Source organism: Chryseobacterium koreense CCUG 49689, from assembly GCF_001045435.1.
GTDB lineage: Bacteria > Bacteroidota > Bacteroidia > Flavobacteriales > Weeksellaceae > Kaistella > Kaistella koreensis.
This window is the reverse complement of record NZ_LFNG01000003.1, coordinates 1-57,671: the sequence shown is the minus strand read 5'-3', so window position 1 is coordinate 57,671 and position 57,671 is coordinate 1. Positions and strand designations below refer to the sequence as shown.

Sequence of the window (57,671 nt, the reverse complement as noted above, 5' to 3'; positions counted from 1 at the left end):
TTCACGGCTGCAATTTTCAGTGAACCTCTCAGTTTGTTTACCACCAAAGTTGCCAAAGCTTCACCTTCCACTTCTTCAGAAATGATCAAAAGTGATTTTCCTGCTTGCGCCACCGGTTCCAGAACAGGAAGCAATTCCTTCATGGAAGAGATTTTCTTTTCTACCAAAAGGATATAAGGATTTTCCAATTCTGCGATCATTTTCTCAGGATTGGTCACGAAATATGGAGACTGATAACCTCTGTCGAACTGCATTCCTTCTACCACATCCACGGTGGTGTCGGTTCCTTTAGCTTCTTCCACGGTGATCACCCCTTCTTTACCCACTTTTCCGTAAGCTTCGGCGATCAGTGAACCAATCGTATCGTCGTTGTTCGCGGAGATTGCAGCAACCTGTTTGATTTTTTCAGAAGAATCTCCCACCACTTGAGATTGGGATTTCAGGTTTGCCACCACTGCAGAAACTGCCTTGTCGATTCCCCTTTTTAGATCCATCGGGTTTGCTCCTGCCGCCACGTTTTTCAGACCTTCGCGAACGATAGCCTGTGCCAAAACGGTGGCTGTTGTAGTTCCGTCTCCCGCGATGTCATTGGTTTTGGAAGCCACTTCTTTTACCATTTGTGCTCCCATGTTTTCCACTTTGTCTTCAAGCTCAATTTCTTTTGCTACGGAAACTCCGTCTTTGGTCACGTGCGGTGCACCGAAAGCTTTCTCGATCACCACGTTTCTACCTTTTGGACCCAAAGTTACTTTCACTGCGTTTGCAAGAGCATCCACACCTCTTTTCAAAGCGTCTCTTGATTCAATATCGAATTTAATTTCTTTTGCCATAATTTTTTAGATTTTAAGATACTAGACACAAGAGCCTAGATTTTCAATTTTATAAATTTCTTGATTCTTGATGGTTGATTCTTTTAGCCAATGATTCCTAAAAGATCTGCTTCTCTGACAATTAAATAATCTTTCCCATCCAGCTTCAACTCTGAACCGGAGTATTTCCCATAAAGTACTTTGTCACCCACTTTCACGGTGGTTGGTTCGTCTTTTTTTCCCGGACCAACTGCTACCACAGTTCCTTCCTGTGGTTTTTCCTTCGCCGTATCCGGAATGATAATTCCTGATGCAGTGGTTGTTTCGGCCGCATTGGGCTCCACCAAAACTCTGTCTGATAATGGTTTGAAGTTTACTGACATAATATTTATTTTTTAATTAATTTTTTGAAGTTGACTTTTTGTTCGCTAAAAGTTTGCCAAAGGAAGTGAAAGTTGAAAGATGCACGATGGAAGTTAAAAAATGGCAGATTTTGATTTTTTAGGCTGAAATTTTGGCAGAAAAAAAGTCATTTCGATATTGAAATGACTTTTCTTATTATCGTCGGGATTCATGAAATCGAACTCCTGAGGATTTTAAAATTCGATGGAAGGTTTACGGTGTTTGAAAGATTTCCGAATCTCTCCCGGCTCCATAACTTCCATTTAAGGAATGCGAACCGTCTTGTCCTTACTTCGCCTGCATCGGATTCACCATCCCTTTTGCTGCGCCTCTTGCGGAACCTTCCTGTTTTTGTTTAAAGACATTGAATTTCGAAACGGGTTCTGCGATTTCGCCCCAGAAATTGTTGGAAGTGTCAATATCGGCAGTTTCACGCATCGGGTCCAGTTGAATGGATTTCAATTTTTTGTCGAAGTAATAGGTTTTGGAAACTTTATTTTCGTCTTTTCTCCAAATTTGCGCCGGGATTTTGTCATTGAGTTTTGTTCCATCCTCGAAAGTGAATTCCAAAATAATCGGCATTACCAAACCGCCTTTATTGCTGAAATCGATTTGGTAGGCACGGATGTTTTTCAGTCTTTCAATATCTGCTGAACTAGGTTTTTCGGTATTGTCGGACTTTACCGTGTATTTTTTATTGGTGTCCACTTTTTCCAAACCTCGCGCGTATCTCCAATAGAAATCTCGGGTTTCTTTGTCAACGTCGGTATAGAATTGGATATTTTTGTCTTCACGATTTCTGATCTTCGAAATATCCTCAAAACTATTTACCTGCGGTTTATCTACGGTATAAGTTCTTTCCCTCGGTTTTGGATCCACATTGAATTCGGGAGCGGCGACGGTAACTTTATCAATCGCAATGTCAACCGGATCGATTCCATAAAACCAGCCGCGCCAGAACCAATCCAGGTTTTCAGCACTTGCATCGTTCATGGTTCGGAAAAAGTCTGCAGGTTCCGGATGTTTGAACGCCCATCTTCTGGCATAAGTTTTAAATGCTTTGTCAAAAAGTTCCCTTCCCATAATGGTTTCCCGAAGGATATTCAATCCGGTTGCCGGTTTGGAATAGGCATTTGGACCAAACTGATTGATGTTTTCGGAATTGGTCATTATCGGTTCCAGTTGGTCTTTCGGAAGTTTCATATAATCCACAATCGTGTGAGCAGGACCTCTTTTGGACGGGAACTTATTGTCCCATCTTTCTTCGGTGAGGTATTCCACAAAAGTATTCAAACCTTCATCCATCCAGCTCCATTGCCTTTCATCGGAATTGATGATCATGGGGAAAAAGTTATGCCCCACTTCGTGGATGATCACGCCGATCATCCCATTTTTTGTTCCTTCGGAATAGGTTCCATCTTTCTCCGTTCTTCCGAAATTAAAACAAATCATAGGATATTCCATTCCGTTTGCGGCTTCCACAGATTGCGCCACCGGATAAGGATATGGTATCGTGTATTCGGAATAGGTCAGAATGGTGTGTGCCACCGCTTTTGTGGAAAATTTTCGGTAAAGCCCGTACGCTTCTTTTGGGTAAAGACTCATCGCCATTACTTTGTTTCCGTTTTCAGGAATGGTCACCCGCATTCCGTCCCAAATAAATTTTCTGGAAGAAGTCCATGCGAAATCCCGAACATCCTTCGCTTCGAATATCCAGGTCTTTCTTTCTTTCGATTTCGATTTTTCGGCTTTTTTAGCTTCATCCAAAGTTACTATTTCAATCGGTTCGCTGGAGTTTTCTGCTTGTTTGTAGCGGGAAAGCTGCGCTGATGAAAGCACCTGCGAATAATTCTGACATTCACCGGTTCCTGCCACCACGTGATCTGCCGGAACATTCATGGTGACTTTGTAATTTCCAAAAGCTAAAGCAAACTCCCCTCTTCCGGTAAATTGGTTGTTTTGCCAACCTTTGAAATCGCTATAAACGCACATTCTTGGAAACCACTGCGTCATGGTGAAAAGATGATTGCCGTCTTCCGGGAAAAACTCGTAACCACCGCGGCCGCCGTTTTTCATTCGGTCAGGAATATTGTAATTCCACTCTATTTTGAAGGTGATTTTTTCTTTTGATTTCAAGATTTTTGGCAAATCTATTCTCATCATCGTTTTATTGATATAATAAGGAATCGCTTTTCCTGATGCATCGGTCACTTTTTCAATATTTACACCAAGACCGTTATCTTTTGCGGGTAAATCCGTTGTCCGCAATCGGTCTGTGGTGGAATATTCCGCAAGTGTGGACGGTGATTGATAATTTGCGTTCTTTATACTAGATTGCTGGTTTTCATCCAATTGAAGCCACAGATACTCCAGATCATCGGGTGAATTGTTGTAATAGGTAATGGTTTCCGAACCCTTTAGATTTAATTTTTCTTCATCCAGATAAGCATTGATTTCATAATCCGCTCTTTGTTGCCAATACTGATGACCGGGAGCTCCGGAAGCGGTTCTGTACACATTGGGAGTTGGCAAAATAGTTCCGAGCTGCTCGAATTTGTTTCCGTGATTGCCGGTCGGGTTGTTTTGAATGTTTTGGGCAAATCCAAATAGGGAACAAAAAAGAAAAAGTGCAATAGATTTTAGTTTCATGATGAAAAACCGATTATGAATCAATAAAATGTTAGTGTTCAAAAATAGTCAAAAAATAAGATGATTTGTTACATAAAATTAAATATATTTCCAATCTCAAATGGAATACGCTCAATGGTCATCTTTAAAGCAAGTGCAAAAACTGCTGAGGAGACAAACATAATCCAGTCTTTTCGGGCGACTTTAAAAAGATTGCTAAAAATAAAAAGCGCAACCAGAAATGCCAGAACCACAACAATTTGTCCCAGTTCCAGACCAAGATTGAATCCCAAAAGCGGAACAAAAAGCGACTGTTCTTTAGCCAGCATCATTCTGGCCGTATTGGCAAATCCCATTCCGTGGATCAAACCGAAAAACAAAGCCAGAAAATAATTGATCCTCATCAGTTTAGATTGATTGCCTTTAAAAATAATATTGTCGAGAGCTGTAATGACGATGGTTAAAGGAATCAGGAATTCTACCCAGTCGGAGGAAATTTTGAAAACCTCCAAGACACTTAAAGCCAAAGTAATGGAGTGTCCGATCGTGAAGGCAGTCACCAAAATCAGGACTTTTTTCCAGTCTTTAAAGGCATAAACGGCAACCAACGCCAAAATAAAAAGTTGGTGGTCCAACGCGTCTAGTGAAATGATGTGTTCCCAACCGAGGTTAAGGTAAAAAAGAAAGTCCTGCATTTGGCTGAATTTTTGAAACAGCGATAATACAAATAATATTTTAACTTTGTCTAAAATTGCGGTGATGACTTGTGAGCGCATATTTTCGAGACCGGAATACTGTTGAAACAGAATTCGTTGTGCATGAAAACACCTTGGAAAAAACACAACATTTATTAAACCCATGAAAAAGTTTCTCTTCCTGTTCTCTTTTTTCTTTTTCCTGTTTTCTTCCGCCAAAGAAATCCATCCCTACCACGTGGGATCGGTGGAATTTAACTATAATTCCAAATCGAAAACTTTCGAGATTTCCGGGAAATTCTTTCTAGATGATCTGGAAAATGCCTTAAAAGAAAAATACGGAAAGGCGGTTCATTTTAACGACGACAGGTTCAAACCACAAATCAATGAATTGCTCGCAAAATATTGCGCCGAATATTTAAAGTTGAAAACCGACAATAAATATTTGAAAATCCATTATCTGGGTTACGAGGAAGACAGCGAATCGGTCAATATTTATTTGGAAAGCGAACCATTAAGTCAGCCGAAAAAAGTGGAAACTGCTGTGAGCATGCTCTATAACCTGTTTGACGATCAAATGAATATCGTCCACATCATCGTGGGAGGAAAGAGGCAAAGTGACCGGCTCAATTATCCGAATCGATATCTTTATAAAAACTTCTGAAATTCCGAATTGATTTTAGCGACATGTTTTAAAAGATCCGGGAAGAAAACTTCGAAATATTTTTGTAATTCAGGCTTGTTGTTGAGGAAAACATCGAACACGGGCAAATCTTTTTCCAAATATTTCGCCTTGTTCAAGACATTCTGAATTGAAAACCGGATTCCCCAATCTTCGTGGTAATTGAAAAGCCAATCTTCTTTCTGCATCTTTTCCAGCATCAAAATCAGATTGCGCGGCAATATTTCCTGATTTTTTCTTAGCGCTGCATATACTTTTTGGGAATGTTCGCGGAGAGCTTTTTCGGGCAGAGCGTTCGCCAAAAAATAATCAAAACTCACATCCACAAATGCACCGGAATAGAGCCGGACAATCGGTGAAAAAATCTTCTTCGCTTCTGAAATTGCCGGATGCGAATCGGTGAAGGTATCAATTTCACGATGAAGGGTAATTCCCTGCTGAATTTTTTCGGGAAATAAAAACCGATCGCTATTTCTGATAAAATCTTCCAGAAACTGACCGACAATCTGCTCGTCTGAAAAAGTGAGGTAGGAATGGGCTAGGAAGTTCATTTTTGGTGGGGGAGCGTTGTTAGCGCTTCAAGCGCTAACAACGCTTCAAGCAGAGTGAATTTTTTCAAAATGTTCAAAATCTCCAAATAATTGAATCGTTTTCAAAGAATCGATACGACCGCAACTGCGATTGCAAATTTGCGACAAAGAAGAATAGGGGTATTCAAAAATATCGTCGTGCAAATTATGTTTTCTCGGATTGTTGTGGATATAATACACCGTTCTCATCAATTGCTGGTCCGATTCCTGAATTATTCTCCGAAACGGCTGCTCAAAAAGTTTGCCGGTTCTGTGATATTTCTTGTTGATTGCCTGGCTGTAACTGTTAAAGAAATTTGAAAATTGCTTGCTTATAATTTGTGTTATTCCAACGTCTTCCTTTTCCTCGATTTTTTTTCGGATCTCCTTTGCCGGTCTTACCTTCAAAAGTAAATGAAAATGATGGGGCAAAAGACAATAGCAATACAGTTCCGCAACAGAGTGAATCTTGTTCTCCAATAATTTCAGAAAATAGTCATAATTCTCATCATCGAAGAAAATTTTGCAGCCATCAATTCCTTGGTTGAAAACATGATAGAAATTATCCGGCTCTAATGGATAGACATGTTTTTTCATATCGGTGTTATTTAGTGTCTTTGTCACTGTGGGACCAGCGTTGTTAGCGCTTTAAGCGCTAACAACGCTTTCATGGAAATCCTCAATCTTACTCACTTCAACAATGGTAATTCCAAACTTTCTTTTCGGTATTTTATTCAAATTGGAAATAAAAATTTTTTCATAACCTAATTTTTCGGCTTCCGAAATCCGCTGTTCGATTTGCGGAACCGGACGAATTTCCCCACTCAAACCGATTTCCCCGGCAAAACAAAAATGTTCTGGAATCGCCACATCTTCATTCGAGGAAAGCACGGAAGCAACCACCGCCAAATCCAGCGCGGGATCGTCGGTTTTGATTCCGCCTGTAATATTCAGGAAAACGTCCTTTGCACCTAATTGGAATCCAGCGCGTTTTTCCAGCACCGCCAAAAGCATATTTAATCTTTTGGAATCGAAACCGGTACAGCTTCTCTGCGGCGTACCGTAAACTGCGGAACTCACCAGTGCCTGGATTTCGATCAACATGGGGCGGTTTCCTTCCAAAATGACCGCTACGGAATTACCGGAAAGTTCTTCCATCTTTTTGGTGATCAGGATTTCTGACGGATTCTTAATCTCTTTCAAACCTTGGGAAATCATTTCATAAATCCCAATTTCTGAAGTTGAACCGAAACGATTTTTGTTGGCTCGAAGCAAGCGGAAAAGGTGATTCCGATCACCATCGAAATTCAAAACAACATCCACCATGTGTTCCAAAACTTTTGGACCGGCAATTTGTCCGTCCTTCGTGATGTGCCCCACCAGAAAAACCGGAGTGTTTTTTTCCTTCGCGAACTTGATGATTTCATTGGAACATTCCCGGATCTGGGAAACCGTTCCCGGTGAACTTTCAATCAGCTGGCTTTGAAGCGTTTGAATGGAATCAATGATGATGAAATCCGGATTTAGTTTTTGGGCTTCGTGGAGGATTTTTTCAACAGAAGTTTCGGTAAAAAGGTAGCAGTTTGGATTTTGGAGTTCGGTAAGTCGGTCGGCTCTCATCTTGATTTGCGATGCGCTTTCTTCTCCAGAAACATAGAGGATTTTCTTCTTCATTTTCAATGCCAACTGAAGCAAAAGCGTGGATTTGCCGATTCCCGGTTCGCCACCAATCAATGTGACCGAACCCAAAACAATCCCACCACCCAGGACTCGGTTCAATTCTTCGGAAGGCGTTTGGATCCTCGCCTCTTCGTTGGTTTCCACTTCGATGATGTTGATGATATGCTGCTTGGATTTGTGGGAATAACTTTTCACCGCAGATTTATCCACGATTTCTTCCACTAAAGTATTCCATTGCCCGCAGTTTTTGCACTGACCAAGCCATTGCGGATACTGCGTTCCACAATTCTGACATAAATATGCTGTTTTAAGTTTTGCCAAAGTTTAAAAGGGATTCCCGAATCTTCGGGATTAAAAATTGATGAATGATGATTGATGGTGCAAATTACGAAAATTTGTGCCGCAAAAATGAATTTTTGGCGACATCATTTTTAAAATAAATAATCAAAAAAAAACCAGCCGTTTCAAAAATTTGGCTGGTTTCACTGATATATATTTATTCGTGTTAGTTCGCTACGATATTGACGGTCACTTTAATTTCATCACCGGTTTTAACTCCAAGAAATCCTGGTCTTTCCATTCCAAATTCTGAAAGTTTTATCTCTTCATTACCTGTGATTTGATAAGAATTACCATTTTTCACCACATTGACCGGAAAGGTAACCTCTTTAGTAACTCCTGCGATGCTCAGTTTTCCTGATAAATTACCTTTTCCTACAGGTAGAGAGGCTGCAGTGAAGGTGATGTTTGGGTGTTTATCCGCTTTAAGAGCGCCATACGCCTTATTATCCATCATTTTTCCTTTAGTACTTACCAAATTTTTCGCAGGCATCGTGAACTTCACATTGGTAATTGCGTTTCCACTTACCGTTCCTACAAAAGTCGCTGCTGATGAAGTCATGGTCCAGTCGTGCATTGGAGAGGTACCGTCCACTACAACTTTTGTGGATTTACCGCTGATGTTTTGGGCATTTATGAATCCGAACATGATCATGGCAAAAAAGGCCAGAATCCATTTGAATGAGTTTTTCATTTTTTTATATTTTAAAATTATTTTCACTTATTTTTTCTATTCTTTCGACTTAAATTCTATGTCAAAGTTAAAGGTATTACCGCTAAGAATGAATGACAAAACTCATAGCGGAATCATGAAATAAATCAGCAGATCACTCATCAAAATTTCTTATTTTTTTGATGTGATTGCGGTGTTAAAGTTTTTACGCTAACTTTGCACAAACCTAATCTAATGAGTAAAAAGAACACCAAATACATCTTCGTGACGGGAGGTGTTACTTCATCTTTGGGCAAGGGAATCGTTTCGGCATCCCTCGGTTTGCTACTGAAATCCCGAGGTTACAAAGTCACCATCCAAAAACTCGATCCCTATATCAATATTGATCCCGGAACTTTAAACCCTTATGAGCACGGCGAATGTTACGTGACGGAAGACGGTGCGGAAACCGATTTGGATTTAGGGCATTACGAGCGATTTCTGGATTCCCAAACTTCACAAAACAACAATGTCACCACCGGAAGAATCTACCAAAGCGTTATTGAAAAGGAGCGAAAAGGTGATTTCTTGGGAAAAACCGTTCAAGTGATCCCCCATATCACCAATGAGATCAAGCGAAGAATTAAAATTTTAGCGAAAAAAGATTTCGACATTATCATCACCGAAATTGGCGGGACCGTGGGCGACATCGAGTCACTTCCATACATAGAATCGGTTCGTCAACTGAAATGGGAACTGGGCGAAAACAACTCCATGGTGATCCACCTCACACTACTTCCCTATTTGGCATCAAGCGGTGAACTGAAAACAAAACCATCGCAACATTCTGTGCGTCAATTGATGGAAAGCGGTATCCAGGCAGATGTTTTGGTGTGCCGCACAGAATACAACATTCCTAAAGAACAGCGGGCAAAACTGGCACAATTCTGCAATGTTCCTTTGGAAAACGTCATTGAATGTAAAGATTTGGACACCATTTATGAAGTTCCGATTTATCTTCAAAAACAACATTTTGACGATGTGGTTTTGAAAGAATTGGACCTGAAATCAGACAAACAGGCCGATCTGAAAGAATGGAAAAACTTCCTTAAAAAATATCAGCATCCAAAAAGAAAAGTGGAAATCGCGCTTGTCGGAAAATATGTTTCGCTGCAGGATTCTTATAAATCAATTGCAGAGGCTTTCATCCACGCCGGTGCAAATCTGGAAACCGAAGTGAAAATCAGATGGGTTTACAGTGGCGATGTGAACAATGACAACCTGGAAGAAACTTTCAAAGGAATAGATGGAATGCTGATTGCACCGGGATTTGGCGACCGCGGAATCGAAGGAAAAATCCAAGCCGCAAAATATGCGCGGGAGAACAATATTCCACTTCTCGGGATTTGCCTCGGAATGCAGATTATGACCATTGAATTTGCCCGAAACGTTTTAGGAATGACGAAAGCCAATTCTATGGAATTCGACACTTCCACGCCGGAACCGGTCATTTCATTAATGGAAGAACAAAAAAATGTGGTGGATAAAGGCGGAACGATGCGACTTGGAGCCTGGAAGTGCACCCTAAAACCAGGTTCAAAACTTGCAGAGATTTACGGCACAAAAAATATTTCCGAAAGACATCGTCACCGGTACGAATTCAATTCAGATTTCCAGGAAGATTTTGAAAAGAATGGACTTATTCCGACCGGGTTCAATCCCGAAACCGGATTGGTGGAAACTTTGGAATTGAAAAACCATCCATTCTACATCGGTGTTCAATACCATCCGGAATACAAAAGTACCGTGGCAACACCGCATCCTCTTTTTAAGGCATTTATAAAAGCTTCCACAAGAAAATAATTGCTCAGTCCGTTTCGCGACGGACTTTTTTATTTAATCACAAAAAGTAAGGGCTTTCTAAAAAAATCAGTATTTTTGTCAGCCAAAATAATTGGGCATAAAGTTTGAAAAATTCAGACCATCCAAATTGGAAAATGGTCATCCAAGTGAAGTTTCAAATCTGCCATTTGACAGAAATGCCAAAACTTTTAAAAATAAGAAATGCAGCAAAATAACGGTTTAGATAAGAATCAACTCATCAGTTTCGCTTTGTTCTCCATGCTTTTAATCGGTTTTATGTTTTATTTTCAGAATAAGCAGCAAAACGAAGAGCAATTAAAAGAGGGTGAAAACAGCGCAAAAGTTACGCAAACAGTTCAGCAGAATCCCGCAAAACCGGCAATTGCCACAAATCTGAATGACAGCGTGAAAACAACATCGATACAAAGCATCGAGCTGAAAAACAAAGAGTTGACTTTGGGTATTTCTACTTTGGGAGGTCAAATTTCCACGGTGCAGCTGAACGAGTATAAAGCATACGACAAACCGGCAGACAAAAACGACAAACCGCTATTGCTATTAGACAAAAATAATTCCGCATACGGTTTTCAGTTTAAAGATAAAACGGGAAAAGTCTTCAGCACCAAAGATTTGGTTTTCTCCCCAAGCCAAAAAGGCAATTCTGTGACCATGCAGGCCAATGTGAATGGTGCGATCATTCAGTTCACCTATACCCTTCTAGACAAGTACACGGTTGATTTTGATGTGAAAACACAAGGTTTATCACAGTTGATCCAAGACCAAAAAGCAAATTTTATTTGGGATTACAATGTTCGTGGGCAGGAAAAAGGCCGTTCACAGGAGCAGACCCATACCGAGTTTAATTATACTTTCAACAATTATAAGAGTTTCGATTACGATGGAAGAACCACTATGGACGAAGCCAGCGAAACTTTGAATTGGCTTGCAATCAAGCAACAGTTTTTCAGCGCAGTCATCGAACCGCAAAATGGTTTTAAGAACTCTAAAGGAAGCCAGGAAATGGTTGAAGAGGGCGAATACCTTAAGAAATTCAACTTTGACGGACAGGTTGCTTTGGCAGGGAACGAACTGAACCAGAATTTCAAATGGTATTTCATGCCTTTGGATTTGCAATTATTGAAATCCTATGAAGGAAAGAATTTTGATGAGCTTCTTCCTTTGGGTTGGTCATTTATTGGAACGATGAACCGGTGGTTTTTCATCCCAATGTACAATTTCATCTCCAGTTGGGGAATCGCAGCAGGTTGGGTGATTTTCCTGATGACGATTTTTGTGAAAATCATCTTGTCGCCGGTGATGTTTAAACAGCATAAGCTCAGCGCGATGATGCGGGTAATCCGTCCGGAAATCGATGAGGTCAACACCAAATACAAAGACGCGGATCCTATGAAGCGCCAACAGGAAACCATGGCAGTTTACCGGAAAGCAGGTGTGAATCAAATGGCGGGATGTTTACCGGGACTACTCCAAGTGCCGATTTTCTACGCATTGTTCAGGTTCTTCCCGAATATGATTGATTTGAGGGGGAAAAGTTTCTGGTTCGCGAAAGACCTCACTGCTTATGATGATGTCATCAAGCTGCCTTTTCACATTCCGTTTTTGCAGGACCACCTGAGTATTTTTGCAATTGCCTGTACCGCGGTAATTTTGATTTATACCATCATGACTGCAGGAAACATCCAGCAACCGACTCAGCCCGGAATGCCGAACATGAAAGTGCTGATGTATATTTTCCCTGTGACGTTCCTGTTTTTCTTAAACACTTCGGCTTCAGGACTTTCTTGGTATTATTTTGTTTCCAACGCCATCAACATCCTTATCATCTTGGTTATTAATTACTGGATTTTGGACGAGAAAAAAATCCACGCACAGATTCAGGCAAATAAACAAAAAGAGCCAAAACCTGAAGGAAAATTCCAAAAAAGAATGCGCGAAATGATGGAGAAAGCCCAGGAACAGCAGAAAATGCAACAACAGCAAGCTGCAAAGGGCAAGAAAAAATAATATACCTTATTTATATGCAAAAAAACGGAAGATTTGACTTCCGTTTTTTTATCAATATATTCTGCAACATTTTAATAGGAAAGACGGAAGGACCTTCGATGGTGGATGGTGGGTCCGTGTTCATTTAGTGCTTCCCGATGCTGCTTGGTTGCATAACCCATATTTTTATTCCAACCATACTGGGGAAATTCCTCGTGCAAGGCAATCATTATTTTGTCCCGGTAATTTTTTGCCAAAATGGATGCACAAGCGATTGAGAGCAATTTGGAGTCTCCTTTCACAATACATCGATGCGGAATAAACGGATAAGCGGCAAATCGGTTTCCATCTACCAGAATCAGTTCCGGGCGCACGACCAATTGATCCAGCGCCAAATGCATGGCGTGAATACTCGCATTGAGAATGTTGTGTTCATCGATAAATTTGGGTGGCAGCTCAGCAATTGCGTAGTCTCTGACGTGCTCTCTTATGTAGGGATCCAGCTCCATTCTGGTTTTGAAGGTTAATTTTTTAGAATCATTAACCAAATTTTGCTTAAAATCTTCGTCTAAAATCACCGCTGCAGCTACGACTGGGCCGGACAGACAACCTCTGCCGACTTCATCACAACCTGCTTCAACATAAAGATTGGTCAAGTTTTTTAATAATTCCACAAAAATTGGATTAAATCAGGAATTGAAATTATGATTAATTTAACGTTGCAAATTTATTAAGAAATATTTAACAAAAAATTTGGTCATATTAATAAAGTTTTGCACATTTGTGACAATGAAAAAATTTAATTTGATATGAAGAAATTAACAACAAGCGTTTTAGCTGTAGTTTTGACTTCGTCATTTGCTTTGGTAAATGCACAGAAAGACACTGCTAGAACAGATATCGAAGGCGTTGTAGTGACAGCACTCGGTATTAAAAGAGCAAGTAAATCTTTGGGTTATGCAACTCAAAGTATTAAAGCTGATGACGTAACAAAAACGCCAACTGCGAACTTCAGTAGCAACCTTTCTGGTAAAGTAGCTGGCCTTAACGTTAAGAGCAGTGGTAACATCGGTGGGTCAGTTGACATCACGCTTAGAGGTTACCGTTCAATGACAGGTAACAACTCCGTGTTGTTCGTTGTGGATGGTGCACCGATGATTAACTCTTATACGAGCATTAATACATCGGGATTGGCGGTAGATACTGGAAACACTATTTCCGATATCAACCCTGAAGACATTGCAGAAATCAACGTCTTGAAAGGTGCTGCTGCAACCGCACTTTACGGTTCGCGTGCATCAAACGGTGCGATTATTATCACTACGAAAAAAGGGAAAAGATCTAATAAATTAGACCTTGACTTCTCATCATCTATTTCGTTTACTGAAATTAATAAGGACACTTTTGCAAAATATCAAGACAAATACGGACAAGGTTACGGTAGAGGATATGGATATGCTCCAAATGACTTTTTCGATGCTTATCAAGGGCAACCTTTAGCACCGTTGTACGAAGATGCTTCCTATGGTGCAGCTTATGACCCTAATTTGATGGTTTGGCAATATACCGCCTTCATTCCGGGATCAAAAGATTTTGGGAAAGCAACGCCTTGGGTAAAAGCTGCTCACGATCCATCTTATTTGTTTGAAAAGGCATTTAGTTTTAATAATTCCGTGTCAGTTTCTAAGGCTAATGATGTTTCTTCTTTCCGTTTGTCTTATCAAAACGTTCAAGGAAATGACATTTTGCCAAACTCTAGATTGGACAAAAATAGTGTTACCGGTAACGCTTCCTACAAGATTGCGGATAATTTAACTGCAAACCTATATGCAACATACGTTGTTCAGGAAACAGTAGGTAAAAACCCAACCGGTTATCACGGTGTGATGGGTAACTTCAGACAATGGTGGGCAACCAACGTTGATATGTATGATCAAAGAGATCTTTATTTCATGAATAAAGCAAACAACTCTTGGAACATGCAATCTCCTTCAAATACAGCTCCATTGTATTGGGATAACCCATATTTCCGTCTTTATGAAAACTACATTTCGGACCAAAGACAAAGGTTTGCAGGAAACTTCAGTTTAAGCTATGATGTGACCAACAAAATCAATCTATTGGGTAGAGTATCTCATGACGGTTTTAACTACATGATTGATGAGAGAAGAGCTGTTGGCTCATTACCAGACGCCATGTCCATTGGACCAGCAACAGGTAACCAACCATCAGGATACGCAGTGACAAACCAAAGAAGAAATGAAGAAAACTTCGACTTCATTGGAACTTACAAAGATACTTTCTCAGAAAATATCACTTTCACCGGATTGCTTGGTACGAACATCAATATCCAAAAATTATACTCCAATTCACAAGGAACTCAAGGTGGATTATTTATTCCTGGAGTTTATTCAGTCTCAAACAGTGCTGCTGCTCCGAATGCACCTTTGATCACAGATACTGAGAAGAGAATCTATGGTCTTTTTGCTCAGGCTTCGTTAGGCTTCTATGATACTTATTTCTTAGAAGGATCAATCAGAAGAGACGTTTCTACAGCATTGCCTATCGAAAACAACACTTATTGGTATCCTTCGATTTCTGGAAGTGTTGTGATTTCAAATTGGGATTTCTTAAAAGATTCTGTACTTAATTTCGGTAAGATCCGTGGTTCTTACGCAATCGTTGGTAGTGATACCGGTGCAAACCAATTGCAGAATACTTATGGTGTAACTACAGCGTTTGGGTCACCAACCTATGTTTACAACACCACAGCTAAAAATCCTGAATTAAAACCTGAAAAGACCAAGTCTTTAGAGGCGGGTATCAATTTGCAATTCTTCAAAAACAGAATTGGAATTGATGCTGGATGGTTTAAAAATGACACCTATAATCAAATCCTAGCTCTTCCTGTAACTTATGCATCTGGAGTAGGATTCAAATTCCAAAATGTTGGTAATATGAGATCTCAAGGTTTCGAAGTTGCTTTAAACCTAGTTCCAATCAAAACTACAGACTTTACTTGGGGCCTCGATATGAACTGGTCAAATCCAAGATCAAAAGTTACCGAGCTAGCTTCAGGTGTTGAAAACATTACCTTAGGATCTTTCCAAGGTGGGGTTACCATCAATGCATCTTTGGATGATGATTATGGAACGATCAAAGGGTCAGATTTTATTTATGATGCCAATGGAAATAAGATTATTGCTTCAAACGGAAAATACGCTTTGTCAAACACTAACTCAAAAATCGGAAATATGCAGGCAGACTGGATCGGAAGTGTTACCAACAGGGTGTCTTATAAAGACTTTGCACTTTCATTCCAAATCGATGTAAAACAGGGAGGACAACTATTCTCACTTGACCAATATTACGGACAAGCAACAGGTCTTTACCCGGAAACTGTATTTTTAAATGACCTTGGAAATCCAGTAAGAAACTCACTTGCAGATGGAGGTGGTCTAATTTTGCCAGGTGTTTTAGCTAATGGTACGCCAAACAATATCAGACTTGATGCAGAATCTTTCGGTGCAATGGGTTATAGCGTTTATCCAGCTTCACAGTTTGTCTATGACGCTTCTTATGTGAAATTGAGAGAGGTTGCTTTGACATACACTATGCCTAAAAAGTTCCTTGCTTCTACTTTTATTCAAGGTGCATCATTTAGCTTGATTGGAAACAACCTTTGGATCATCAAAAAACATGTTCCTTATGCAGATCCTGAATCTGGTTTAAGTGCAGGTAACGTTCAGGGATACCAAACCAGTGTACTTCCTACGACAAGAACAATTTCATTCAACGTTAGACTTAACTTTTAATTAAAAAAAAATGAAAAAAATATTAGCATCAATCTTATTGGTATCTTTACTGCAGTCTTGCGGCAGGGAATCCATGTCTGAGATTAATACAGACCCGAACAGTTACTACACCACTGTTCCATCAACACTAGTGACATATGCGGAAAAACAGTTAACGGATTATGTAACTACTCCTAACGTAAACATCAATAACTTCCGTTTAACAATGCAATATTGGCAAGAAACCACTTATTTGGATGAAAGCCAGTACGATTTCTCCACAAGAAACGTTGCAAATAACGTGTGGCTTTATTTATACGTTCGTACATTGAAGAATTTGGACCAAGCGAAAAAGTTGATTAAAGCGTACAAACCCACTGCAGCAGAAGCGGCAACTTGGCCAAATACAATGCGAAATCAGCTTGCAATTGTTGATCTTCTACAAGTGTACACTTATCAGATTTTGGTAGACACTCACGGTGATGTACCTTACAAAGAATCTTTAGATATCGATATGTTCCCACTTCCAAAATATGACTCTGGGAAAGATATCTATGCAGATCTAATTGCAAGAACTAAAACAAATATTGCCAATTTAGATGCTTCCGGAAAGAGTTTTTCATCTGGTGAAAAAATCTATAATGGAAACGTTGCAAAATGGAAAAAATTTGGTAACTCTTTGTTAATTAAGCTTGGTATTGCATTGGCGGATTCAGATCCAGCATTAGCTCAATCAACAATTCAAGCCGGAATTACTGGTGGGGCAATTATGTCAAGTGCAGATGATTGCGTACTTCCATATTTAACGTCACCAAACTACAGCCAGTTATATACAAACCTGGTTGCTAGTAACCGTACCGATTATGTTGCAGGAAGACCATTCGTTAACTACTTAAAAAATAGCAGCGATCCAAGAATCGACCAATATTTCCAAAAAATTAATGGGGATTATGTAGGTGGTGCAATTGGAGAAAAATCACCAGCAACGGTGAACTCTTTGCCAGGAACCTTTGCTTATGTACAAACGACTCCAGGAATACTTTTGAATTCTACAGAAATTGCATTTTACATTGCTGAAGCTTCTGCAAGATGGGGAATCGGGGGTGATCCTGCTACCAATTACGCAGCTGCGGTTACGGCATCATTTAAACAATGGGGTAAAACCACTGCCGAAGCAGCTACTTATCTAGCTGCGCATCCATACGATGCCGCAAACTGGAAGAAATCAATCGGTGAGCAAGCTTGGGTAGCAATGTATGATCAACCATTAGCAAGTTTCAATTTCTGGAGAAGATTAGACTTCCCAGTATTGCTGCCAGCTACAAATGCAGTTGCTGAAGCAGAAGGGAAAGTACCAGTTCGTTTGAAATATCCAGTTTCTGAACAATCTACTAACCCTGGTAATTATGCTGCGGGATCAGCAGCAATTGGTGGTGACAAACTTACTACCAAAGTTTTCTGGGACAAAAACTAATCAAATTAGTATAATTTCATAGAAGCCACTCCTCGGAGTGGTTTTTTTATTTACGTATATTTGTAATTCAAAATTAACCGATGAATATCAAAGAAACCATACATCATAAACTCACCGAAATCGTTCAGTCCCTATATCAACTAGATGACCAGAATGATCCAAAAAAAGTGCAGCTAGAGGTCCAGGAAACAAACCCAGATCATGATGGCGACTTCACTATTGTCACCTTTCCATTAGTGAAAGTTTTGAAAAAAAGTCCGGACCTCATTGCAGTAGAACTGGGCGATGCCTTAGAAACCCAGACCGATTTCGTAGAAAGTTACACCGTCCTAAAAGGATTCCTTAACCTCAAAATTAAAAACGAATTCTTTCTGGCAAATTTCAACGGTACCAAAGAAAATTTCGACAAGATCGTCAAAAAAGACGAAACCGTCATGGTAGAATACTCTTCCCCAAACACCAACAAACCATTGCACTTGGGACATATTCGAAATAATCTATTGGGTTATTCTGTCTCCCAGATTTTAAAGGAAGATGGATACAATGTGATCAAAACCCAAATTATCAATGATCGAGGAATCCATATCTGCAAATCAATGCTCGCCTGGGAAAAATTTGGAAATGGCGAAACACCGCAAACCACCAATACAAAAGGTGACAAGTTTGTTGGAAATTACTATGTGGAATTCGACAAGAACTATAAAGCACAAATAAAGGAACTCATCCTTACCGGGCAAACCGAAGAGGAGGCAAAAAAAAACGCCCCCATTATTCTGGAAGCCCAAAAAATGCTCCTCGATTGGGAAAAAGGAGATGAAAAAGTAAGAAATCTGTGGAATGAGATGAATTCCTGGGTCTATGAAGGATTTGGCGAAACCTACAAGCGATTAGGCGTAGATTTCGATCAGGTGCAATATGAAAGCAATACCTATATTTTAGGTAAAGACCTGATTCAGGAAGGTTTGATCAAGGGCATCCTTTTCCAAAAAGATGATGGCTCTGTTTGGTGCGATCTTACCGAGGAAGGTTTGGATCAAAAACTTTTGCTGCGATCCGATGGAACTTCAGTGTATATGACTCAGGACTTGGGAACAGCAGTGGAACGCTTTAAAGACAATGATATTCAAAAGCTTATTTACACCGTCGGAAACGAACAGGATTATCATTTCGACGTCCTGTTTAAAATCCTGAAAAAACTTGGCTATCATTGGGCCGAAAACCTTTATCACCTTTCCTACGGAATGGTGGAACTTCCTGAAGGGAAAATGAAATCCCGCGAAGGAACAGTAGTAGATGCAGACGATTTGATGCAGGAAATGTACGAAACCGCCAAAGAAAAGGCAAAGGAACTCGGCAAACTGGAAACTCTTTCGGAGGTGGAAAAAGAGAAATCTTATGAAACCGTCGGATTGGGAGCATTAAAGTATTTTATGCTAAAAGTGGACCCAAAGAAAAAAATGCTTTTCAATCCCAAAGAAAGTATCGATTTCAATGGAAATACCGGACCTTTCATACAATACACTTATGCCAGAATTCAATCTTTGCTAGCAAAAGCAAATTTTGTGGAAAAGCCATTATCAACGCATGAACTAAACGATTCCGAAAAGGAATTGGTGATGAACCTTTCCAATTTCAAACAAGTTGTTTCAAAATCCGCCGAAACCCTATCTCCAGCATTGGTTGCAAATTATGTTTATGATCTGGTGAAATCATACAACTCGTTTTACCAAAACAATCCTATTTTGAACCAGCCGGATGAAAACGCCAAACAATTTCGCTTGGAACTATCCTCTTTGACCGGAAAAACCATTAAAAAAGGGCTCTCCTTACTGGGAATTGGAACCGTGGACAGAATGTAGGAAAAAGAGCCAGGAAGGAAAATAACCAAAATGATCAGGGAATTTTAATAAAGACAAATGATTTTTGATTTTTCGAAAAACATCGCTTTGGAATCACTTTCTTCCGAAACAGCATTTGAGGAAAAAGTAATGCGCTTTTTGGAAGAGTGGTTTTCTGCTGCCAAAACTGTCTCGGTACAAACGTCAGGTTCTACAGGAAAACCAAAAAAATTTCACATAGAAAAAGAACGAATGCTGCATTCCGCAAAAATGACTTGTGATTTTCTAAATCTCAATCATGGGGATTCTGCGCTGCTTTGCCTTCCCGTGGAATATATTTCCGGCAAAATGATGATCGTGCGTTCGATTGAAAGAAAGCTGAAACTACATGTAGTAAACCCCACTTCAAAACCAATAGAAAATCTTAATGCGCAGATTGATTTTTGTGCAATGTCGCCGCTACAGGTTGAAAACTCATTAGACAAAATCCAGCTTATCAAAAACCTCATCATTGGTGGAGCGCAGGTTTCAGAAAATTTGAAAAAAGAAATTGAAAAAAGCTGTTTATCTGTAAAAAATAGAGTCTTCGAAACTTATGGAATGAGCGAAACCCTTTCGCACATTGCCTTAAAAGAAATTTTCCCAACCGCTGAAGATTATTTCACCATTTTGGATGATGTGGAAATCTCAAAAGACGAGCGGGGATGTTTGACGATATCTGCTCCAAAACTAAATCCGCAAATCCTTAAAACTAATGATTTAGTTGAATTTAAAAATCAAAAACAATTCAGATTTTTGGGGCGAATTGATCATGTGATTAATTCCGGGGGGTTAAAAATTTATCCGGAAGAACTGGAGCGTTTAGTAAAGCAGCAAATTTCAAACGAAACCATTTTTATTGGAATTAAAAATGAATCACTTGGCGAAAAATTGATCTTGATCATTGAAGGAACTGAAAATCCGGAAGTTATTGATCAGTTATCGCTCGTCAAGTATCCTTCCAAAAACCATCGTCCCAAAGAAACTATTTTCATCGAGAACTTCCCAAGAACTCCGAATGGAAAAATAGATCGACTGGCTTTGAAAAAAAAATTTGACCTACCGCAAACTTCCTCCTCCAAAGACATCACTCCAAATGAGGGGAATTCCCCCTATTCCAAATCATGAAAAATTTCTCCACAGAACTCACTTATAAAACCTCGCGGAGCAGCGGTGCAGGCGGACAAAATGTGAACAAGGTGGAAACTTCGGTCACTGTAATATGGAACGTTTCAGAAAGCAGATTTTTCAGCGACGAGGAGAAAGAATTGATTTCTAAAAAACTAAAAAACAGAATAAACACCGATGGAATTCTGCAACTTTCAGTTTCGGAAAGCAGGACCCAGTACCAAAACAAAAAAATCGCTAACCAGAGAATTTTGGAAATCGTCAACACATCTTTAATCAGGCCGAAATCCAGAAAAGCAACAAAACCTTCCAAAGCTCAAATCGCCAAACGCATCGAGAACAAAAAGAAGCTTTCAGAAAAAAAAGAAAGCCGGCGTTTTCGTCCAGACCGTTAAATATTTGCTTTAAAGAAAGTTAATCACTATCTTTGGGAAAATTGATTTAATGAAGTGGACTAATTTCTTTTTTCAAACCTCATGTGCCGCACAAATTTCATGGTCGCTGCACTATCTGCATACTGACTCTTTCCTGAAAAATTCAAAAGAGTTCGTCAACTAAAACCTGTCTGATCCGCGACAGGTAAAATTCAAATTCAATCGTACTTATTGATCGCTTCAAAATTGGAGGGAGGACTTTGGTCAACAATCCAAAGGCGGATTATTTCTGGAGGCGAATCAAACCTTAACCTAAAAAATTTACAAAAATGTCAGAAAAGATCATATTAACTACCGGAGTTTACGATGCCATTAAAGAACATCTTAGACGAAAGAAAGTAAGTATTCACGAAGAAAACAGGCTTCATACCGAACTGAGAACAGCACAGCAGGTTCTTCGCCGGAACTTGCCGGAAGATGTGGTCACTGTGGACCGAAAAGTCACCATAAAAGACCATACCAAAGAGGACGAACAAGAGTATATTTTCGTTTCGTCCATGAAGGCAAAACCCAAAAAGAACAAATACAGCATTCTATCAGATATCGCGCTCGCTGCAGTAGGTTACAAAGTAGGCGATATCATCAAGTGGCCGTTCAAAGATGGCGAACGAACCATAGAAATCATGAAAGTGGAACCTTGGATCCAGATTGCGTAAAAATAATTTAGCCTTAAAGCAAAGCCGCTTCAAACCATGAAACGGCTTTCTTTTTGGCAAAGACCTTTATCTTCCGGCTCCCTTCTTCCGGCTTCCATCGCAATTCCCTATCTTTGCCAAAACCTTAGAAAAATGAACAAACCGATTACAGAATTTATTGAAAAATACTATCTCCATTTTAACGCTGCAGCCTTAGTGGATGCTTCCAAAGGATATGTTGCCCATCTGAAAGACGGTGGAAAAATGTTGATTTCATTGGCAGGAGCAATGTCAACTGCCGAACTTGGAAAAATTTTAGCGGAAATGATCAGACAGGACAAAGTCGCAATTATTTCCTGCACCGGTGCAAACCTAGAAGAGGACCTAATGAATTTGGTTGCCCATTCCCATTACCAAAGAGTTCCCAACTACCGTGACTTGACCCCACAGGAAGAATGGGCATTGCTGGAAAAAGGACTGAACCGGGTTACCGATACCTGCATCCCAGAAGAAGAAGCGTTCCGAAGGTTGCAGAAACACATTTACGAAATCTGGAAAGATGCCGACAATAAAGGAGAAAGATACTTCCCTCACGAATATATGTACAAAATGATCTTATCCGGCGTATTGGAGCAATATCATGAAATTCCACGAGAAAACTCTTGGATGATCGCAGCGGCGGAAAAAAATCTGCCGATCGTAGTTCCAGGATGGGAAGATTCCACGATGGGAAATATCTTCGCAAGTTACTGTATCAAAGGGGACTTGAAGCCATCCACTATGAAATCCGGAATTGAATACATGACTTTCCTTGCCGATTGGTATCCGAAAAATTCCGGCGGAAAAGGCGTCGGTTTCTTCCAAATTGGTGGTGGAATTGCCGGTGATTTCCCAATCTGCGTGGTTCCGATGCTTTATCAGGATTTGGAAATGCACGATATCCCTTTCTGGTCGTATTTCTGCCAGATTTCAGATTCCACAACTTCTTACGGATCCTATTCCGGGGCGGTTCCAAACGAAAAAATCACTTGGGGAAAACTCGACATCAACACCCCGAAATATATCGTGGAAAGTGATGCCACGATTTGTGCGCCACTGATGTTCCAGTATATTTTAGAGAATTCTTAGAAAGTACGAATTGCGAAGTACGAAGTACGAAAACGAAATCGTCTCCAGAATTGGGGGCGATTTTTTTTGGAGCAACAAGGTGGGAATTTTCTTACACATGCGGTCCCGCTCTCCCCTGTCCACCGAAAGGCAGGGTTGCAATCTTTTTTGTTTTGCCCCACCATGAAACGCACCTCATGGCACGTTCCTACACACACACCAAAAACAAAAAAGGATTTCCTCTTCGATCGGGGCTAAGAACAAATTTCCGTCTTTCTTTCACCGCCAACTGCTGCAAAATCACTTTTGCGAACCCCCGATATTTTTTTGACAAGCTCCGCTTCCTTCAACCAAAAATCCTACCTTTGAAATATGGACGAACTCTTCAAAAAACAGGTTTATGAAATCATCCGCCTGATTCCCCCAGGAAGAGTGACGAGTTATGGGACGATTGCAAAAGCAGTCGGCTTTCCAAATCATGCAAGACATGTGGGAAATGTATTAGGAGATTGCGCGGACGATGTTCCGGCGCATCGGGTATGTAATGCTTCCGGCCACATCACGGCAAGCTGTCTTCGGGATTTTGTGGAAAAACTCGGCAAGGAAGGAGTGATGGTAAAAGATAAAAAGATTCGGGATTTCAGGAAAATTTTTTGGGACCCGCTACTGGAGTTGCGGTAAAAATGGTGAGCGTTGTTAGCGCTTCAAGCGCTAACAACGCTAATTAACTAAAAACGACCGCTTTTCGCGGCCGTTTACATTTATTTCGATTCGTGAATTTGTTGTTTGATTTTCTCTTCCAACTCATCTGCCAGATCCGGATTGTCTTTCAACATATCTTTCACAGCGTCACGACCTTGTCCAAGTTTCGTGTCTTCATAGCTGAACCATGAACCGCTCTTTTTCACAATTCCCATGTCCACTGCGGTATCCAGGATTTCACCCACTTTGGAAACTCCTTCACCATACATAATGTCGAATTCGGCCATTTTAAAAGGTGGAGCGACTTTGTTCTTCACGATTTTTACCTTCACGCGGCTTCCAACAGCTTCATCCCCAGATTTAATCGGTGCGCTGGCTTTTCTGATGTCAATTCTCACCGACGCATAGAATTTAAGCGCATTTCCACCAGTGGTGGTTTCAGGATTTCCAAACATCACGCCGATTTTTTCCCTCAATTGGTTGATGAAAATTACGGTACATTTTGTTCGTGAAATGGTGGCGGTTAATTTTCTCAAAGCCTGCGACATCAACCTTGCATGAAGTCCCATTTTGGAATCCCCCATTTCGCCTTCGATTTCCGCTTTCGGAGTCAGTGCGGCAACCGAGTCGATTACCACAATATCAATTGCTCCGGAACGGATCAGGTTGTCTGCGATTTCCAATGCCTGTTCGCCATTATCGGGTTGCGAAATAATCAGGTCGTCCAGATTAATTCCCAATTTGGCGGCATAATGTCTGTCGAAAGCATGTTCTGCATCGATAAATGCTGCGATTCCTCCCATTTTTTGCGCTTCTGCAATCGCGTGCAAAGTCAGGGTAGTTTTCCCGGAAGATTCCGGACCGTAAATTTCAATCACCCTTCCTTTTGGATAACCCCCTACTCCCAAAGCCAAGTCCAAACCGAGCGAGCCCGATGGAATCACCTCTATTGAAGTATCCACCGAATCATCTCCCAAAGTCATTACAGTTCCTTTTCCGTAGGTTTTATCAAGTTTGTCAAGCACCAGAGCAAGTGCTTTTTTCTTATCTTCTATACTGCTCATTTCTTTATATTATTTCTTCAAAAATACGCATTTAATCATTCCCTGCATAACCGAATTCCCCAAAAAACAAAAAATGGGTGAAATCACTTTTAACTCAAATATTTAAAATAAGGCTTTTTTGACCATAATTTTTTGCCTAACTAAAAAATATTATTAAATTTGCACCACTCAAAACAGAAACAGACCCATGGTGTAGCGGTAACACTACTGATTTTGGTTCAGTCATCTGGGGTTCGAATCCCTGTGGGTCTACAAACAACTACTGTTAATCAGTACTTTACGATTATTAGGGACTAAATCAGGGACTAAACGTTCCTGATTTTTTCTTTTATAACTGTCAAAAAGTTTCCTCAGAAGACACTCCTCATTCTCCAATTAAACAAAAGAAAATAATTACACCTTGAAATTTATAGGAATTGATTTATTTATCGTAATATTGCGATTAAACAATAAATAAGTAATACATATGTACACTGAAGATCAAAATGAAATCGCACTATTCGCAAAAGTCTTCGGACATCCTGCGAGAGTGGCTATTCTACAACAGTTATTTAAAATAGATGCCTGCTACTGCGGGGATTTATCAGAAGAGATTGGTTTAGCACAACCAACCATTTCCCAACACTTAAAGGAGTTGAAAAACACAGGATTAATCAAAGGAACAGTAGAAGGCGTAAAAGTCTGCTATTGTATTGACAAAGAAAATTGGAGTAAAATGAAAAAATTACTGCACGGATTTTTAGATCAAAATATTCCTAATGCGGATTGTTGTTAAATTATATAGTAAATCAATCATAAAATCAATATAAAATGAAACTTTCAGAAATTAAGAGCAAATTGAATAAATTGGAAACCATCGCTTTTCAATTGCCCAACGGAGAATTAGTGCCTAGTCACTTCCACGTGACTGAAATCGGAAAAATCACCAAAAACTTCATTGATTGTGGGGGAATAGTTAGATATGAAGAAGTGGTGAATTTGCAATTATGGAATGAAAATGATTATGACCACAGATTGCAACCAGAAAAATTATTGAACATCATCGAGCTTTCCGAGAAGACTTTGAACATTGGCGATTTGGAAATAGAAGTTGAGTATCAAGCTGACACGATAGGGAAATTCGGATTAGACTTTGACGGAAAAAACTTCTTATTGACCAATAAACAAACAGATTGTTTAGCAAAAGACAAATGCGGAATCCCAGCAGAAAAATCCAAGTTGGTACTATCGGAATTAAACAATGCGTCAACTTGTACGCCAGGTGGTGGTTGCTGCTAAAATTAAATTATAGAGATGAATACTACAAAACCAGCATTATTTTCAAGGATAGAAGAAGTAATTCAGACGATAGAACCAAGAACAATTTCAGCCGATCGCCAAGTCGTTTTGCAACCCTTAATTGATTTTATTCAAGGGAAGGTTTTAACTAATCAGGAACTCAGAATTAACTTTATCTGCACGCACAATTCACGGCGAAGTCATCTATCTCAAGTTTGGGCACAAACCATGGCGCGCTATTTCCAGATCGATAACGTTTTTTGCTATTCCGGCGGAACAGAAGCTACGGCAATCTTCCCGACGGTTATAGACACTCTTGAAAAAGCAGGATTCCAGATCCAGATGATTTCAAAAAATCAAAATCCAGTTTATAGCATTAAATTTTCTGCGAACGAACATCCAATTATTGGGTTTTCAAAGAAACTAGACCACGATTTCAATCCAAAATCTGGTTTTGCAGCAATCATGACTTGTGATTCAGCCAATGAAGCATGTCCGATTGTTTTTGGTGCCGATATACGGATTCCGATCATGTATGAAGATCCAAAAGTAGCAGATAACACGCCTCAACAAGAAGAAAAATATCAGGAAAGAAGTATGCAAATTGCAACCGAACTATTTTATGTATTCTCTAAAATAAACGCTTAAAAAATGGCAACAAAAAAACTAAGTTTTCTCAATAGTTATTTGACTCTTTGGATATTTACCGCGATGGTTATTGGTGTTGGAATTGGATATTTTTTTCCATCTTTTCCAAGTATGATCAACTCTTTCAGCAGAGGGACCACTAATATTCCAATCGCGATTGGATTGATTGTTATGATGTATCCGCCTTTGGCAAAAGTGAATTATGCGTTGCTTCCGAAAGTTTTTAAAAACACAAAAATCCTTTCTACTTCACTGCTTTTGAACTGGATCATCGGTCCGATTTTAATGTTTGTATTGGCCATTACGTTTTTACGTGATTATCCCGAATATATGGTAGGAGTTATTTTAATCGGACTGGCACGATGCGTGGCAATGGTCTTAGTTTGGAATGATCTGGCAGAAGGCGATAGCGAATATGGCGCCGGTTTGGTGGCACTTAACAGTATTTTTCAAGTCTTTGCGTATAGTTTTTATGCATGGATTTTTATTACGGTGCTTCCTCCTTATTTCGGTTTTGAAGGGGCGATAGTTGATATTTCTATTGGCACCGTTGCAGAAAGTGTTGCAATTTATCTCGGATTACCTTTTTTACTTGGAATTGTAAGTCGGCTCATCTTAGTTAAACAAAAAGGAGAAAAATGGTATTCCGAAAAATTTATTCCTGCCATCTCACCCTTAACTTTAATTGCACTGCTATTCACAATCGTCATTATGTTCTCGCTAAAAGGGGAACTTATCGTAGAAATCCCAATGGATGTTTTAATTATCGCGGTGCCGTTGGTTATTTACTTTAGTTTAATGTTTATCATCAGCTTTTTTGCTACCAAAGCCATAGGAGCCAATTATAAACAAAACGCGGCAGTTTCATTTACAGCCGCTGGCAATAATTTTGAACTTGCCATAGCTGTTGCGATCGCCGTTTTCGGACTCAATTCAGGTCAAGCGTTCGCGGGAGTAATTGGACCGTTGGTTGAAGTTCCAGTGCTGATCTTGTTAGTTCGGGTTTCTTTCTGGTTGAAGAAAAAATATTACAACAATGAGCATTTATAATCTAATAATTGATGTTGGACAGGCAGGGTTATACAAGTAAGTCAATCAAATTATATAATCTTTTATACAATCTATAAAAGTCTGGAGATGCATGTTTACAAACTTCATGCTATATGAAGTGAGCATCAAGCACACGATGTGGTTCAAAAAATGCAGTTCGTCCACTCAAATATTTTACGAAAAAGGGTGTAATGTGGGACAGCCTAAAGAACAATTTGATGTTTAATTTGATGTACTAGTTTTTTAAGTAAAATGGAATAATCGGAAATCGTTTAATATTTATTGCAAATAAAAAAAACAGCAACAGAAATACCGAACCTTAGTGGTAAGGTTATGATGACACAACCCGACAGATAAATCGGGTTTTTTTGAACTTTTTTATTTAAGTAGTTGCTTAAATAAACAAATTGAATACCTTTGCATTATGGATAACATTTCTTGCATACGACAACAAGCGGATATTAAACAAATAAACCGTTGTAAAGACAGAGTTTCGGAACTCAGCGGCTCGTTTGACTATTTGTCGAACGGACTTGAATTAGCGGGTAACAACGTAAGACTGAAAATTCTGTTTCTGCTTTATGAAGAAAAACGTCTTTGTGTTTGCGACATCAGCGACATTCTTGGTATGACAATTTCCGCAATTTCTCAACATTTGCGAAAACTCAAAGACAGAAAACTAATCGAAACGGAACGAGAAGCACAAACCATTTTTTACTCGTTGACGAAAGAGTATGAAAAAATGTTGAAACCATTTTTCAAAATACTTGACGAAAACAAAATTTTAGAAACAATATGAAAACCGACAACAAACTAATCGGAGCAGGACTTTTGACAGCTATTGCAGCTTCATTATGTTGCATTACACCAGTATTGGCTTTAATAGCAGGAACAAGCGGACTTGCATCATCTTTTTCTTGGCTTGAACCATTCAGACCATATTTTATTAGCTTGACAATTTTGGTGCTTGGATTTGCTTGGTATCAAAAATTGAAACCTAAAAAACAAATTGACTGCAATTGCGACATAGAAGAAAAACCACAATTCATCCAGTCAAAAAAGTTTTTAGGAATTATTACTGCATTTGCAATCGTTATGCTTGCCGTTCCATATTATTCGAGCATCTTCTACCCAAAGACGGAAAAGCAAATCATCGTTTTTGACAAATCCAATATTCAAAAAGTGGAATTTTCAATTAGAGGAATGACTTGTACCAGTTGCGGTGAACACGTAAATCACGAAGTGAATAAATTGAAAGGAATTATAAATTCAAATGCATCATATGAAAACGGAAACGCAATCGTAGAGTTTGACAATTCCAAAATAAACATTACCGAAATTGAAAAAGCAATTAACTCAACAGGATATTCTGTAACCAACAAAAAAGAAAATTAAAATGGAAACCATATTAAAATCAATAATCACTTGCCCAAATTGTGGACACCAAAAAGAAGAAACAATGCCGACAGACGCTTGCCAATATTTTTACAAGTGTGAAAAATGCAAAACTGTTTTAAAACCACACGAAGGTGATTGTTGCGTATATTGCAGTTATGGAAGTGTTGCTTGCCCCCCAATTCAGCAAGAAAAAAAATGTTGCTAAAAGAAAACTGAAAGATATACAATATGTATTTTGAATGCCTTTTTGAAATCTTTGGATTCATATTATAATAATTATTATACTATTTTTAACGTGTTTTTTTTGCTATCTAAACACGTTACCTATCTTCTCCCAATAAATCTATAACTCTCAACAGCCAGAGCAGGATTCTTTACCATTACTTTTACCTTATCGTTTAACCCGGGGGGAAGAGCGTCTCCAAATAAGGTTCTGTTCTCTGATTCTCTTTCCTTCACATGATCTTTATTGGCACTCCTCTCCATCTGTAATTCTTTTTCTTCCTGATATTGCTTAATAAGCGCATCTTTTGTGAGTGGCAATTCTTCTATTTTCGCTGCAATAATCGCAATATTATCCGCAGTACTTTTTGTTTGTTTTTCTATTTCAGTCACATTAACACCTTTAGATGCAAGATTGGTAATTGTATTTTGTACTTCTGCTTTGGCTAAATCAATGGTTTTCTGGTAAAATGGCAGTTGGTTTTCCCAATATTCCGAGTTGCCGTCGGAAGTATTATCTGCGTACTCTTTGATTCTATTGTAAGAAATTTCTGCTTTGGTAACTTCTCCCTGTACCTTTGTAAAATCTTCATATTTTCTTAAAACAAAAGCACTATCTGCAAGAAATTTATTCTTTTCACTTTCTAATTTTTTTTTCAGCATTTCTATTTCAATTTTCGCTCTTGTTTCGGGATTGGTGATGATTGAAGTTTTAAGTTCCTGTGTACTGATATCCGAAATGTCTAAAACATCTGCTCCTTTTTTCATTGCTTCTAAATATCTCGCCTGTTTTGCCTGCAATTTTTGCAACATAAAAACATCAATGCTGTCGTTGGTTAACATAAAGTTGATACGGACGTTTTCATTTCTGTTTCCTTGTCTCCAGGCGCGACCTTCAATCTGTCGAAGTGAAGTGAAGTTGTATGGTAAAGTAAGTAAATAGACGTCGGTTGTATTTTCTTGGAGATTCATTCCTTCTTGAATGGCTTCGCTACCGATAACAATTTTAATTTTTCCAGCGTTAAAATCATCTTGAATGGAAATTCGTTGCTTCTTACTTGTTGCTCCAGTTATAATTCCTATTTCTTCTGGTTTATAATTCACCTCTTTAATGAGGTATTCTTTCAATTTTGGAAATTGCGCTACTGCCAATTCGGAATAAATAATCTGTCCAGAATCTGGAAGATCCTTTTTATTTTGTCGAATCAGATTCATTGTTTCTTTTAATTTTGGAGAATTTTCTATAAATTCATTCAAGGTTGGTTCTTCTCTTTCATAATAAATTGATAGATAAGGTGAAAACGCGATTAATCTCGCGTTAAGAATATGAGTCAGAATTGCTCCTTTCGCATCATCATCAAAATTTTGATTTAATAATTCATATTGCTCTTTCGTCAAATCATTTTGCTCAATTTTGTATTCTTTATTTATTTTATTCGGACGAATTAATTCCAAATTATCTTCCTCTCCTTTTATATCAATAAATTCAGAAAGCAATTGCTGGAATAACTGATTGTTCTTAAATCTTCGCACATTTGGTTTAAATTTCACATCACCTTTTGCATCAATTTCCATATCATTATCCGCTTCCATAAAAGTTTCGAAGAACGTATTCACATTAAAATATCCAGATTCTTCCAAACGTTTGTTGGCAATTAATGATAATATGGAATAATATTCTAAAGGTTTATTGGTAAAAGGTGTTGCGGAAAGTAGCGTTACATTTCTTCCGTTTTGTTTATCCTGAATATATTGCGCGGCCATCCAAGTATTGATTCCCAATTTAGAAGTCTGTTGATTTTGATTCCTGAAATCTGATGAAAACCTCCGATCTTCAATTTTCACTTTTCCCACGATATGATTAGCATTGTGAACTTCGTCGTAAGTCAAATGGTCAAATCCAAAGTCTTCCCAATCGTAGATTTTTCCGCGTTTCATTTTGCCTTCAATTTCTTTTTCTTTCTGCAGCTCAATCTGTAACTCTCTTTCTGTGTTGGTTACACTTTTAAGTTCATTGGCAGAAATGTAATTGAATTTTGACGACAACTCTTCAGTAATTTCATTTGAAAACCCAATATTGTTAAATCCTTCATATGTAACAATAGTGATTTCTCCCTCCTTATTATCAAAATTTGACAAGTCATAGTCTTTTCCAAGATTGCCTAAAACATTGACTTTAGCATTGGGAATTGTTTCAAAAATAGTTTCTACCCACTGTTTTAAGATACTATCGTTAGGAACTACTATCAATGGTTTTTTTGAATTTCCTCTGTGCATTGCTTCATGCAAGGAAAGAATCCCGGATAATGTTTTCCCGAAACCCACTTCATGCGCCAAAAGCCCTACTCCTTTTGTAGTCTGCCTTCCTATCCCAGATTTTTGAACTTCTGTTAATCGTAGTTCAGTTCCCTTAAAGTTTTGATGAATTTTGGAAAACAGCGGAAATTTTGAATAATCCGGAACGTGAATATGATTGTAATTTTTGTTGAACTCTTTAACGAATCGAACTCTTAAATCATCAGACAATTCCTCTCTGATAAATTTTGAAAACAAATCATTTGCGGCCGTTTTTCTTCTTTCACGAATTAGAGCGTTTCGCTCTTTATCGCTTCCAGTAACCGTTTCATTATCCACAAAACTTCGAACTTCCCAAGAAGATGACCCCGCGAAAGCATCGCTGGGAAGTTGGCTAACGAAATCTTTAAATTTTTCCGCAAGATTATATTCAACAATTACCGTTTCAGTCTCTCTTTTTTCATGATTATACTGCTCTTTTTCTATAGTTCCTAATTTAAAATTATGTACAAATTCATGATTTGGATTGATCGAGATCTCATCTAAACTTTTCAGTTTTGGAAGTACATTTAATAAAAGTGCCTTTTGCTTTTCATAATACTTCTTTTCGAGACCCATAATTCCCCAATCTTCTTTAAAATCCTTTTCGAGTTGGTCTAATTTCTCATAAATATTTCCTTCTGCATAATAAAAATCATGAACATATTTTCCGTCTTGGTAGTTAGCGTATTCAAAATGCCTAGAGTGATTATTAATCGTGCCATCATATGAAGTGGCTTTAAATGCTGCTATTTGGTCCTCAGTAATGTCTGAACTGTTTTGCAATGATGCATCTACAACACGATCTTCTTTCGCAAATTGGTATTTCAAAATACCTTTTTTAATTAATGGCTGTGACTGAAATTCATATTCAAAATTTTTAATGGTTTCTGATTGAAGTATTTTATCTGCTTTCTCTCCAAGATCTCTTAATTTTTCATTTGAAAAAATCTCCGGTTCATGAGATATTTGGACTTTCCACTTTGCGAATTTTTCAATTTGTGCAACAATAGAAGGGGATTTAAACTTGACGGTATTTAGTATTAACAGGGCTTTCTCTAATTTTTCTAAAACAGTTTTTTTAAGTAGTTCATCTTCAATTTTAGAATTGTCCCGAATATCTTTTTGCGAAATTTCAGGAATTATATTTATTAGCGGAACGATCTTGTCAACATCATGTACATTAATTTCTAAATCCTCGAAAAGATTGCCAATTCTTACCGCTTCTTTTTTATTTCGAAGATTACTCAGTAAAGCAATAGCATCGTCCAAATTGCCATGAACGTAAAACTCCGAACGGCCGAAGCGATTGGTTTTCTCTCTAATTTCCCCTAAGATATTTTGTGGGTTTTTATCGAAGTAATCAGAAAGATTTTGAGCGGGAGATTGACTGTTCTTTTTAAGAATTATAATATCCGTTCCAATCTGTGTACCCGCAAAAGCACCACTTGGCAAACGAAAAGCACTTAATAATTCAGCATTATTCAACTTTTTCTGACGGTTTAACCAGCCGGAAGGAACAACCATTGCCAAAATTCCATCTTGTTTCAAAGAATCTAGACCACGTTTAATAAAATAATCCTCATATTTTGAGATTTTACTTTCCTCCCCCAATCCTTTATAAAAACCTCTGTGTTCTCCATAAGGAGGATTTCCAATGACCAAATCATACTTCTCGATATAATCATTTGGACCTCTTTTGTTTCCATTATCGTCAATAAATTCTGTTTCAAAAGATCGGAGATTGATTTCTGCTTCCGGATGAAAGATCTTTGCAATTTTCGCAGTGGTTGGGTTTATTTCAAATCCTTTTACGTGAGATTTCATGGCTAATTCATCAGAGGCATTGATGAAATTTCCTGTTCCAACACTTGGCTCTAACACAAATATTTCTTTTTTATTTTTAAACTGATCTGATATTAAATTGCGAACTACCCCGACAATTTTGTGGTCTGTGTAATATTCATCAAGAATTCCGCGTCCTTCTTTGGCAGTTCCTCCGCTCTTAAACTGTTTGCAAATATCTTTAAGTTCATCTGTAATGATTACGGCTTCATTAATCAATATTTTGCCAGTTTCAGAAACGAAACAAGCCGCAGAAACTACTTCTGCGACTTGTTCATTGGTCAATTTTTGACCTTTATATTTTTCTATTAACTTGTCTAACTCTGTCGACTCTGTGGAAATTTGTATTAATTTTCCATCCAAGGGAGTTTCTCTACCTTCATTTTTCGAAGCATCTTCTCGTTGTGCATTTGTAACGGATTTTCTAACTCTTCTTCCTGATAGATCGATCCACTTTGATTCTGCAGATCCATTTCCAGCATTTTCGCTGCCCACTCTTTGTCCGCTGGAGTTATCTCGTGTTTGTTTGGATTCGAGAGCTTGGCTAAATTCTCCGCTACCTTTTCTTTGCGATTGGATTTTAAAGTTTTCATTTGAGACTGTGTTTTGTTCTACTAAATTAGCATTTATATTGTGAAGTCCAAGCTTATTTTGCAAATACTCATTCAAGTCATTGTGACCATTTTCTGAAATTCTATATAAGGCTCGAATGTCTTTAATGTTGTCGCCATTAAACGAATTTAATAATTTTGTTGTCGCTTCATTTCCGGCTTTGTCGCCGTCCAGACAAAGAAACATTTTACCTTTGTAATTAGTATATTTATTAAAAAATTTCTCAAGATTTGTTATGGAATTAAGGGTGACCAGTGTTCTGTTATTTTTTTGATTATTTATTTTCAAAAGTTGCGCAAAGGATAACATATCGGTCATTCCTTCAAATACGATCACCTCATTTTTTTCACCTATTATTTCTGAAATATTATTTTTCCCCACCTTCGACTTCATTAATGAATTTCGAATTTCAAATCCGCCAGATATATTTTCGATTCCGATTCCAAAATAATTCTTACCTGCAATTTCGTAATGAATTTGCTTTGTGTAATCCACTAAAATCTGCTTTGAAATACCACGACCTTCAAAATAGGAAATCAGTATTTCATTGTTGGGCACGAATGAATTTGTAATGTGAATATTCGCAGACTTGCTTTCATCCTTCAATAAACTGGTTTGTTCCTTTTCAAAATTATTTTCGTACAGCATAAAATTTTGATTAAAGTTTTTCGCAAATTCCAGCGCACTTTTCCAATCTACTTTCTCGAATTCCATTACTGCTTTTATGATCTGTCCACCTTCGCCCGTTTTAAAATCATAATAGCCCTTGTCTGATACAGAAAATTTATTACGGTCTGTTTTAAAGTAATATTCACTACCAATTTTATGGTCGAAGTATACTTCACCTCTCTTTTCAAGATGAAGAAAATAGTCAAGTAAGGACAGACTGTTTGACATATTGTCGATTTCTGAATCGGAATAGTAAATTGAATGTGCGGGCACTATTTTTTCTTTTTTACAAACTCATTAAAATCAAATATTTCTTTGGCTTCATCGTCCCAATTCTTTCTGGTTAGCAGCTGAAGTGTTACGAAAATATCTTTGTCTTTATTGTAAGAATCAATTCGTTCAAGCCTTCCGCCGTAATCAATTTCTGCGTGCCTATAAATAGAATAAGGCAAAATAGTGTCGGTTGGAAAGATGTAATAGCGTGAAAAACTTTTTGCAGAATTTACTTCAAAGCGTTTATAATTTTTATTGAAGAGCACGGTGTCGCGAATGTTTTTTCGATGAAGATAATTTGGAATCCACTCCTCTGTGAAAAGTGCGCCTTCTTTCTTTTTAGTAACTGAAAGTGCCTTTTGATGACTTGGAAGATCTGAAAGAATTGCACTGCCACTATTCTCAAGTCCAACATTAAAATAGATTGAATCTTTGATGTAGTAAATGTTTTCGGTCACTTCTGGAAAATTCATATCCGGTATTAACTCTATCAGGTTAGAACCTGAATAATTCATTCTTGAAATGTGAAAATTCTGCACCTTATCCAGTCCTTTTGAGGCATCCAAATAAACATTAGAAATAAGATCCAGACCACCCTTTTCAGGTCTTATTTCTTTTCTACAAGAGTAAGTCACCAGTAATACTAGGGGCACTAATATTAATGTTACTTTCCTCCGTGACCTGCATATACTTCTACTAAACATCCTAACTTTGTGTAACATATCTTTGCTTTTAAAAAAGAAAAAAAACGGTTAATTAGAGTAAACCAACCGTTTTTATAATCCAACGATTGACGGTCTTACCTTTTGATACTCTGTTCCTTCACCTTATTTTTATCGTGCTTATTCTCGTTCTCCAAACCTTCCAGAGGCTTATTGGTATTAATCCGGTTCAAGTCCTGATCGTAGATACTCAAGTTCTTGTATTGCGGATTGAGCACTGCTTTCCCTTCCACAACATTGTCGTCCATTTCAAATTTCACTTTGACCACATTCCCTTTTTCTAAAGATTTGATCGTACTTTCTTTGTACTCTGGCTTGTCGAAAATTAGGTTAGATTTTTCTACGATCTGATCGGTATCTACCCCATAATTTTTGTAGAAATTTTGGAAATTGTAATTTCCTTTTTCCGTTTTAGGTTCTGCAAAATTGAGTTTTACAAATGCCGGTTCCAATTGTTCTGTTTTCGGATTAGTGAATTCAATTTTTACAGATCGACCTTCTAATAAATTAACCGCTTCCTTTGCAGTAAAGGTATTCTCTCTGTTCACTGCGAAATTCTGGGATATTTCTTCTCCTTTCTCATTATTCAAAACAGCTTGATAGGAATTAAGAAAAACTCCTCCACTGTCTGTTTTGTTAAATTTCAACGTAAAATCCACTTTGTTACCAGGTGATGCTTTGTCTGAAATGGTTTTAATTTCAAATTGGTTTTCCGCGGAATTCATTCCTGTTTCTAAATCTTTGTGAAGTTTTTCACTCTCACCAAACCCAAAGTATTTCAGTTGATTTTGCAAATACTCTACTTGGTTAAATTCTTTCTTTTCCATAATTTTTGATTTTTGATTTTGTTTATAATTAGTAATATTTGAATGTTCCCGTACTTCGCCATTCATTTCTCTTGGACTTTTCAACGCTCCGCTGTCAGCGAAGGATTCATATAATTTTCTACCATTACCACTGTTAAATCGAATTGCATCTAAAATTTCGATTCCTGAAAAATGTAGCTTCTGGTTGTAGGTGTTAACTTGCTCCGGAGTGATATTATTTCCATACAAAATGCACTTTGATCCACCGAACTTTGCGACCTTCCCGATGATAAAATCAAGCTGATTATCAGGAGGCATAATGAATTTCCCCACGATATTCAACTGGTTGTTGAGCACCAATAATTCTGTCTTATCAGAGATCCCGAATTTTTGAGAGGTAATAAATTTTGCAATATCTGTTGAACTCGTAATTTTCACGGGTTGATAATTTTCTACCAGAACCTGTTTACTAAAAGAATAGGGCTGTATTTCCTTGAAAGATTCCGGATTAGATTTCATATAGATATGAGCAGTTTCATTTTCATCAAAAACGACATACTTTCCGCTTCTTAAATTGATGATGACCCCACTATTTACATTAATATCTGAATCTTCTAATGCCTTTTTCAACTTGTTAATACAATCCACATCTGCTTTAGAAACTTTCAGATTTCCGCTCGGATGGTTATGTACCAAAGTGATTGCTGAAGGGTTTGCTTCAAGTACATTTCCGATCAATAGTCTGTTATCAACAAATGCTGCATCAAAAGTTCCAGTGGAAATATGTTGAACAAAATATCCTTTGTCTTTAAAGTCATAAACTAAAAAAGCATGCTCTACAGCTTCATCTTCTAAGGCTTTAAAAAGCCAGGCAACATCATCGATACTTCCGATTTTTTCATTCCCGAAGAGTTGCAGTGATTTGTTCTCGGCAAAACGTCTTTCCACTAATGCAAAATCGTCGGATAGTAAAGGATCTTGCGGTTCCCGTAGCAAATTGGATCCGGCACCAGTTTCATTGGGATTGAACAATTTAAAAGGTAATTCTTCGCCAGATGATGTTTTTGCATACCTTGTCGTTGCATCCGCTTCAAAACTAAAGTTTGAGTTTGCCGATATTTTCGTTTTGCCATTTGTTGTAATCGATCGGATTTCATTTTCATTTTTCTGAATGTGAGGATGGTATTTATCTTCGAGTTCTTTTCTAATTTCCTGGATAGGAATAACCGCTTCGTAATCTATTAGATGCGGTTTTGTTCCTTCTGCTAATCTTACAACTAACGATTCTCCAGTTTTAAAATAATTGAAACCCATTTTCATAAATTCGAGATTAGCAATCGCTTCATCGATGTCGGAAAATTCCATTTTTTGAAAACCTGCGCTTTCAACTTTTTCGTTGTACCTGCCTATTTCTAATGTTATAGTCATATTTAGTTTTTAGAATTGGGATTTTTAATAGTCTATCTTTTGAAACCTCGCGACTTCTCCTTCTTTTCTTCTTGGTCGAATTCTTCGTCTCTTTTCCGATGAGCATCATGGTATAAATCGGGATCATTCACATTGAGCTGAACTTCTGATCGTCCTTGTTTTGGAGAATTGCTCTCATTTTGTGAAATACTATTTATGGTGTTGATTTCTTCTGATACAATGTTCAAATCGCTAGTGATTTCTTTCGCGATCTCTGGAAACTGATCCATTTTATCCTGCAGAAAACTTTTCAGTTTTTGCAATTCTATTTTGTAACGGTTGATTTCAATCGCATCTTTTTTATCGGCTATAATTGCAGTCAGTTCCATTGCGTTTTTCACCAAATCAAACTCAACCACATTTTTGGTTTCTTTATCATATACAAAGGCTTTCTTTTCGAAATTTAATTGGTTCTCACCTTTTGATAAATCCTTGATTTCCGAATATTCTATCCTTTCCTTACTTTCAGCCAAAATGCTAGAAATATTCTTATCTCTTTCCAGAAAAACCACATTTAAACGGCTGTTATTTTCAACGAGCTGAAAAGTTGCTCTGTTTTTATCATTGTCTGCAACAATGGTATATCCACTCAGAAACTTCTGGATATCCTCTGCAGATAGTTTTTTTGAAAATGAATTATCGGGTTCTACAATTCCATATTTCTTTAGGTCTTCTGTGGGTAAATTGTTAGTTTGCATAATGTGTTGCTATTAAATTATTTGCTTTGATGAGATCATTTAAAAAATGAATTGGGTTAATGTAATTTCCATTTTCGCTTACTGAAAAATGAAGATGTGCACCTGTCGAATTTCCGGAGTTTCCACTTTTTGCAATGATAAATCCTGCTTTTACATATTCTCCAACTCGATAATAGATTTCAGATAAATGCAGATAAGAAGTGACAAAGGAATTAGAATGTTTGATTTTAATATAATTTCCACCCCCTTTAGAATCCCAACCTGCCACCGTTACAATACCATCCATTACTGCATATACCTTTTCGTATGATGCTTTTAGATCTGCCCCGTTGTGCATTTTCTTTATTCCAAAAATAGGATGAGTCCGGGATCCAAAAGAAGAGGTGACAGAAATTCTATTTTTGAGCGGCATGTGAATTCTGGATGTTAAGTTTAGTTCGTTGTCCTCTATAAAATCAAAGGTTTTCAATGGTTTAGATTTTTTTATCAGAACTGCATTTGCTTTCAAAATGATAATTAATGAATCTTCAATTCTTTTAAAATCAAAATTTTTATCCTTGATTTTCGGAGCGCTATTTTTAATCAACGATGATTTTAAGGAATCAATTTTTCTTTTCAATTCTGCTTTGGAAGGGGAACTAAATAATTTTATACCTCTGTTTATCTTTTCACTTTTATCGCTTTTCTGATTTTGAATTTTTAAGTCCAAATTTGTAATTGATTCTTTTTCAACTTTACTTCGCTTCAAAGTATTGAATTGAGCATTCAATAACTGGCCGCACATAACCCCGAATAACAGAAATGCTATTTTAAATTTCACCTTCATCATTTTATGCTTTAGCCGTTTCATTTACTATTAATTCTACTTCCATATTTATTTTCCGGAAGTTGGTCATTAGGACTTCCTCTTTTCTATTGTTTCCTTTTTTGTCCAAGAATGAGTAATAATCAGGCATTGCCACATAATTTTCTTCTTCATTTTTAATGGCATTCATATCTAGATTAATTTTTCCACTAATCGCAGAAGTTCTGTACTCTTCTGTATTATTTTCTTCACCTTGCGCAATCATTCCAACCATCTCACCGGTTTTGAGTGCTGCTATTTTTCCAGCGGGAATCATGAAATCCATTTTCTCATTGATGCTTGTAGAAGTTCCTGTTTGAGAAATGGATTGCGAATAACTTTTCTGCTTGATTTTTCCAAACATTTTCTCCATCCAGTCCAAAGTATTTTTGTCTCTTGCTGATCCTGAAATGATATTTCCTACAATCGCTGAGATGGTTTCTGCTACTTCTTTTTTGTAGAATTGTCGCAATTGTGGAATTTCCTGCAAGCCTAAAAGCACAGCAATTTTATTACTTCTGGCCGTTGCCACAACATTGTCAATTTTGTGAATGTAAATTGTTGGGAACTCATCTGCTATAATTCCACCCGGCAAATTATTTTTAGAATTAATCAGTCGTAATGTTCTATTTAAAATAGATGAATACAAGGCTGAATTAATGTCTTGCGTTCCCGGATCGGAAGCCAAAATGATAATCGACGGTTTTTCTTTATCAGTTATTTTCAACTCTACTTCATCACCTGAAAAAACCCAAAAACTTTCTTTGGTCGCCAATCTGGAAAGGAAAATTTTTAATGTTCCAACTTGTCCTTCTAATTGGTCAAACGCTCTATTATCATACGCGGTTTTAAATGGCGAAAGCAGGGAAAATATTTCTTCATTCGAGAAAAGAGTATCAAAAATATCTTGGTAACTCCTGTTCATAAAAGACAGAATATGCGGTAAATCTGAATATTTTCCATTTTCAAATCGTGCAAAGAAATAAATGCAGGAGGAAAGAAAATTTATTGCCGACTGCGTAAAAAATGCTTCTGATCCGCCGCCAGAACTTGGACCACCTTTTTGCAAAGAGGAAACCATAGATTCTGCCATTTCCTGTGCTTCTGCTAAAGTTTGGATGTATTCTTTTTTAAATGGATTTACCCTTTTTGATTTTTCAACCTCATTTAAATTAATTACATGAAATTCATGTTGATACGCAGGATCTCTGTGTTTCTTTAATAAATAGTGATAGTAGGCAATCTTCGCTAAATCTGGAAATTTAAAATCATAGATACAAAGACAAAAACCTTTATTAATCATCTGGCGAATCGCAGGATTAATAACCCCAAAGGATTTTCCTGATCCTGGCGTTCCAATGACCATCGTACCTCGAAAGGGGTTAATGTTAATCCAACCCTTATTAGTTTTTTTATTAAATCTAAAGAGATATGGAATGTTCACAGACGTATCCGTTTTTACCAACTCTTGATTTTGAGCAAAACTTTCTTCCTCAATATTCCATCGATCTTTTCCCATTTTCTGCTGCATCAATTTTGAGATATTATCTGCACCGACCTGCGCTATCAATGCACCTAAAAATGAAAGAAGGGTGTAAATGATTTGATAGAAATTTAAAGGCGGAATAACCTTTGGCAATGCATTGTTGCCTGCTTCTGAAACAATTAACAAAGAACTGAACATCAAGGCTAATCCAACCATTATTGGTAAGATTATTTGCTTCCCAATATTAAGATCAATTTTTTTCTTGGCTCTCGTTCCAATCGCAACCAATGCTATTAATACTATGGTGCAAAACTTCGCATTCAGAGGTGGGTAAAATAAACCCATCTTCGAAAATTTCGTGAGCAAATCAGTTACAAATGGGATTTTTGCTGAAAGGAAAAACAGAGATGTACAGTCCAACAAAACGATGAAATAAACCATCTTTTGGAAAAAACTGTAAATCTTTATTTGATTCTGTTGTTCTTGCATTTTTTGCTTTCTTTAAAAAGTATCTGCATTCAAAATATCAGAATACTTGACGGTCATTTCTATCGCTCTACCTGATAGTTGTTCTTCCAGCAAGCGTATTTTCATCACTTTACTGTTTGGGTAAGTGAACTTTTTAAAAACATATATATTCCGATAGTTTTTCTTGAATTGTTTCTGATTATACAGCTGGTAAACTGGGTTCAATGCAATACTTTGATTGTTTGTTGCTTTGTAAATTTTCTTGTCTTCTACGGAGAATTTTATCGCATCGATATCATATCCTAAATTTGTCGAATTAAGAAAAGTCATATCCAAAAATATGTAGTCATTAACGACGTACACATTATTTATCTGCATTGTCTGTTTTAAACTTTTTACTTCACGGATTGGTTTGTTCACCATCTTTTTTCGTAGAATATCAAGCGAAAATTTTTGCAATTCTGTATTTGAAAAAGCCAATTTGGGATATTCCAAAGGTTGCATATCTTCTGGCTGAATTTGAATATTCGTTACAGCATCTCTTTTAAAATTTAAATAGTTCACTTTATACTGCACCATAAAAGATTGGCAAACAATCGTAATTACACCCAAATCATTAAGGTCAATATTTTGTTTGGCAGCAATGGAATCTGATTCTGACACCTCAGTAATTTTAATTCTTGCGATGTTTTCAGCAGGTAAATCTCCTGTCAAATTATTGGTAGACAAATCCACAAATTGAATCGGTTCAGGCGAAATAATATGAAGACTAATACCTTTTGAAATTTCTAAATTGGTGAGTTCTGAAACTCTTTTTTCAGATATTTCTGTTTGGGCGAAAGATGATGCTGACGAAAAAAGGAATATTCCGCAAATCAGGTTTTTTATTGAATTTTTAATCATTAGTGTTTTTTTTAAGTTCTTTATCATTGATGAGATAGATGTAGGAATTGTATTTTAATTTCGCTTTGTTCTGGCGAATCATATTAGAAATCGTTTTTGAAGTAGAACTGAATAGACTAGAAAATAAACTTGTGAAGAAACTTTCACCTCCCTTATCCATTTGAGTTCCCTGTACAGAATTACTTCCCATTTCCCGTAGCATTTCTCGGAAATCACTTGCAGGAACATACAACCCTTGCATTCCATCCATATCAAAAACTGAAAGATTTACTGGTAGAATATTTCCATCCTTTAAAATTGATATCACATTCAGATTTACCCGTTGCATCGCGAATCCAGAAATTTGACCGTAGAGAATTGTTCCCTTATTTATTTTGTGTTTTCCAACATTTATGTCTTCAAGTAATCTGAATCTAATCCTACTTCCTAAATAACCTTTAGTGTTCTCATCAATCACCGCTTTAATAAAACTATCACCGTTTTTCTTGGCAATTGAATTAAAACTGGGATTAAGTGAAGATTTATCGACGCGAAGTGTAGAATTTAGAAAGGCAGCCATCTTTTCTTTATTCATTTTTATCTTATTTTCTGCTGCAAGCGCCGATTGATATTCTGGATCTTTGGCTTTTTCCAATGAGTCCATCATCAACATTTGCTTTTTTAACATCTTTACCGGATCATTTTCGACTTCATTTCTTGCCGATCTGAAACTATTTTGGTTAGCAGAATTCGGATTTTGCCCACTTCCATTACTTTCATTATTAAGCATCCTAATCATTTCTGCAGAACGTTGAAAATCTTTTTCATCAAAATTTCTTTGGGAGTTTTGTTTATAATAAGACTCATTTCCAACATTACCATTTGCTCTACTATTTAGACTTCTTACCATTTTTATAGAATCGATATACCGCTTTTGCTTGTCATCTAAATTGTCAGAATAATTTTGCAAACTGTCCTCATCTTTATCAATACCGTCGAGCATTGAGCGTCCATCTCCTCTTTCGAATAAATCATCATATGCAGCATTTTTTGAAAGAATGGAATCCTGCGTTTCCCCCAAATTCAGAGAAAGGTCTTGCGATAGTTCTTCTGGTTTCTTCTCTTTATCCATATATTTCGTGGTCTGGAAGCCGAGAAATAAAATGACCGGCAAGAGGATCAATGGAAAAATATATTTGGGTTGTTTAAAATTAATTTTCTTAAAGTCCATTTTTTAAAGTTTGATATTGGTGGAACAAATATTCTATACGCAGACTGTCATTTTTTGATAATGGACCGCTTTCTCTTTTCTTCTTCAATGATTGGAGTTCATTTACGATGACATTCATTTTCTGGTCACTTTTCTCCATATCCGCCTTTACTTGGTCACTTTCAGAATACATCGTCGGAATTTTAATTCCCGTAGAAACTTGAGGTGTAAAAAAGTAATATTGAATGAAAATCAGCCCAAAAGAAATTACCAAAACCACCATCACATACCGATAGACTTTCTTCGGATGATTGTAAATCCACTCTTTTAATCGAAGTAGATTTTCTTTAATCGAATTATATTTTATCATCGTCATTAGTAATTTGATTTTGCTTTGTTCGACAATTCACTGTTATCTAAAATCCTCCAGTTTCGTAATAAAACGCCATGTGGATTGTTGGGACTTCTAATCATATCTTCAAAATTCCCTTCTGTAATTAATTTTCTAATGATTAAAGTGTTTTTCCGATTAATCATTTGAGTTCCGTAGTAGATAAACTTCTTGTTTGGCAAATCCATTTTTATCGAATCGTTGCGAACCGTAACAAGAGAATTACCCGATATGATCTGATTATAAAAACCTTTCTCTCTCAAATTGGTATATTCTTTTTTACCGCTATCATCAATGAGATAAAGTGATTTTTCAACATTTTCTTTAATGTATCTGTCATCTGGAGCAAGCGTGAAAAACAAGCGATGAAATAATTCAATTTGAGATTTATACTCGACCGGTCTATTTAAAAGTTCATCGGTTTGCTTTACCAAAACTGGTATGCCATTATCAATTACATAAAGTGATTTTCTGGAATCTTGGACTAGTTTATAGGCGAAAACAAATCCTACAATTACAATCAAAACAGCAAACAGAATAGATGCTATGGAAACAACCTTATTGATTTTTATTTTTTGTTCTATATTTTTTACAAGCATTTTAAAGTGATTTCAGATTAGAATAGGGTTGCAAATTAATTTTTAACCTATTTTTTATTCATTTTATTTACTGATTTAGCAATTTCTCTTGCCGCCGTTATTGCACCTGCTGTTCCTCCGACTGCCGCCGCTGTTGCTGCTCTACCGACACTTGCAACTGTTCCACCTGCTGCTTTACCTTTGCTCATAATTCCAGCACCACCTGCGGAAACAATGGAATCAGCGATTGAGGGAACCATAAGAATTCCAATACCAGTTATGATGTAAGCAACACAAGGAAAAAGCGCGGTGTACATCATTCCGCTGTTTTGAACATACACCCGAAGCGTATTCATATCTGCAACACCCGCTGAATCAATAATAAGTGCGTATCGATCCAGTTCCATTTGATAACCAGACATAATGAGTTGTTGACCAATATTAATTATGGTGTAAGTGATAAAACTGTAAAGATTGATGTTGATGAATTTGGTGACCCAATTATTAAATGAATTTTCAAAACCTGGAATAAGTGACATTCCAACGGCAATGGGACCCAAAACGATTAAAACATAACTCCAAATTTTTTGAATAAAGAAAATGAGGTAAGTACAAACCCGAAGTATTGTTAAGGACACCGCTTCTATAATTTCAGACAGGGTTTTTTGGATTTTAAATTCCATTTTCATGTACCACTCTTTCGCAGGTGCCAATAATTTATCGACATCGATATCAAACCAACTGTCGTCTGCTTTTTTCTCCAGTTTGTCTAAAGTTTCTTGTTTTGCCTCTTCTTCAGCCTGTGTTTTAATTAAAACTTCTAAAATTTGATTTTGCTTTATAAATCTTTGTACACGCAGATCATTTGCATCTTTCTCTATATCTTGAAAAAGCGCAATTCCTGGTTCTGCAAGTGATTGCAGTGGATATTGAATCATACTTGTAAAAGCACCCCAATACATTAATATAAAAGCAATAATTGTAGGGCGGATCATTGGTGTTACTTCCCATGGTCTGGCTCCCTCCTGCATTTGCCACCCGAGATAACCCATATAACATAGTGCGCCAAAACCACCAATCGCCTGACCAAGCATTACCGCTCCGGCAGATTGTGCCGCCATTGTTGTATCTAATTTGGTAAAAGCCTCCATAAACCACTTTTCAAATGCACCGTCTCCTTTCAGAAATTGCAGCAGTTTATTGTAACTTTCGGTATCATCAGTTTGTCCGAATACCACGGTTGGCAAAAGAAATAAGACAATACAAATGATTAGTGTGAAGTGATTTTTCATAATTTAAAATTTATTATGGTATTCAATCATTATTTTTTGCGCGATTTGTACATCTACAGAATTCCAGTCAGTTCCTAATTTTGTTTTGGAGATTGTGAGCAATTTTTTATAGTCGAGAAATAAATTGTTTTTTTGATCGAAAGCTCTTAACTGGTTTTTAAAATTTCTCCAACCAATTAAAGTTTCATGATACATAAGAAATCTTTTTCCGCGTGGCACATCCAAGGTTCTAGAATTTTTGTATTTATCTTTTAGTAGGGCTAATTCTTTTTCTAGGTGCGAAATCCCTCCATTTGCTAGCATGTTTTGATACGTTTTATCATCCTTTAATTGCCACTGAATGTAATTTTGAGGATTTGCAGGAAACGCATTTAATGGATTCAGCATTCGATTGTAATACAATAACCAAAGTGGATCAGCAGAAACGGTAGCGGAACTCCAATGCGCTAAATCCTGAACATTTCGAGTATAAAGTGTATCAACCTGAATTTTAATTTTTTCCGCTTCTTTTCTTTGTAGTTCCAGTTCAACAAGTCTTTGTACTTCCAGACCAGTTGGTTTTAATGGACGGATATCTGCTCCGTCTTTATAATCTCTGTTTCTCGCCGGAGCAAGCCAACCCCAAACCGTCGCGTAAGCAAAGTTGGTCTGTATTCCTAATAAATACTTCGGATAGGGTCGGAAATCTCCCCAAGATTCAAACACCATTCTCTTATTGTGCGCAACGATTGAAGGATCATTTAGCCTTTTTACTTGTCCGAAAACACCTATCGTACTGAAAGAGAAAAGCAGTAGTGAAAATGTTTTTATAAATTTTTTTTTCATCATTGTGTTTATTTTTGTGTGAAATACTCTGGAGTTAATTACTTTACAGATAATATAAATTTGTACTTTTCGATTATTCCTTTTACGATCATTCTATCTAAATTGACATACGTATTGATGGTTGGGATTTGGTAGATATAAGGTATTTTCTTAGCGTTTTTCAGTCTGATTTTTATGCATACTAAATACCCATTAATCATCTGTGCTTTAGTCGATAAATTTTGAATAAGCACCTGTCGGTCATAAGGATCCATTAAAAAATCATTTTCTTCAAGCAGAATATCATTCGTTAGTTCTGATTGCATTTTCAAAAGTTCCTGTGCCGCACCGATGTAAAATCTATTCAGCAGAATGGCATATTCCGGATATTGTACGGTGAGAGACAAAACATCATTTGCATTGACGCCGATTTGAGCAAAGGTTATGGACAAATAATACAATTGTTTTCCCTGCTTAATGGCGGAATTCACATTAGTAAGTTTATCATAGATGAAATTTTGAATAGCAACGATTTGTGCTACTTTTTGATTGATTTCATCATACGTTTTTTTCTGTTTTTCATAAGAGTTTAGATAAGAATCATTGCTGGCCAAACGAACCGCTTGATTTTTGGTAATTTGCATCAACAATTGATCGTTATACACAATAGTTTGAGCGCATAATTTTAGATTAGAACAAAAAATTGCAAGAGTAAACAGCAAAATATTTCTCATAAAACTGATTTAAAAATGACTAATAATTTGTTCTACAATCTGTTTGTCTTTATTGATATAATTAAGAATCACAAATTTTGTCCATTCTACTTTCCGTTTTATATCTCGAACTTTCATTAACATAAAAAGAGAATCTCTTCTCAAATTGGTCACCTCTCCTAATGCGTATTCCAGTAAGATTTTTCTTTCTGCTTTTTCCATTTGGTTGATAGCGCCATAAGAAAGCACGATACCTGAAAGTAATCTCACCACCATTTGCATATCATCTACAAACTTGATTTCAGCAGGTAATACCACAATCAAAGAATAGGGAGCCGTTTCGATTTCAGTAATAATTTTCGATTGAATATCTTGGATTTTCTGACTTTCCAAAAAAATGGCATAACCTGTTGGAATTGCTTGCATGGCAAAATCTACCAATCGTAATCTCTCTTGAATTTTGGTGGTGGTTTCTTTAAATTTTTCCCATTGTTTTTTGTTTACAACTTCCGTGGTTAGATTAATATCCTGCCTATTTTTCATCGTTTTCTGCCGATCATTCTCTTCCATCGTGTGCCGGATTTCTTGATTCATCATTGGAAAAGACACGTTTTCCTTTTGCCAAGGCGGAGTTGTATTTCCACCCGAAGATGTTAAAACCACGTAAATGGCAGGTAAAATAATGGAAAGGATCAATCTCTTTTTCATGCCTCGCTTTTTTACTTTTAAAATCTATTTTTGTAAGTCCACATGATATTTTCCACAATACTTCGGTCCGTATTGATGTAGCCTTGAAATGGATTTATCGATTGAAACCAACCCAGTCTGATTGCTCGTTCAATATTTAATTTCGTGGCAAGCAACCAGATTTTGAGCATGATTACGTTTTGCGAAACTGAAAAAAGCAATTTGTACCGATCACCCGCAGTCGCAAGATTTAATTCTCCAGGTTTTAATAGGTCTGTTACATCGGTGGTCAATTTTATGACCTGTTCATAAGCTTTTTGCGTTGCTTTCACACCAAAAACTGAGTATTGTGGTTTGTCTCTTGTCAATTCTAAAATGTCGCTTGAATATTGTAAGCATCGATCTAACTCATTATAAATACTCACAACCTGAACTCCATTTTTAAGCGTTCCGGAAACTTCATTTAGACCCTTTAATACTTTGTTTTGAATATTATTGGCAACAGTCATTTGAGTACTCACCCAAGTTTGAGCCTGCTGTAATTTCGTCTGCTGCTCCAAAGTTTTTTCCTGTTGATTTTCTAAATTATCAGAATATAGTTTCAGAGCGAGCGTCGTAGTTACATCGATGTACGTGTTTTGAGCAAAGGCAAAACTTCCAACCATTAACAATACTGAAATGCTAAACTTTTTCATATTTAAATTTTTTAGATTGAAGGAGTTCTTTGAAATTCATTTGGCTATCCAGTAGTTCTTGACCAATTATTTTCAAAATGCTTTGTTGATTGTTTTGTTCTTTTACATGATTGTAATAATCAAATACATCCTGATCCAATGGTTGTTGATAAAGATTCACCAAGCCAACCATGTTTTCCATCTTATCATCAAGATTCTTAAAATCCTTGACAAATAATTGAAGGGCTTCATCGTAATTTTGACAATGGTCTGCGTAATATTCAATGGCTATTTTTTCCGGCTTTTCTGTGGTATAGGTCAAATATTGTTCAAGTGAAACTTCATTTCCATAGACCTCTCCTTTAGATCCGCGCTTTATATAAAACTCTTTGAATCGACTGCGTCCGAATTTGTTGTTCAGATTATTAATGGTGAAAATCTTATTCTGTTCCACTTTATTAAGGGAAAGAAGAGAAGCGATTTTGTCAAAATTATCTTTGAATTTCGTCTGATCTAATAATATAAAAGTGTCAGAATTATTGATGATAGAATCTTTAACGACCGTATTTCCTATAATATCATCTAACTCTTGAGTAACCACCACGGCTTCACCCCAGAATTTTCGCACCGTTTTGTACAGGTAAAGGATATATCCACCCATTAATTTAGATGCGATTGCTTTCCAGGCCTCTTCGATTATTAAAGCTTTCCTTCTGTCTTTCCTCAAGCGCATTTTCTGGATGAAAGTATCCATGATGATGAGCGTTACGATGGGAAATAATTTGGGATTGTCTTTTACATTATCGATTTCGAATACGATAAAAGGTTCATCAAACAAAGTATTATCAGCATTTTCATTCAATGTTGTTCCATATCTTCCTCCTTTATAAAAATCTTTTAAAACAAATAAAAACGTGCGAAGTTTAAATTCACTTTCATCAATTTTATGTTTTTTATTATTCAAATAAATCGGTAAAAATTGATCGCAGTAATCATAGAAACTATTGAAAGACAATTCCGAAACAGAAAGTTTTTCTTCTAATTCGATGATTCTTTTTATTAATGCATTTCTAATTGCAAAATCCCATTCATCACTATTTTCAGGGCGTTTGATAATGGATTTTGTCTTGGTGATAATGAGTTGTGTTTCGTCATAAATTTTTCTTCTCTTCTCATCATTTAAAGTTTCATAGGCTTCAAATACTTTATAAAATTTAGAAACATCATAATCCGGATTATTCACGTTTTTATCGGGATGGAATAATTGAATTAACCTCCTTCCCTTATCTCTAATATCCGTTGAAGAAGCATCAAATGCAAGTTCTAAAACATCATAATAATTTTCCTTTTCTTTGATTTCGTTCTCGTATTCCGCATAGATATCTTCCTCATGAATGTTATATTTTCGCAGATACTGAAATAATTCTTCCGAGGTTTTGGTCTCAAACCAATCACTTCCACCATTGAAAAACTGATGGTAATAAGCCATCAACACATTATCTAATATTGATTTTTGAGTAGAACTCATCGATGCATCTGCTCCCTGCCAAATGAGAAAAATTAGATTGCTCAAAAATTCTATTTTTTCGATATTGAATTCATTCTTATCCATCAGAAATGGATTCATCGTGATAGGCTTTTCTTCAGTATATTGAATATATCGCCCGCCTTTATAGGCACAAAGTCCAGAATATGAATCGCCTGTATCTACAATGATCACGTCATAATTGTAGGTGAGATATTGCTCCACAATATTATTCATCAAAAAAGATTTACCCGAACCGGACGGACCAAGTACAAACTTATTTCTGTTATTTATCCTGCCGGTTTTCATGGGTAAATCTGAAGGATCAATCTTTAATGGAACTCCTTGTCGATCGGTAAATCGCAGGTAGAAATTGGAATCTTCATTCACGGGGTAACTTTCTTTAAAAAAAAAACAAAGCGCCGCTTCGCTTGTCGTTGTAAAAAGATCGTATGATTTTAATTCCACCGCATTGCCTGGAATACAACATCTAAATAGTTCCAACTGATTGTATGAATTTTGCGAAACAATAATCCCTTTCATAAACAGTTTGTTCTCAATCAGAGACTGGGTTTCTTCCATTTTTTCCAGCGAATCTGTGGAATAGGATATTGAAAAATGAGCATCGACTATCAGTTGACCGTCCATTGCAATATTGTGTAAGAGTTCCTCTATTTCCTCCGCTACAATGGCATTAGATGGTGAATTATTTGCTACCCCTTCGTGTTTTTTCTTCTTTTTTTCTAGTTCCCGTTGCTTGGGTGCTTGCTGAGGAATGGAAATAATTTGATTATAAATAATGGTATTATAGTCTTCCAACTCATTGATAAAAGAAAAATTATCCACCGCAGTTTCTGATGCGGAGCCATTTCCACCTAAATAGGAATAGGTCTCAATTTCAGAAGGCAACTCAATTTTTTCTACATCTACAAAACTGATTGTTTTTACGAATTGTTTACCAATAATCAGATGCTCACTCGTGGCTTTGATATTATTAAATGAAGGTGTTTTCGCAAAGTTCACCGTAAGAACACCGTTGATGTAGTACTCTAAATCCTTTTCTTTCAGAAACTGCGGGGCGCATTCATTCTGAGAAAGCAACATGAATATCTTAAGACATTTGTCTCTAAGCACTTTATAAGATTTTGCAGAATATTTATAGGTATTCTTCTTTGAGTTTTGATCTACAATGTCTGTGAACAATAAAAGCGTGTCAATTGTTTTAAAAAGTCTTCCATCAAAATGTTCTGAATATTTTTCTTGCAGAAATTCGTTTGATCTTTCTGCCACATATTCTTTTTTGCTGAAAATATCAATCTTTTGTACGATATGATTTTCACCGATGATTGCAACAACTTGGTTCAAAATGGTATGAAATTGAAGATAGGCATCCGGATCCGCAGAATATTGTTCCACATTATTTTTAATCTGGATTCCAATAATTGGATTACCAAACTGCCCAATAAGTGCATCAAAATTCCAATTATTGTCTTTTCCATAATCGTAACCGATAAACGGAATTTCAAATGTCTTTTTCTTTAAATTCATATGTAGATTTTTGAAATTAGAGCTTAGTTTTTAGTGTTCTATACTTGATATTTTTGAGGTTGGATGGAATGATATGAAGCTCTTTTTCGTTCTTTGTTTTATTGTACAGCCCTTTAGAATCCTGTGTTTTGTAACTGAGAAAAACTCCGGTTCCACCAATTGCGGCTCCGATGAGCATTCCGAAAATCCCAAATAGTGAGGAAAGAATTGCGACGGTGAGGAGTCCGCCAATCGCTGAACCCATTGCATAGTAGATGTATTTATCTTTCAGTCCGAAAAATATAAGGGGTTTTTTAAGCCCCTTATAAAGAAAATACCCCACTAGAATATTGCTGCAATAAAAGTCGGAACTAACAGTAGGAAAATACAGGCACCGCCCCAACCAACAATCTCTTTGTTGATGTCCTGGTCTCCATTCGTCCATTTGTTATAAATCCGGATTCCACCAACCGTTCCTACAATAGCACCGATTGCGTAAATCAGTAATCCAAGATCATTCATATAACCTGAAATTGTAGTTGCAGCGGCGCCCAATGCAGCACTTCCACCAGATTGCGCAAGCGCCGTACTCAAGGAAAAGAGTACTGCAAAAGCAGTTAAACTTCTTTTCATCATTTTGTGTTTTTTTAAATTTTGAATCATCTTCTTTAAAATATTTAAGGTTTAAATTGTAATTTTTAAAATCCTGCTGCCTGATAGACTTTATGGCCGTTCGTATTCGAAATCATTTGCACGGTCGTTTCTGCATCATTCAACATTTGGAACCATCTATCGTTGTTGATTTTGCGAAGATTCTGATTCGCTTCGCTCTCAGCTTCATCTCGGAGATTCGCCTCATTTCTTTCGGCCCCAATTACTTCATCCAAATTATTATCATCTCCAACAAATTCTAGAGTCCCAGAATCAAATGAATCTATATTTTGTTCCGATTCAAATCTTTGTCGCCAAACTTCTATATCTTCTCTTTCTTCCGAAATTTCAGTGTCAACTGGAAACTCTTTTTTGTTAAATGATTTCGGCGTATTCAGATTTTCTACATCTTCTATTCCGACGGTTGTTACTGCATCTCTATTTTGCTCTTCAAATTCTACCAGCGAAAAGACATTAATTTCCTCGGTAACTAAAGTAGATTCCTTTTTCACGAATAGATCGTACACGATATTTCCGATATAGTAAAGGAAGTAAAGCACGAGAAGAATGATTAGAAATTTTGTCATATTCAATAGTTTTTCAAAAGATTGGTAGTGAATTATGGGATTAAATATTGGTATCCAGGGTTTCATTGATACAGGTGATTATTTCATTAAATGAATTTCTAACCGCGTACTTCTGTTCATAGTTCAGTTGCCTGGTATTAATTGTTTGCAGACAATTTCTTTTAAACACTGGACTTTTTAGTAGTGTTCCGTATTTTTGTATTTCAGCGTCCATTCCTTCCTGATTTAGATATTTATAGCCTTTGTCATATTTCGAGCGAATGAAAACCCGCTCTGCCTGACTTTCCAGCATTCCTAAAAAATTCACAAATACCAATGTGGACTTTGCAGACACATCTGAATACTCAAATGGAATGATGATAAAATCGCTGTAAATCAATAAATCACTGTACTTTGCATCAAGCGTACCGGCCAGATCAAAAAGATTGATGTCATCATTATCTTTCAAATCCAAGATCGTTTCGTAGTCTGAAAAAGGTTGCTCTACTTCGTCTCCTATAATTTCAACATCATATAATTTGGGCAGATCCAATAATTCATCCTCTTTCCATTTCTGGTAAAATGACTTTTGATAATCAAAATCGAAAACATTTATTTTCCTTTTTGAGATGGTGGAAATGTAATTCGCAAAAGTGATTGCAAGTGTAGTTTTCCCCGTACCTCCTTTTTGAGTTGCAAAAGTGATTATCATGCGTATTTTTATTATTTCCGTTTTCTTCTTTTCCTTTTGAGTTCGTTTTCTCCGGGATCTTTTGGTGTTCCTGAAGTTTTCATGACTTCAAAAAGCATTTCATCTACAGCTTTCATTACTTCACTTCTGGAATGTTTTTCATGTTGTGATTTTTCACTATTGCCTATTTCTGAATTTAATATTCTCTGATATTCCTTCTCTCCAATCAAACTCTGCACTTCAACAACAAAACGGTATTTTATGCTAATAGCATAGGTTTTTCCACTCCCACCTCTTATAATTGAAACATTGTCATCATCACTATTTTTGTCTGCTTTATTTTTTAAATGATTTCTAACTTCGCTTTGGATTCCTCTATAGGTTTCAAGATCTTTCTTCGCTCTGTTTTCAAAAAGCATACACTCTTGCAGGTTCGCTTCCGGATTATTTTTATTTAAAAAGCCCAACAGAATCAATTTTGATTCTCTATCTGGAATAGTAAAATCCTTCAAATGCTCGAAAAGGCGTTTGTCAACTTTCTCCTTGGTAAACCCAAACAGTTCACTCATTTTTAATACCTCACTACCTTTATAGACTCTATGTGATTTATGATCGATCAACGAATATCCAAATGGTTGGTCATTATCTTTGTGATGAAACACGATGTCTATCCCAAATAATTGCCTCAGTTTCTGCTGCAGTTCACTTTCAAATTCCAACCTTATTTTAAGTTCATTTTCGCCAAACTTATTTTTTGTTGCAGGAAATACTGATTCTTGTTTTCTCTTGTCTTCAACCCTAAACACTTTGTTGGAATGAAGATCTTTGTACTTTATTAAGATTGCTTTTATCTGATTCTTCCTGCTGTCATTTTGATTCTTCGCAAAATTTATTCTCTCAATATTTATTGTCCTATGGGTCACTCCGTTCTTTAGGATATCAAAAGCATTTTCATCCAGTTTGTTTTTAATCATTTTGAAACCATTTCTTTCAAGTAAAGTTTCCAGTTGCTTGAAAGTGCGGACTTTATAATTCAATAATTTATCAAGTTCCTCATCGGGTTTAAGATGGTATAGTTGTTCAAGGGTTCTACTTAATGCTTCTTGCGATTTCAGTTTTTCAAAACTATCGTGGATCTTTTTTCCGGTAGTCTTATCTACTCTTGTCGATACGATGTGGACATGGTTATTATCTGTGTCATTGTGAAAAACTACGGTAAAAGGCTGTTTCCCGTATCCCATTTCACTCATGAAGTTTTCTGCGATTTCGGCAAGTTGTTCTTTGGAATGTTCCTGAAACTTTGTGGAAATCATGGCATGAAATTGAGGTTTGATTATCTTTTTGTTTCCTATTGAAATGGCCCTTAAATAATCTCTTACTTGTTCTTTACCACTCGATTCATTAATGAAAGAAGGAAAGTTTTTCATCGACATCAATTCCCCTTTTCCATTGGTAATTTTTTTATCGTTGTAATTCACCCCTGGGAAACTTGAACCTGCCGCCGGCATAATTTTTACGATCATTTCGCAAGCATAGAATAAATCTTTTCAAATATTTCATTCTGCCTTATCTTTAGAAGTATCAGCTGACGAAGCGTTTCCGAAAAGTTCTTAAGCTCCGGTTCGGAGATATTCTTTTGTCCGTTCACCATTTTCGCTACTTGATTAATATTAGTTTCTATTTTCACAAATAGATAATCTTGTTTTTCGATGAACGCCAGTACTTCTCTCCTTTCGTTATCTAACAGTTTTCCCTCTACCGAGTTGACGATAAAACTGGTTAGTGTGATCTGCCTTTCTGAACAGAAATTTATCCAAACCTGTTTCCTCTCCTTATCTATCCGAAATTTTATTGTTTCTGATTTTTCTACCATACTTTTTATGAAGACCGACATAAACAATCATAAACACAGATAACGCTAACAGGAATGGGATAAATTGGTCAATAGAAACCGTGGGGTTCCCACCGCCGAAATCCGGTGGTGCGCCCGGTCCGTCACCTCCGACAGACTGTTTTTGTTCCATATAAACATTGTCTTTGAATTGCGCATTAAGAATACCATTGCATACTATTAAGGCAACCAGACACAATCTCATCAATTTATTTTTCAAAAAAATTATCATCTGTTTAATATTATTTTAGAAATTACAGTTTCACCTTTGTTTGAAATGATTTGAACCGTGTACATGGATTTTATACTATTGTTCAGTTCAATAACAAATGGGGTTGATGGCTCAATATTATTAGTCTCTGTAACGAGACGTCCGCTCATATCAAAAACAGTAACTTGAGCGCTCTGCCATTCCGGATCGAATAAGACCACATAGCTCTTTATACTCGGGTTGTATGTTACGACCGTTCGATTCGCTTTAATCGATGTAGAGGACGAAAGTGTTTTGGGAGTGCCATAATAAAGACCATATGTTTGGGCAATGAGGGGAACGGTGTCGCCTTGTTTAATTTCTATTTTTTCACCGCCGTCAATCTCATAAAAGAATTTTTTGTTTGTCGATAAATTTCCTTCTGCAACTAATTGGGCATTTTCACGGATTTCGAATTTCAAATATTTACCGCCATAAACGGCCATTGAAACTTTTTTCCCTTCGAAATCTCCTTCATTCGCTTCATTGATGTAGAGCCTGTATTTCGTGGCGAAATTTTCATCTATACCTCCGGTCTGAGTATTTTCTTCGTAAGAACTTATTAGACCTGAATTGCTGGCCTGGGCCTGAACTGAGTATTCACTTGGGTTTTCATTGTTCCCAGTTTTAAAATGAGGAGCTAGGGCATAGTAAGTTTCACCAATCTGATTGTAATTATCATCTAATAACAAGACGCCTAACTGCTTTACCGAAGTGCCATTTATCAGGTTTGCGTTTACATGATAATTAATGTTTTCCTGTCGGGGAATATTTGAAAATCTTCGAAGATTATCAAAATTCAAAATGGCTGGAGTACTATTGCGTAATTTTATTTTAAAAGTACCAAGAGGCTTTATCACCAATGCATTGATATTACCCACAGGACGGTTGTTGATATCGAAGGTCACGATTTGATTAGCGGCGTAGTTTGAAGTTGTTCCTGAGGCGGTACTGAAATGGACATTAGTTGGATTGACGGCAATTCCCCAAATGTTATCAATATTATTATTGTCGCCAACTACTGCGCCCAGCAGCGTCTCATTTATTCCTATTAAAGACAGATCCAGGTTCGTGAGAAAGGGATTAGAAAATTGATAGATAAACTTGCCGTAAGTCTGTTGCCACGAATTTTCTATTTCGAAAATATCACTGACATACGTGTTATATTTTTCTCTGTATAAATTTGTTCCGGTTCCATTAGAGCCAAACTGAACTGTTTGGGGACTTAATAGTAAAGTCAGATGGTCTGCGTAAGGAATTCCGTTTATAACACTTACATTTTCTGGGATCAGACCACCTCCCGTTCCGAGTGCGTAATAAGAAGCCCGGTCTTCAAATTTTGTTTTATCCGTGAGCTCAACGGTGATCCCTGGAGTCTCTGCAGAATTGATCGGAGTAGCCGGGATGATCGACCCATCAAATTGAATTAAGCTGTTATTCCATTTAAGAATTTCCGTTTTGGTCCATCTTTGATTAGTGAAAACAGTATTAATTTCAGATTGTAATGTCCCAAATTCCTTATCAAAAAACGGCACACCAATTTGCTGATAATCCCCATGTTTATTACTCGCAAACTCTTTACTCACTACCAAACTAATTTGGTTTTGTTCTAAACCTGTAATAAATAATTGACCGTATTTAGAAGTTTGCCAATTAGCTGGATCTGTTAACCGCAAGAAAAAATTTTCGTTAGTGGCATTAATTTGGAAACTTCGGTGATATTGACCACCCAGTTTCAATTTAAACTGACCACCTAAGTTCGGTTTAAACTGACCACCTAATTTCGGAGTAAACTGACCACCCCTTTTTTCATTCAGTGAACTGCTTTTTTCATGTGTTAATGTAGGTTCAAATTTAGATAAAAATTACTGTTTGTTGATGCGTTTCTTTTTTCTCATGGATTCGCCCTGAAGTTCCAGTCGGTGAGATTGGTGGACAAGGCGGTCCAGAATGGCGTCGGCAATGGTTTTTTCACCGATGA

53 protein-coding genes and 1 tRNA gene (1 of these 54 running past the window's edge) are annotated in these 57,671 nt (G+C 37.0%); 19 read left to right on the top strand and 35 right to left on the bottom strand.

Features of this window, described 5'->3' with window-relative positions:
• The 4 genes from groL to ACM44_RS02190 form a co-directional block, all read right to left on the bottom strand.
• On the bottom strand, positions 1-830 hold the 5' portion of the coding sequence (gene groL / locus ACM44_RS02205; RefSeq protein ID WP_048498475.1) for a chaperonin GroEL. It extends 793 nt beyond the left edge of the window; 830 of the gene's 1,623 nt are visible here — the first part of the coding sequence; its start codon is at positions 828-830; its stop codon lies beyond the left edge, outside the window.
• A gap of 83 nt (positions 831-913) precedes the next feature.
• Complete coding sequence (locus ACM44_RS02200) at positions 914-1,192, bottom strand: co-chaperone GroES (RefSeq protein WP_048498474.1); 279 nt, start codon at positions 1,190-1,192, stop codon at positions 914-916.
• A 307-nt stretch (positions 1,193-1,499) separates the two neighbouring features.
• Positions 1,500-3,860 (bottom strand): M1 family metallopeptidase, encoded by a 2,361-nt coding sequence (locus tag ACM44_RS02195; protein ID WP_048498473.1) that lies wholly within the window; start codon positions 3,858-3,860, stop codon positions 1,500-1,502.
• 68 nt (positions 3,861-3,928) lie between these two features.
• The gene (locus ACM44_RS02190) at positions 3,929-4,534 is read right to left on the bottom strand and encodes a HupE/UreJ family protein (RefSeq protein ID WP_048498574.1); all 606 of its coding nucleotides are present in this window, start codon (positions 4,532-4,534) and stop codon (positions 3,929-3,931) included.
• Between the two features lie 163 nt (positions 4,535-4,697).
• On the opposite strand from ACM44_RS02190, the gene ACM44_RS02185 reads away from it, so the two are divergent.
• A complete protein-coding gene (locus tag ACM44_RS02185) occupies positions 4,698-5,198 on the top strand; it encodes a DUF6702 family protein (RefSeq protein WP_048498472.1) in 501 nt (166 codons plus the stop codon).
• Here ACM44_RS02185 and ACM44_RS02180 read toward each other — a convergent pair.
• The 4 genes from ACM44_RS02180 to ACM44_RS02165 form a co-directional block, all read right to left on the bottom strand.
• On the bottom strand, positions 5,183-5,767 hold the full coding sequence (locus tag ACM44_RS02180) for an acyl carrier protein phosphodiesterase (protein WP_048498471.1): 585 nt from the start codon (positions 5,765-5,767) through the stop codon (positions 5,183-5,185). The genes ACM44_RS02185 and ACM44_RS02180 overlap by 16 nt on opposite strands.
• Positions 5,768-5,812: 45 nt before the next feature.
• Positions 5,813-6,382 (bottom strand): hypothetical protein, encoded by a 570-nt coding sequence (locus ACM44_RS02175; protein WP_048498470.1) that lies wholly within the window; start codon positions 6,380-6,382, stop codon positions 5,813-5,815.
• Between the two features lie 51 nt (positions 6,383-6,433).
• Complete coding sequence (gene radA, locus ACM44_RS02170) at positions 6,434-7,786, bottom strand: DNA repair protein RadA (RefSeq protein WP_048498469.1); 1,353 nt, start codon at positions 7,784-7,786, stop codon at positions 6,434-6,436.
• A gap of 184 nt (positions 7,787-7,970) precedes the next feature.
• Entirely contained in the window at positions 7,971-8,498 is a 528-nt protein-coding gene (locus ACM44_RS02165; RefSeq protein ID WP_152669283.1) for a YceI family protein, read from the bottom strand.
• A 213-nt stretch (positions 8,499-8,711) separates the two neighbouring features.
• On the opposite strand from ACM44_RS02165, the gene ACM44_RS02155 reads away from it, so the two are divergent.
• Positions 8,712-10,319, top strand: coding sequence for a CTP synthase (locus ACM44_RS02155; protein WP_048498466.1), 1,608 nt, complete (start codon positions 8,712-8,714; stop codon positions 10,317-10,319).
• Between the two features lie 201 nt (positions 10,320-10,520).
• Positions 10,521-12,344, top strand: coding sequence for a membrane protein insertase YidC (yidC, locus tag ACM44_RS02150; protein WP_048498465.1), 1,824 nt, complete (start codon positions 10,521-10,523; stop codon positions 12,342-12,344).
• Positions 12,345-12,415: 71 nt separating this feature from the next.
• Here the strand turns inward: yidC and ACM44_RS02145 are convergent, their stop codons facing one another.
• Complete coding sequence (locus tag ACM44_RS02145; RefSeq protein ID WP_048498464.1) at positions 12,416-12,997, bottom strand: ribonuclease HII; 582 nt, start codon at positions 12,995-12,997, stop codon at positions 12,416-12,418.
• A 135-nt stretch (positions 12,998-13,132) separates the two neighbouring features.
• On the opposite strand from ACM44_RS02145, the gene ACM44_RS02140 reads away from it, so the two are divergent.
• From ACM44_RS02140 to ACM44_RS02105, 8 genes are all read left to right on the top strand, one after another.
• Positions 13,133-16,138 (top strand): SusC/RagA family TonB-linked outer membrane protein, encoded by a 3,006-nt coding sequence (locus ACM44_RS02140; RefSeq protein ID WP_048498463.1) that lies wholly within the window; start codon positions 13,133-13,135, stop codon positions 16,136-16,138.
• A gap of 10 nt (positions 16,139-16,148) precedes the next feature.
• Complete coding sequence (locus ACM44_RS02135; protein WP_048498462.1) at positions 16,149-17,591, top strand: SusD/RagB family nutrient-binding outer membrane lipoprotein; 1,443 nt, start codon at positions 16,149-16,151, stop codon at positions 17,589-17,591.
• Positions 17,592-17,671: 80 nt separating this feature from the next.
• Positions 17,672-19,450: an arginine--tRNA ligase gene (argS, locus tag ACM44_RS02130; protein ID WP_048498461.1), complete on the top strand. Its 1,779-nt coding sequence runs from the start codon at positions 17,672-17,674 to the stop codon at positions 19,448-19,450.
• 57 nt (positions 19,451-19,507) lie between these two features.
• Positions 19,508-20,596 (top strand): AMP-binding protein, encoded by a 1,089-nt coding sequence (locus ACM44_RS02125; RefSeq protein WP_083993622.1) that lies wholly within the window; start codon positions 19,508-19,510, stop codon positions 20,594-20,596.
• Positions 20,593-20,991: an alternative ribosome rescue aminoacyl-tRNA hydrolase ArfB gene (gene arfB, locus ACM44_RS02120; RefSeq protein ID WP_048498460.1), complete on the top strand. Its 399-nt coding sequence runs from the start codon at positions 20,593-20,595 to the stop codon at positions 20,989-20,991. Before ACM44_RS02125 ends, arfB begins: the two co-directional genes overlap by 4 nt.
• A 308-nt stretch (positions 20,992-21,299) precedes the next feature.
• A complete protein-coding gene (locus ACM44_RS02115; RefSeq protein ID WP_048498459.1) occupies positions 21,300-21,686 on the top strand; it encodes a GreA/GreB family elongation factor in 387 nt (128 codons plus the stop codon).
• Positions 21,687-21,818: 132 nt separating this feature from the next.
• Entirely contained in the window at positions 21,819-22,793 is a 975-nt protein-coding gene (locus tag ACM44_RS02110) for a deoxyhypusine synthase family protein (protein ID WP_048498572.1), read from the top strand.
• 351 nt (positions 22,794-23,144) lie between these two features.
• Entirely contained in the window at positions 23,145-23,453 is a 309-nt protein-coding gene (locus tag ACM44_RS02105; protein WP_048498458.1) for an MGMT family protein, read from the top strand.
• A gap of 80 nt (positions 23,454-23,533) precedes the next feature.
• On the opposite strand, the gene recA is transcribed toward ACM44_RS02105, so the two are convergent.
• Complete coding sequence (recA, locus tag ACM44_RS02100; RefSeq protein WP_048498457.1) at positions 23,534-24,538, bottom strand: recombinase RecA; 1,005 nt, start codon at positions 24,536-24,538, stop codon at positions 23,534-23,536.
• A gap of 181 nt (positions 24,539-24,719) precedes the next feature.
• Here recA and ACM44_RS02095 point away from each other — a divergent pair.
• From ACM44_RS02095 to ACM44_RS15660, 8 genes are all read left to right on the top strand, one after another.
• A tRNA-Gln gene (locus tag ACM44_RS02095) sits at positions 24,720-24,790 on the top strand.
• Between the two features lie 214 nt (positions 24,791-25,004).
• Positions 25,005-25,313, top strand: a complete 309-nt coding sequence (locus tag ACM44_RS02090; RefSeq protein ID WP_027376110.1) for an ArsR/SmtB family transcription factor — start codon at positions 25,005-25,007, stop codon at positions 25,311-25,313.
• A gap of 35 nt (positions 25,314-25,348) precedes the next feature.
• The gene (locus tag ACM44_RS02085) at positions 25,349-25,816 is read left to right on the top strand and encodes a DUF6428 family protein (RefSeq protein ID WP_027376109.1); all 468 of its coding nucleotides are present in this window, start codon (positions 25,349-25,351) and stop codon (positions 25,814-25,816) included.
• Between the two features lie 15 nt (positions 25,817-25,831).
• Positions 25,832-26,464 carry a low molecular weight phosphatase family protein gene (locus ACM44_RS02080; RefSeq protein ID WP_048498456.1) on the top strand — a complete coding sequence of 211 codons (633 nt, stop codon included), beginning with the start codon at positions 25,832-25,834 and terminating at the stop codon, positions 26,462-26,464.
• Between the two features lie 3 nt (positions 26,465-26,467).
• Positions 26,468-27,514, top strand: a complete 1,047-nt coding sequence (gene arsB / locus ACM44_RS02075) for an ACR3 family arsenite efflux transporter (RefSeq protein ID WP_027376107.1) — start codon at positions 26,468-26,470, stop codon at positions 27,512-27,514.
• 424 nt (positions 27,515-27,938) lie between these two features.
• Positions 27,939-28,313 (top strand): ArsR/SmtB family transcription factor, encoded by a 375-nt coding sequence (locus ACM44_RS02070; RefSeq protein ID WP_027376106.1) that lies wholly within the window; start codon positions 27,939-27,941, stop codon positions 28,311-28,313.
• Positions 28,310-28,909: a mercuric transport protein MerTP gene (gene merTP, locus ACM44_RS02065; protein ID WP_027376105.1), complete on the top strand. Its 600-nt coding sequence runs from the start codon at positions 28,310-28,312 to the stop codon at positions 28,907-28,909. Before ACM44_RS02070 ends, merTP begins: the two co-directional genes overlap by 4 nt.
• Before the next feature lies 1 nt (position 28,910).
• On the top strand, positions 28,911-29,117 hold the full coding sequence (locus ACM44_RS15660) for a GDCCVxC domain-containing (seleno)protein (protein WP_083993621.1): 207 nt from the start codon (positions 28,911-28,913) through the stop codon (positions 29,115-29,117).
• Positions 29,118-29,236: 119 nt separating this feature from the next.
• Here ACM44_RS15660 and ACM44_RS02060 read toward each other — a convergent pair whose 3' ends face one another.
• The 25 genes from ACM44_RS02060 to ACM44_RS15125 all read right to left on the bottom strand — a co-directional run.
• Positions 29,237-34,822, bottom strand: coding sequence for a helicase-related protein (locus ACM44_RS02060; RefSeq protein ID WP_048498571.1), 5,586 nt, complete (start codon positions 34,820-34,822; stop codon positions 29,237-29,239).
• A 44-nt stretch (positions 34,823-34,866) separates the two neighbouring features.
• Positions 34,867-35,589, bottom strand: coding sequence for a hypothetical protein (locus ACM44_RS02055; protein WP_233701965.1), 723 nt, complete (start codon positions 35,587-35,589; stop codon positions 34,867-34,869).
• Positions 35,590-35,666: 77 nt separating this feature from the next.
• Complete coding sequence (locus ACM44_RS02050; protein ID WP_083993620.1) at positions 35,667-37,823, bottom strand: JAB domain-containing protein; 2,157 nt, start codon at positions 37,821-37,823, stop codon at positions 35,667-35,669.
• A gap of 32 nt (positions 37,824-37,855) precedes the next feature.
• Positions 37,856-38,560, bottom strand: coding sequence for a hypothetical protein (locus ACM44_RS02045; protein ID WP_027376103.1), 705 nt, complete (start codon positions 38,558-38,560; stop codon positions 37,856-37,858).
• Entirely contained in the window at positions 38,550-39,389 is an 840-nt protein-coding gene (locus tag ACM44_RS02040; protein WP_027376102.1) for a M23 family metallopeptidase, read from the bottom strand. Before ACM44_RS02040 ends, ACM44_RS02045 begins: the two co-directional genes overlap by 11 nt.
• Before the next feature lies 1 nt (position 39,390).
• Positions 39,391-41,379 (bottom strand): type IV secretion system DNA-binding domain-containing protein, encoded by a 1,989-nt coding sequence (locus ACM44_RS02035; protein WP_048498453.1) that lies wholly within the window; start codon positions 41,377-41,379, stop codon positions 39,391-39,393.
• A gap of 12 nt (positions 41,380-41,391) precedes the next feature.
• The gene (gene traN, locus ACM44_RS02030; RefSeq protein WP_241477128.1) at positions 41,392-42,288 is read right to left on the bottom strand and encodes a conjugative transposon protein TraN; all 897 of its coding nucleotides are present in this window, start codon (positions 42,286-42,288) and stop codon (positions 41,392-41,394) included.
• Positions 42,254-43,471, bottom strand: coding sequence for a conjugative transposon protein TraM (gene traM, locus ACM44_RS02025; RefSeq protein ID WP_048498451.1), 1,218 nt, complete (start codon positions 43,469-43,471; stop codon positions 42,254-42,256). Before traM ends, traN begins: the two co-directional genes overlap by 35 nt.
• The gene (locus tag ACM44_RS02020) at positions 43,461-43,820 is read right to left on the bottom strand and encodes a hypothetical protein (protein ID WP_152669282.1); all 360 of its coding nucleotides are present in this window, start codon (positions 43,818-43,820) and stop codon (positions 43,461-43,463) included. Before ACM44_RS02020 ends, traM begins: the two co-directional genes overlap by 11 nt.
• A 5-nt stretch (positions 43,821-43,825) precedes the next feature.
• Entirely contained in the window at positions 43,826-44,440 is a 615-nt protein-coding gene (gene traK, locus ACM44_RS02015; RefSeq protein ID WP_048498449.1) for a conjugative transposon protein TraK, read from the bottom strand.
• Between the two features lie 47 nt (positions 44,441-44,487).
• A complete protein-coding gene (locus ACM44_RS02010; RefSeq protein WP_048498448.1) occupies positions 44,488-45,711 on the bottom strand; it encodes a membrane protein in 1,224 nt (407 codons plus the stop codon).
• Between the two features lie 3 nt (positions 45,712-45,714).
• Entirely contained in the window at positions 45,715-46,539 is an 825-nt protein-coding gene (locus ACM44_RS02005; RefSeq protein WP_048498447.1) for a hypothetical protein, read from the bottom strand.
• Positions 46,540-46,574: 35 nt separating this feature from the next.
• Positions 46,575-47,249 (bottom strand): hypothetical protein, encoded by a 675-nt coding sequence (locus ACM44_RS02000; protein ID WP_048498446.1) that lies wholly within the window; start codon positions 47,247-47,249, stop codon positions 46,575-46,577.
• A gap of 9 nt (positions 47,250-47,258) precedes the next feature.
• The gene (locus ACM44_RS01995; RefSeq protein ID WP_241477127.1) at positions 47,259-47,825 is read right to left on the bottom strand and encodes a hypothetical protein; all 567 of its coding nucleotides are present in this window, start codon (positions 47,823-47,825) and stop codon (positions 47,259-47,261) included.
• Between the two features lie 128 nt (positions 47,826-47,953).
• Positions 47,954-48,610 (bottom strand): hypothetical protein, encoded by a 657-nt coding sequence (locus ACM44_RS01990; protein ID WP_048498444.1) that lies wholly within the window; start codon positions 48,608-48,610, stop codon positions 47,954-47,956.
• Positions 48,597-51,662: a TraG family conjugative transposon ATPase gene (locus ACM44_RS01985; RefSeq protein WP_048498443.1), complete on the bottom strand. Its 3,066-nt coding sequence runs from the start codon at positions 51,660-51,662 to the stop codon at positions 48,597-48,599. The genes ACM44_RS01990 and ACM44_RS01985 overlap by 14 nt, the downstream gene beginning before the upstream one ends.
• Positions 51,663-51,678: 16 nt before the next feature.
• Complete coding sequence (locus ACM44_RS01980; RefSeq protein ID WP_027376090.1) at positions 51,679-51,984, bottom strand: DUF4133 domain-containing protein; 306 nt, start codon at positions 51,982-51,984, stop codon at positions 51,679-51,681.
• Entirely contained in the window at positions 51,984-52,277 is a 294-nt protein-coding gene (locus ACM44_RS01975; protein WP_394330162.1) for a DUF4134 domain-containing protein, read from the bottom strand. The genes ACM44_RS01980 and ACM44_RS01975 overlap by 1 nt, the downstream gene beginning before the upstream one ends.
• Before the next feature lie 62 nt (positions 52,278-52,339).
• Entirely contained in the window at positions 52,340-52,879 is a 540-nt protein-coding gene (locus tag ACM44_RS01970; protein ID WP_027376088.1) for a hypothetical protein, read from the bottom strand.
• A gap of 40 nt (positions 52,880-52,919) precedes the next feature.
• A complete protein-coding gene (locus ACM44_RS01965; protein WP_027376087.1) occupies positions 52,920-53,570 on the bottom strand; it encodes a ParA family protein in 651 nt (216 codons plus the stop codon).
• Between the two features lie 11 nt (positions 53,571-53,581).
• The gene (locus tag ACM44_RS01960; RefSeq protein WP_316932545.1) at positions 53,582-54,976 is read right to left on the bottom strand and encodes a relaxase/mobilization nuclease domain-containing protein; all 1,395 of its coding nucleotides are present in this window, start codon (positions 54,974-54,976) and stop codon (positions 53,582-53,584) included.
• Between the two features lie 92 nt (positions 54,977-55,068).
• On the bottom strand, positions 55,069-55,422 hold the full coding sequence (locus ACM44_RS01955; protein WP_034690471.1) for a hypothetical protein: 354 nt from the start codon (positions 55,420-55,422) through the stop codon (positions 55,069-55,071).
• Positions 55,382-55,573: a hypothetical protein gene (locus ACM44_RS01950; RefSeq protein ID WP_152669281.1), complete on the bottom strand. Its 192-nt coding sequence runs from the start codon at positions 55,571-55,573 to the stop codon at positions 55,382-55,384. The genes ACM44_RS01955 and ACM44_RS01950 overlap by 41 nt, the downstream gene beginning before the upstream one ends.
• A gap of 95 nt (positions 55,574-55,668) precedes the next feature.
• A complete protein-coding gene (locus ACM44_RS01945; protein WP_048498442.1) occupies positions 55,669-57,429 on the bottom strand; it encodes a T9SS type A sorting domain-containing protein in 1,761 nt (586 codons plus the stop codon).
• 126 nt (positions 57,430-57,555) lie between these two features.
• Positions 57,556-57,671 (bottom strand): ATP-binding protein (locus ACM44_RS15125; RefSeq protein WP_160303951.1); only part of this gene is annotated, 116 nt, incomplete at its 5' end.

Excerpts from the sequence above, each read along its gene's own strand:
- ACM44_RS02185 (WP_048498472.1), top strand. The coding sequence starts at position 4,698 with ATGAAAAAGTTTCTCTTCCTGTTCTCTTTTTTCTTTTTCCTGTTTTCT.
- yidC (WP_048498465.1), top strand. The coding sequence starts at position 10,521 with ATGCAGCAAAATAACGGTTTAGATAAGAATCAACTCATCAGTTTCGCT.
- ACM44_RS02155 (WP_048498466.1), top strand. The coding sequence starts at position 8,712 with ATGAGTAAAAAGAACACCAAATACATCTTCGTGACGGGAGGTGTTACT.
- ACM44_RS01965 (WP_027376087.1), bottom strand. The coding sequence starts at position 53,570 with ATGATAATCACTTTTGCAACTCAAAAAGGAGGTACGGGGAAAACTACA.
- ACM44_RS01975 (WP_394330162.1), bottom strand. The coding sequence starts at position 52,277 with ATGATGAAAAGAAGTTTAACTGCTTTTGCAGTACTCTTTTCCTTGAGT.
- ACM44_RS02080 (WP_048498456.1), top strand. The coding sequence starts at position 25,832 with ATGAATACTACAAAACCAGCATTATTTTCAAGGATAGAAGAAGTAATT.
- ACM44_RS15660 (WP_083993621.1), top strand. The coding sequence starts at position 28,911 with ATGGAAACCATATTAAAATCAATAATCACTTGCCCAAATTGTGGACAC.
- ACM44_RS02040 (WP_027376102.1), bottom strand. The coding sequence starts at position 39,389 with ATGATGAAGGTGAAATTTAAAATAGCATTTCTGTTATTCGGGGTTATG.
- ACM44_RS02115 (WP_048498459.1), top strand. The coding sequence starts at position 21,300 with ATGTCAGAAAAGATCATATTAACTACCGGAGTTTACGATGCCATTAAA.
- ACM44_RS02045 (WP_027376103.1), bottom strand. The coding sequence starts at position 38,560 with ATGCAAACTAACAATTTACCCACAGAAGACCTAAAGAAATATGGAATT.
- ACM44_RS02140 (WP_048498463.1), top strand. The coding sequence starts at position 13,133 with ATGAAGAAATTAACAACAAGCGTTTTAGCTGTAGTTTTGACTTCGTCA.
- traM (WP_048498451.1), bottom strand. The coding sequence starts at position 43,471 with ATGGACTTTAAGAAAATTAATTTTAAACAACCCAAATATATTTTTCCA.
- ACM44_RS02000 (WP_048498446.1), bottom strand. The coding sequence starts at position 47,249 with ATGAGAAATATTTTGCTGTTTACTCTTGCAATTTTTTGTTCTAATCTA.
- ACM44_RS02195 (WP_048498473.1), bottom strand. The coding sequence starts at position 3,860 with ATGAAACTAAAATCTATTGCACTTTTTCTTTTTTGTTCCCTATTTGGA.
- ACM44_RS02060 (WP_048498571.1), bottom strand. The coding sequence starts at position 34,822 with ATGTCAAACAGTCTGTCCTTACTTGACTATTTTCTTCATCTTGAAAAG.
- ACM44_RS02070 (WP_027376106.1), top strand. The coding sequence starts at position 27,939 with ATGGATAACATTTCTTGCATACGACAACAAGCGGATATTAAACAAATA.
- ACM44_RS02190 (WP_048498574.1), bottom strand. The coding sequence starts at position 4,534 with ATGCAGGACTTTCTTTTTTACCTTAACCTCGGTTGGGAACACATCATT.
- ACM44_RS02010 (WP_048498448.1), bottom strand. The coding sequence starts at position 45,711 with ATGAAAAATCACTTCACACTAATCATTTGTATTGTCTTATTTCTTTTG.
- ACM44_RS02105 (WP_048498458.1), top strand. The coding sequence starts at position 23,145 with ATGGACGAACTCTTCAAAAAACAGGTTTATGAAATCATCCGCCTGATT.
- ACM44_RS02090 (WP_027376110.1), top strand. The coding sequence starts at position 25,005 with ATGTACACTGAAGATCAAAATGAAATCGCACTATTCGCAAAAGTCTTC.
- ACM44_RS02125 (WP_083993622.1), top strand. The coding sequence starts at position 19,508 with ATGATTTTTGATTTTTCGAAAAACATCGCTTTGGAATCACTTTCTTCC.
- traK (WP_048498449.1), bottom strand. The coding sequence starts at position 44,440 with ATGCTTGTAAAAAATATAGAACAAAAAATAAAAATCAATAAGGTTGTT.
- ACM44_RS02165 (WP_152669283.1), bottom strand. The coding sequence starts at position 8,498 with ATGAAAAACTCATTCAAATGGATTCTGGCCTTTTTTGCCATGATCATG.
- ACM44_RS02110 (WP_048498572.1), top strand. The coding sequence starts at position 21,819 with ATGAACAAACCGATTACAGAATTTATTGAAAAATACTATCTCCATTTT.
- ACM44_RS02050 (WP_083993620.1), bottom strand. The coding sequence starts at position 37,823 with ATGACTATAACATTAGAAATAGGCAGGTACAACGAAAAAGTTGAAAGC.
- traN (WP_241477128.1), bottom strand. The coding sequence starts at position 42,288 with ATGATAAAGAACTTAAAAAAAACACTAATGATTAAAAATTCAATAAAA.
- ACM44_RS01970 (WP_027376088.1), bottom strand. The coding sequence starts at position 52,879 with ATGACAAAATTTCTAATCATTCTTCTCGTGCTTTACTTCCTTTACTAT.
- arfB (WP_048498460.1), top strand. The coding sequence starts at position 20,593 with ATGAAAAATTTCTCCACAGAACTCACTTATAAAACCTCGCGGAGCAGC.
- ACM44_RS01960 (WP_316932545.1), bottom strand. The coding sequence starts at position 54,976 with ATGAAAAACTTTCCTTCTTTCATTAATGAATCGAGTGGTAAAGAACAA.
- ACM44_RS02200 (WP_048498474.1), bottom strand. The coding sequence starts at position 1,192 with ATGTCAGTAAACTTCAAACCATTATCAGACAGAGTTTTGGTGGAGCCC.
- ACM44_RS01950 (WP_152669281.1), bottom strand. The coding sequence starts at position 55,573 with ATGGAACAAAAACAGTCTGTCGGAGGTGACGGACCGGGCGCACCACCG.
- ACM44_RS02020 (WP_152669282.1), bottom strand. The coding sequence starts at position 43,820 with ATGATAAAATATAATTCGATTAAAGAAAATCTACTTCGATTAAAAGAG.
- ACM44_RS01990 (WP_048498444.1), bottom strand. The coding sequence starts at position 48,610 with ATGAAAAAGTTTAGCATTTCAGTATTGTTAATGGTTGGAAGTTTTGCC.
- ACM44_RS02085 (WP_027376109.1), top strand. The coding sequence starts at position 25,349 with ATGAAACTTTCAGAAATTAAGAGCAAATTGAATAAATTGGAAACCATC.
- ACM44_RS01955 (WP_034690471.1), bottom strand. The coding sequence starts at position 55,422 with ATGGTAGAAAAATCAGAAACAATAAAATTTCGGATAGATAAGGAGAGG.
- ACM44_RS02175 (WP_048498470.1), bottom strand. The coding sequence starts at position 6,382 with ATGAAAAAACATGTCTATCCATTAGAGCCGGATAATTTCTATCATGTT.
- ACM44_RS02005 (WP_048498447.1), bottom strand. The coding sequence starts at position 46,539 with ATGATGAAAAAAAAATTTATAAAAACATTTTCACTACTGCTTTTCTCT.
- ACM44_RS02055 (WP_233701965.1), bottom strand. The coding sequence starts at position 35,589 with ATGTTACACAAAGTTAGGATGTTTAGTAGAAGTATATGCAGGTCACGG.
- ACM44_RS02035 (WP_048498453.1), bottom strand. The coding sequence starts at position 41,379 with ATGCAAGAACAACAGAATCAAATAAAGATTTACAGTTTTTTCCAAAAG.
- merTP (WP_027376105.1), top strand. The coding sequence starts at position 28,310 with ATGAAAACCGACAACAAACTAATCGGAGCAGGACTTTTGACAGCTATT.
- recA (WP_048498457.1), bottom strand. The coding sequence starts at position 24,538 with ATGAGCAGTATAGAAGATAAGAAAAAAGCACTTGCTCTGGTGCTTGAC.
- ACM44_RS02135 (WP_048498462.1), top strand. The coding sequence starts at position 16,149 with ATGAAAAAAATATTAGCATCAATCTTATTGGTATCTTTACTGCAGTCT.
- ACM44_RS02180 (WP_048498471.1), bottom strand. The coding sequence starts at position 5,767 with ATGAACTTCCTAGCCCATTCCTACCTCACTTTTTCAGACGAGCAGATT.
- argS (WP_048498461.1), top strand. The coding sequence starts at position 17,672 with ATGAATATCAAAGAAACCATACATCATAAACTCACCGAAATCGTTCAG.
- ACM44_RS01985 (WP_048498443.1), bottom strand. The coding sequence starts at position 51,662 with ATGAATTTAAAGAAAAAGACATTTGAAATTCCGTTTATCGGTTACGAT.
- ACM44_RS01995 (WP_241477127.1), bottom strand. The coding sequence starts at position 47,825 with ATGATGAATCAAGAAATCCGGCACACGATGGAAGAGAATGATCGGCAG.
- arsB (WP_027376107.1), top strand. The coding sequence starts at position 26,468 with ATGGCAACAAAAAAACTAAGTTTTCTCAATAGTTATTTGACTCTTTGG.